The organism is Comamonas sp. Tr-654, assembly GCF_011752915.1.
Classification (GTDB): Bacteria; Pseudomonadota; Gammaproteobacteria; order Burkholderiales; family Burkholderiaceae_C; genus Comamonas.
In genome coordinates this window covers 732,598-790,268 of the sequence record NZ_VWWQ01000003.1, presented here as the reverse complement: position 1 = coordinate 790,268, position 57,671 = coordinate 732,598, and the positions used below count along the sequence as shown (strand labels likewise).

44 protein-coding genes and 1 riboswitch (2 of these 45 only partly in view) are annotated in these 57,671 nt (G+C 64.4%); of the genes, 34 read left to right on the top strand and 10 right to left on the bottom strand.

Going from position 1 to position 57,671, the window contains the following annotated elements:
- Positions 1-1,204: the 5' portion of a Na+/H+ antiporter gene (locus F3J24_RS13235; protein ID WP_167006888.1), read on the bottom strand. It extends 527 nt beyond the left edge of the window; 1,204 of the gene's 1,731 nt are visible here — the first part of the coding sequence; its start codon is at positions 1,202-1,204; its stop codon lies beyond the left edge, outside the window.
- Positions 1,205-1,427: 223 nt separating this feature from the next.
- Here F3J24_RS13235 and F3J24_RS13230 point away from each other — a divergent pair, with 223 nt between their 5' ends.
- The 10 genes from F3J24_RS13230 to F3J24_RS13185 all read left to right on the top strand — a co-directional run bounded on the left by F3J24_RS13230 (position 1,428) and on the right by F3J24_RS13185 (position 11,296).
- On the top strand, positions 1,428-3,035 hold the full coding sequence (locus tag F3J24_RS13230) for a carboxyl transferase domain-containing protein (protein ID WP_167006885.1): 1,608 nt from the start codon (positions 1,428-1,430) through the stop codon (positions 3,033-3,035).
- Positions 3,036-3,053: 18 nt separating this feature from the next.
- Positions 3,054-3,989, top strand: a complete 936-nt coding sequence (locus tag F3J24_RS13225; protein ID WP_167006883.1) for a S9 family peptidase — start codon at positions 3,054-3,056, stop codon at positions 3,987-3,989.
- Positions 3,986-4,768 carry an enoyl-CoA hydratase/isomerase family protein gene (locus tag F3J24_RS13220; protein ID WP_003059063.1) on the top strand — a complete coding sequence of 261 codons (783 nt, stop codon included), beginning with the start codon at positions 3,986-3,988 and terminating at the stop codon, positions 4,766-4,768. Before F3J24_RS13225 ends, F3J24_RS13220 begins: the two co-directional genes overlap by 4 nt.
- A 60-nt stretch (positions 4,769-4,828) precedes the next feature.
- The gene (locus tag F3J24_RS13215) at positions 4,829-5,581 is read left to right on the top strand and encodes a DUF4126 domain-containing protein (protein ID WP_167006880.1); all 753 of its coding nucleotides are present in this window, start codon (positions 4,829-4,831) and stop codon (positions 5,579-5,581) included.
- Between the two features lie 58 nt (positions 5,582-5,639).
- Entirely contained in the window at positions 5,640-7,676 is a 2,037-nt protein-coding gene (locus F3J24_RS13210) for an acetyl/propionyl/methylcrotonyl-CoA carboxylase subunit alpha (protein WP_167006877.1), read from the top strand.
- Positions 7,677-7,854: 178 nt separating this feature from the next.
- Entirely contained in the window at positions 7,855-8,778 is a 924-nt protein-coding gene (locus F3J24_RS13205) for a glyoxylate/hydroxypyruvate reductase A (protein ID WP_167006873.1), read from the top strand.
- 16 nt (positions 8,779-8,794) lie between these two features.
- Positions 8,795-9,703: a hydroxymethylglutaryl-CoA lyase gene (locus F3J24_RS13200; protein WP_167006871.1), complete on the top strand. Its 909-nt coding sequence runs from the start codon at positions 8,795-8,797 to the stop codon at positions 9,701-9,703.
- 159 nt (positions 9,704-9,862) lie between these two features.
- Complete coding sequence (locus F3J24_RS13195; RefSeq protein WP_167006869.1) at positions 9,863-10,360, top strand: YbaK/EbsC family protein; 498 nt, start codon at positions 9,863-9,865, stop codon at positions 10,358-10,360.
- The gene (locus tag F3J24_RS13190) at positions 10,357-10,638 is read left to right on the top strand and encodes a DUF1289 domain-containing protein (RefSeq protein ID WP_167006867.1); all 282 of its coding nucleotides are present in this window, start codon (positions 10,357-10,359) and stop codon (positions 10,636-10,638) included. Before F3J24_RS13195 ends, F3J24_RS13190 begins: the two co-directional genes overlap by 4 nt.
- Positions 10,639-10,660: 22 nt before the next feature.
- Positions 10,661-11,296: a 2-hydroxychromene-2-carboxylate isomerase gene (locus F3J24_RS13185; protein WP_167006864.1), complete on the top strand. Its 636-nt coding sequence runs from the start codon at positions 10,661-10,663 to the stop codon at positions 11,294-11,296.
- Positions 11,297-11,341: 45 nt separating this feature from the next.
- Here the strand turns inward: F3J24_RS13185 and F3J24_RS13180 are convergent, their stop codons facing one another.
- The gene (locus F3J24_RS13180; protein WP_167006861.1) at positions 11,342-12,463 is read right to left on the bottom strand and encodes an NADH:flavin oxidoreductase/NADH oxidase; all 1,122 of its coding nucleotides are present in this window, start codon (positions 12,461-12,463) and stop codon (positions 11,342-11,344) included.
- Between the two features lie 356 nt (positions 12,464-12,819).
- Between F3J24_RS13180 and F3J24_RS13175 the strand changes: the two genes are divergently transcribed.
- A complete protein-coding gene (locus tag F3J24_RS13175; protein ID WP_167006858.1) occupies positions 12,820-13,740 on the top strand; it encodes a LysR family transcriptional regulator in 921 nt (306 codons plus the stop codon).
- Positions 13,741-13,832: 92 nt separating this feature from the next.
- Here F3J24_RS13175 and F3J24_RS13170 read toward each other — a convergent pair whose 3' ends face one another.
- Complete coding sequence (locus F3J24_RS13170; protein ID WP_167006855.1) at positions 13,833-15,566, bottom strand: cation acetate symporter; 1,734 nt, start codon at positions 15,564-15,566, stop codon at positions 13,833-13,835.
- Positions 15,563-15,871 (bottom strand): DUF485 domain-containing protein, encoded by a 309-nt coding sequence (locus tag F3J24_RS13165; RefSeq protein WP_003061686.1) that lies wholly within the window; start codon positions 15,869-15,871, stop codon positions 15,563-15,565. The genes F3J24_RS13170 and F3J24_RS13165 overlap by 4 nt, the downstream gene beginning before the upstream one ends.
- Before the next feature lie 295 nt (positions 15,872-16,166).
- Here F3J24_RS13165 and F3J24_RS13160 point away from each other — a divergent pair, with 295 nt between their 5' ends.
- The 5 genes from F3J24_RS13160 (at position 16,167) to F3J24_RS13140 (ending at position 25,904) form a co-directional block, all read left to right on the top strand.
- Entirely contained in the window at positions 16,167-17,849 is a 1,683-nt protein-coding gene (locus F3J24_RS13160) for an MFS transporter (protein WP_167006853.1), read from the top strand.
- A 259-nt stretch (positions 17,850-18,108) separates the two neighbouring features.
- Entirely contained in the window at positions 18,109-19,122 is a 1,014-nt protein-coding gene (locus tag F3J24_RS13155) for a porin (protein ID WP_167006850.1), read from the top strand.
- 223 nt (positions 19,123-19,345) lie between these two features.
- Positions 19,346-19,483: a hypothetical protein gene (locus F3J24_RS13150; RefSeq protein WP_167006847.1), complete on the top strand. Its 138-nt coding sequence runs from the start codon at positions 19,346-19,348 to the stop codon at positions 19,481-19,483.
- 137 nt (positions 19,484-19,620) lie between these two features.
- Positions 19,621-25,560: an excinuclease ABC subunit UvrA gene (gene uvrA, locus F3J24_RS13145; protein WP_167006844.1), complete on the top strand. Its 5,940-nt coding sequence runs from the start codon at positions 19,621-19,623 to the stop codon at positions 25,558-25,560.
- Positions 25,561-25,568: 8 nt separating this feature from the next.
- Positions 25,569-25,904 (top strand): hypothetical protein, encoded by a 336-nt coding sequence (locus tag F3J24_RS13140; protein WP_167006841.1) that lies wholly within the window; start codon positions 25,569-25,571, stop codon positions 25,902-25,904.
- A 45-nt stretch (positions 25,905-25,949) separates the two neighbouring features.
- On the opposite strand, the gene F3J24_RS13135 is transcribed toward F3J24_RS13140, so the two are convergent.
- Positions 25,950-26,879: a LysR substrate-binding domain-containing protein gene (locus tag F3J24_RS13135; protein WP_167006839.1), complete on the bottom strand. Its 930-nt coding sequence runs from the start codon at positions 26,877-26,879 to the stop codon at positions 25,950-25,952.
- A gap of 87 nt (positions 26,880-26,966) precedes the next feature.
- Between F3J24_RS13135 and F3J24_RS13130 the strand changes: the two genes are divergently transcribed.
- The 6 genes from F3J24_RS13130 (at position 26,967) to F3J24_RS13105 (ending at position 36,114) form a co-directional block, all read left to right on the top strand.
- The gene (locus tag F3J24_RS13130; RefSeq protein WP_167006836.1) at positions 26,967-27,974 is read left to right on the top strand and encodes a hydroxyacid dehydrogenase; all 1,008 of its coding nucleotides are present in this window, start codon (positions 26,967-26,969) and stop codon (positions 27,972-27,974) included.
- Entirely contained in the window at positions 27,971-28,666 is a 696-nt protein-coding gene (locus F3J24_RS13125; RefSeq protein ID WP_167006833.1) for an RraA family protein, read from the top strand. Before F3J24_RS13130 ends, F3J24_RS13125 begins: the two co-directional genes overlap by 4 nt.
- A gap of 28 nt (positions 28,667-28,694) precedes the next feature.
- Positions 28,695-29,675, top strand: coding sequence for a tripartite tricarboxylate transporter substrate binding protein (locus F3J24_RS13120; protein WP_167006830.1), 981 nt, complete (start codon positions 28,695-28,697; stop codon positions 29,673-29,675).
- A 147-nt stretch (positions 29,676-29,822) separates the two neighbouring features.
- Positions 29,823-31,061 (top strand): alpha-hydroxy acid oxidase, encoded by a 1,239-nt coding sequence (locus tag F3J24_RS13115; RefSeq protein WP_167006827.1) that lies wholly within the window; start codon positions 29,823-29,825, stop codon positions 31,059-31,061.
- 335 nt (positions 31,062-31,396) lie between these two features.
- On the top strand, positions 31,397-35,503 hold the full coding sequence (locus F3J24_RS13110) for a Pls/PosA family non-ribosomal peptide synthetase (protein WP_167006824.1): 4,107 nt from the start codon (positions 31,397-31,399) through the stop codon (positions 35,501-35,503).
- Positions 35,503-36,114 carry a 4'-phosphopantetheinyl transferase superfamily protein gene (locus F3J24_RS13105; RefSeq protein WP_167006821.1) on the top strand — a complete coding sequence of 204 codons (612 nt, stop codon included), beginning with the start codon at positions 35,503-35,505 and terminating at the stop codon, positions 36,112-36,114. The genes F3J24_RS13110 and F3J24_RS13105 overlap by 1 nt, the downstream gene beginning before the upstream one ends.
- Positions 36,115-36,188: 74 nt before the next feature.
- Here the strand turns inward: F3J24_RS13105 and F3J24_RS13100 are convergent, their stop codons facing one another.
- From F3J24_RS13100 to F3J24_RS13080, 5 genes are all read right to left on the bottom strand, one after another.
- Positions 36,189-37,475: a TRAP transporter large permease gene (locus F3J24_RS13100; protein WP_167006818.1), complete on the bottom strand. Its 1,287-nt coding sequence runs from the start codon at positions 37,473-37,475 to the stop codon at positions 36,189-36,191.
- Between the two features lie 298 nt (positions 37,476-37,773).
- Positions 37,774-38,289: a TRAP transporter small permease gene (locus F3J24_RS13095; protein ID WP_167006815.1), complete on the bottom strand. Its 516-nt coding sequence runs from the start codon at positions 38,287-38,289 to the stop codon at positions 37,774-37,776.
- Positions 38,290-38,489: 200 nt separating this feature from the next.
- A complete protein-coding gene (locus F3J24_RS13090; RefSeq protein ID WP_003059037.1) occupies positions 38,490-39,476 on the bottom strand; it encodes a TRAP transporter substrate-binding protein in 987 nt (328 codons plus the stop codon).
- 251 nt (positions 39,477-39,727) lie between these two features.
- Positions 39,728-40,528, bottom strand: a complete 801-nt coding sequence (locus tag F3J24_RS13085) for an HAD-IIB family hydrolase (RefSeq protein WP_167006812.1) — start codon at positions 40,526-40,528, stop codon at positions 39,728-39,730.
- A 148-nt stretch (positions 40,529-40,676) separates the two neighbouring features.
- Positions 40,677-42,305 carry a peptide chain release factor 3 gene (locus F3J24_RS13080; protein WP_167006809.1) on the bottom strand — a complete coding sequence of 543 codons (1,629 nt, stop codon included), beginning with the start codon at positions 42,303-42,305 and terminating at the stop codon, positions 40,677-40,679.
- Between the two features lie 265 nt (positions 42,306-42,570).
- Here F3J24_RS13080 and F3J24_RS13075 point away from each other — a divergent pair, with 265 nt between their 5' ends.
- From F3J24_RS13075 to F3J24_RS13020, 12 genes are all read left to right on the top strand, one after another.
- On the top strand, positions 42,571-43,845 hold the full coding sequence (locus F3J24_RS13075; RefSeq protein ID WP_167006806.1) for an MFS transporter: 1,275 nt from the start codon (positions 42,571-42,573) through the stop codon (positions 43,843-43,845).
- Positions 43,846-43,953: 108 nt separating this feature from the next.
- Entirely contained in the window at positions 43,954-44,049 is a 96-nt protein-coding gene (kdpF, locus tag F3J24_RS13070) for a K(+)-transporting ATPase subunit F (protein WP_003059029.1), read from the top strand.
- A 115-nt stretch (positions 44,050-44,164) separates the two neighbouring features.
- Positions 44,165-45,871, top strand: coding sequence for a potassium-transporting ATPase subunit KdpA (kdpA, locus tag F3J24_RS13065; RefSeq protein WP_167006803.1), 1,707 nt, complete (start codon positions 44,165-44,167; stop codon positions 45,869-45,871).
- Between the two features lie 64 nt (positions 45,872-45,935).
- The gene (kdpC, locus tag F3J24_RS13060; RefSeq protein ID WP_167006800.1) at positions 45,936-46,649 is read left to right on the top strand and encodes a K(+)-transporting ATPase subunit C; all 714 of its coding nucleotides are present in this window, start codon (positions 45,936-45,938) and stop codon (positions 46,647-46,649) included.
- 3 nt (positions 46,650-46,652) lie between these two features.
- On the top strand, positions 46,653-48,743 hold the full coding sequence (gene kdpB / locus F3J24_RS13055; RefSeq protein WP_167006797.1) for a potassium-transporting ATPase subunit KdpB: 2,091 nt from the start codon (positions 46,653-46,655) through the stop codon (positions 48,741-48,743).
- Between the two features lie 85 nt (positions 48,744-48,828).
- Complete coding sequence (locus F3J24_RS13050) at positions 48,829-49,668, top strand: TorF family putative porin (RefSeq protein WP_167006794.1); 840 nt, start codon at positions 48,829-48,831, stop codon at positions 49,666-49,668.
- Between the two features lie 29 nt (positions 49,669-49,697).
- On the top strand, positions 49,698-52,391 hold the full coding sequence (locus F3J24_RS13045) for a sensor histidine kinase KdpD (protein WP_167006791.1): 2,694 nt from the start codon (positions 49,698-49,700) through the stop codon (positions 52,389-52,391).
- Positions 52,392-52,426: 35 nt separating this feature from the next.
- Complete coding sequence (locus F3J24_RS13040) at positions 52,427-53,134, top strand: response regulator (RefSeq protein WP_167006787.1); 708 nt, start codon at positions 52,427-52,429, stop codon at positions 53,132-53,134.
- 18 nt (positions 53,135-53,152) lie between these two features.
- Positions 53,153-53,249, top strand: a riboswitch (S-adenosyl-L-homocysteine riboswitch).
- A gap of 75 nt (positions 53,250-53,324) precedes the next feature.
- On the top strand, positions 53,325-54,755 hold the full coding sequence (gene ahcY, locus F3J24_RS13035; RefSeq protein ID WP_167006784.1) for an adenosylhomocysteinase: 1,431 nt from the start codon (positions 53,325-53,327) through the stop codon (positions 54,753-54,755).
- A gap of 289 nt (positions 54,756-55,044) precedes the next feature.
- On the top strand, positions 55,045-56,241 hold the full coding sequence (locus F3J24_RS13030; RefSeq protein ID WP_167006781.1) for a TlyA family RNA methyltransferase: 1,197 nt from the start codon (positions 55,045-55,047) through the stop codon (positions 56,239-56,241).
- Between the two features lie 117 nt (positions 56,242-56,358).
- Entirely contained in the window at positions 56,359-57,186 is an 828-nt protein-coding gene (metF, locus tag F3J24_RS13025; protein ID WP_167006778.1) for a methylenetetrahydrofolate reductase [NAD(P)H], read from the top strand.
- A 73-nt stretch (positions 57,187-57,259) separates the two neighbouring features.
- Positions 57,260-57,671: the 5' portion of a septal ring lytic transglycosylase RlpA family protein gene (locus tag F3J24_RS13020; protein WP_370527730.1), read on the top strand. It continues 332 nt past the right edge of the window; only the first 412 of its 744 coding nucleotides appear in the window; the start codon lies at positions 57,260-57,262; its stop codon lies beyond the right edge, outside the window.

Genomic DNA, 57,671 nt, shown 5'->3' with positions numbered 1-57,671 from the left:
ACAGAATCGTGCCGGTGGCAAGAAAGACCAGCATGTCGCGGCCCGGAAAGGGCTGGCCGTTGTTCAGCAGCATGGGCACGGACAGCGCACCGGCCAGCGTGACCGCACCGCGAATGCCGGCCAGCGTGGTGGCCAGATTCAGCAGCTTGGAAGGGCGCTCGGTCATCTTTCCCTGACGGTGGGCGCGCAGCAGCGAGCCATGCACGCCCAGCACCAGCCAGATCCAGCGCATCAGCAGCAGCGCAAACGAAATCGCAGCCACGTAGCCGACCAGAATCCACCAGTCATGGCCGGCCTGATGCAGCGGCACGCCGATGATGGATGGCAGCTGCAGGCCCAGCAGCAGGAAGATGGCGCCGTTGAAGGCGGCTTCCACCATGCTCCAGGTGCCTTCGGTCTGCAGGCGTTCGCTGATGTAGCTGCTGCGCTCCAGGTCGGCGAAATTGGTGGCGATGCCGGCGGCAACGGCCGCCAGAATGCCGGAGACACCGATCTTCTCGCCCACGATATAGGCGGCAAAAGGCAGCAGCACCAGCAGCAACACCATCTGCGTGGCGGCTACGTCACCCAGGCGGCGTGTGATGGTGCCGCGCGCATGGCTGAAGCCCCAGCCTATCAGCGCACCCACACCCAGGCCGCCGACGGCCATCCAGGTGAATTCCTTGGCGACTTCGCCCCAGGAGAACATGCCGGTCAGCGTGGCTGCAATCGCAAATTTCAGCGCCACCAGGCCCGATGCGTCGTTGAGCAGCGACTCGCCCTCCAGCACATGCATGGTTTTCTCGGGCATGCCCAGATTGCGCGTGATGGCCGAAACGGCCACGGCATCGGTGGGCGAGATCACGGCGGCCAGGGCAAAGGCCACGGTCAGCGGAATCTCGGGAATCATCCAGTGGATGAGATAGCCCAGTCCCAGCACGGTGAACAGCACCAGGCCCAGGGCCAGCAGCAGGATCGGCTTGGCCAGTGCAAAGAATTCACGCTTGGGAATGCGCCAGCCGTCGGCGAACAGCAGCGGCGGAATGAAGAGCAACAGGAACAGCTCGGGGTCGAACGCGATGTGCAGACCGGCTTGCGGCCAGGCAATCAGCGCACCCAGCGCGATCTGAATCAGAGGCAGGGGAATGGCCCGGATATAGCGGGCCACAATGCCTGTCAGCGCTCCCAGCAGCAAGACAAGCAGAACAGTTTCAACAGCGTGCATGAGGCATTTTCTTCAACTGCAGTGGCAGCGCTGTGTCCGAGCAAGAAAAAAACCAAGTTCTCACATCAGTTATCAAGCGGCAAAGTACGAGCCGCAACCCTTGAAACAGGCGTGCGCCAAGCACGGGACGGCCGGCAAGGGCCGCCCCGCAGCGAGGCCGTTGTCCCCCTGAGGGGGAAGCGGCGCAGCCGCTCAGGGGCAATCATTTTTTAAGAGGCAAGCGATGAGCATTCTGTGCACACAACTGAATCCGCGTTCGGCAGATTTCCTGGCCAACGCCGCAGCCATGCAGGCGCTGGTCAATGAGCTGCATGCACGCTGCGATCAGAACGCGCTGGGCGGCAATGAGGCGGCACGCGCCAAGCATGTGGCGCGCGGCAAGCTGCTGCCGCGCGAGCGCGTGCAGCGGCTGCTGGACCCCGGCACCCCATTCCTGGAGCTGTCGCCGCTGGCCGCGCTCAACATGTACAACAACGATGCACCGGGCGCCGGCGTGATTGTCGGCGTGGGTCGTGTCAGCGGCGTGGATTGCATGATCGTCTGCAACGACGCCACCGTGAAGGGCGGAACCTACTACCCGATGACGGTGAAAAAGCATCTGCGCGCGCAGGAAGTGGCCGCACAGAACCGTCTGCCCTGCATCTATCTGGTCGACTCGGGCGGTGCCAACCTGCCCAATCAGGACGAGGTCTTCCCCGATCGCGAGCATTTCGGCCGCATCTTCTACAACCAGGCCAATATGAGCGCCCAGGGCATCGCCCAGATCGCCGTGGTCATGGGTTCGTGCACGGCAGGCGGCGCCTATGTGCCGGCCATGAGTGACGAGTCCATCATCGTCAAGAACCAGGGCACCATCTTTCTGGGCGGCCCTCCCCTGGTCAAGGCCGCCACCGGCGAGGTGGTCAGTGCCGAGGACCTGGGCGGCGGCGATGTGCACACGCGTCTGTCGGGCGTGGCCGATCATCTGGCCGAGAACGATCTGCATGCGTTGGCGCTGGCTCGCCAGGCGGTGGCAAACCTGAACAAGGACAAGCCCGGGTCCCAGGCCGATCATGCGCCTGCCGCGCCCCTCTTCGAGAGCGAAGAGCTGTATGGCGTGATTCCCGTCGATACGCGCAAGCCCTTCGATGTGCGCGAGATCATTGCCCGCATCGTGGATGGCAGCCAGTTCGACGAGTTCAAGGCCCGCTTCGGCAACACCCTGGTCTGCGGCTTCGCGCGCATCGAGGGCATGCAGGTCGGCATCATCGCCAACAACGGCATCCTGTTTTCCGAGTCGGCCGTCAAGGGCGCACACTTCATTGAGCTGTGCTGCCAGCGCAAGGTGCCGCTGGTGTTCCTGCAGAACATCACGGGCTTTATGGTGGGCCGCAAATACGAAAACGAAGGCATTGCCCGTCACGGCGCCAAGCTGGTCACGGCCGTGGCCACGGCGGCGGTGCCCAAGTTCACCATCATCATCGGCGGCAGCTTTGGCGCGGGCAACTACGGCATGTGCGGCCGCGCCTATTCGCCCCGCTTCCTCTGGATGTGGCCCAACGCGCGCATCAGCGTCATGGGCGGCGAGCAGGCGGCCAGCGTGCTGGCCACTGTCAAGCGTGACGGTATCGAAGCCAAGGGAGCCAGCTGGAGTGCGGAAGAGGAGGAGCGCTTCAAGGCACCCATCCGCCAGCAGTACGAAGACCAGGGTCACCCCTTCTACGCGACGGCACGCCTCTGGGACGACGGCGTCATCGATCCCGCCGACACGCGCCGCGTGCTGGCCCTGGGTCTGGCGGCGTCACGCAATGCGCCGATTGAGGACACCCGCTTTGGTGTCTTCCGCATGTAAGCACACGGAGGCCCGAACATGATGCGCTGCACTGTTACCTCCCTGATGCAAGCTCTGCTGTGCGCAGCGCTGGCATGGCCCATGGTGGAGCAGGCCCGGGCCGAGGTGCAGCAGTCCGATGCACGCATTCCGGTCTGGGTGCCGGAGGCCGGCGGCACGCCCGCGCGCACTGCCGAGCTTGCAGGCCATGTCTATCGTCCCCGGGGTCTCGGCCCCTGGGGGCTGATCGTGCTCAGCCACGGAACGCCCAGCGGCAAGGAGGCGCGCGAAGCCATGACCGATCGCTACGGTCCGCAGGCGCGTGCTCTGGCCGAGCTGGGCTATGTGGTGGTGACGGGGTTGCGCCGCGGCTATGGCGCATCGGACGGTCCTCTGGCCGACCGCTACGGCAGCTGCGAAGACCCCGACTATGGCCATGCAGCCCAGGAGGCCGCGCGCGATGTGGCTGCCATCATGGCTTACGGGCAGAAGCTGCCCTATGTCGAAAGCACGCATGTGGTGCTGCTGGGCAAGTCTGCCGGCGGCTTTGCCTCGCTGGCGCTGGCGGCCCAGCAACCCGCAGGTCTGCGCGGCGTCATCAATTTTGCTGGTGGCCGCGGTTCGCAGCAGCAGATGCGTGAGAAGACGTCGGTCTGTGGCGAGGCCCAACTGCTCAAGACCGTGGCCGGCTTTGCCGCCACCAGCCAGGTGCCCCAGCTGTGGATCTATGCCGAGAACGACAGCTACTTCCGGCCGCCGCTGGTGCGCCAGATGGCGCAAAGCTATCTGGCGGCAGGCCGTAAGCTGACTCTGGTGTTCGTGCCGCCAAGCGGCGCGGAAGGACACCAGTTTTTTGACCGGGCTGCCAATATCGGGCAATGGCTGCCGCAGGTCCGTGAATTCCTGATGCAGCAGCTACCGGGTACGGCGGCTGCGCAGCTGCAAAACCCTCAATCACTGGGAGACAAGCCATGACCGCTTTGACTTTGACCGTGGACGGCGGCATCGCCCGCGTTACGCTGGCTCAGCCCGCCATTCGCAATGCCTTCAGCGATGCGGCGATTGCCGAGATCACCGCCGCCTTTCTCCAGGTCGGCGAGCGTGCCGATGTGCGCGCCGTGGTGCTGGCCGCCGAAGGACCCGCATTCTGCGCTGGCGCGGACCTGAATTGGATGCGCCGCATGGCCGATTACTCGCGCGACGAAAACCGCGTCGATGCGGGTCTGCTGGCCGAGATGCTGCGCGTCATCTATGAATGCCCCAAGCCGACGATTGCGCGTGTGCAGGGCGATGTCTATGCGGGCGGCATGGGCCTGGTGGCCTGCTGCGATATGGCGGTGGCGGCCGACACGGCAGGCTTCTGCCTCAGCGAGGTCAAGATCGGCCTGATTCCCGCCACCATCAGCCCCTATGTGATCCGCGCCATGGGTGCCAGGGCCGCGCACCGCTACTTTCTCACGGGCGAGCGCTTTTCGGCGCAAGAGGCGCATCGCATCGGCTATGTGCACGAGGTGGTCGATGCCGACGGGCTGGATGCCGTGGTCGACGGCTGGCTCAAGCATTTGCTGAGTGCCGGCCCCGCAGCGGTGCGGGCCTGCAAGCGCCTGGTGCTGGACATGGCCGAGCGCGAGATCAGCGAGCAGCTGATTGCGGCGACCGTGGAGTCGATTGCCACCATCCGCGCCAGCAGCGAAGGCAAGGAAGGCGTGCAGGCCTTTCTCAACAAGCGCAAACCCAACTGGCTGCCCGGATGAGATGACAGACCTGGCGGCCGGGGCGCTTCAGCCTGCGGGCTCGCATAGGAAATGAACACCATGGATATCTGGCAAACCATCATCGACTGGCTGCACCGCACCGGCCTGCATGTCGACCCCGATACGGCCAGGGCCGTGGGCGATGCCGCGAGCCAGGTGGGTGATGTGGCCGCCAGGGCCGGGCAGGCCGTGGGACAGATGGACATGGCGTCCATGCTGGCGCTGGCGGCAGCCCTGGGCTGGGCCAGCGGTTTTCGCCTCTATGCCGTGGTGTTCGCCGTGGGCCTGCTGGGTGCCAGCGGTCTGATGCCTCTGCCTGGTGGTCTGCATGTGCTGCAGCACCCGATGGTTCTGCTCATCAGCGGCGGCCTGCTGTTCGTGGAGTTCTTTGCCGACAAGATTCCCGTAGTGGATTCGGTCTGGGACCTGTTCCAGAGCGTGTTGCGCATTCCGGCCGGTGCGGCGCTGGCGGCCTCGGTCTTCGGCGCCGACAACACCACCATGGCCATGGCCGCCGCACTGATGGGCGGCACGCTGGCCGCGACCAGCCAGGCAGCCAAGACCACCACGCGTGCCCTGATCAATACCTCGCCCGAACCGTTCTCCAACGTGGGAGCCAGTCTGGCTGAAGACACGGTGTCGCTGGGCGCCATCTGGCTGGCGCTGACCAATCCGCTGGTGTTTGCCGCCGTGCTGCTGGTCGTGGTGATTGCGATGTGGCTGGTGATCTGGGCGCTTTGGCGCTTTCTCAAGGCGATTTTTCGACGCCTGCGCGGCAGTGACGATGCGCAGGAACCATTGCAAACAACATAGCTGCTTGCGATTGATGGATAAGCGCTGAGCGGTGATTTGACCGATAAACGGAGACGATATGTTCAAGAAAATTCTGATTGCCAATCGCGGTGAGATCGCCTGCCGTGTGGCCGCGACCGCCCGCCGCATGGGTGTGAAGACCGTGGCCGTGTACTCGGATGCCGATGCCCGGGCCAAGCATGTGGCGGCCTGCGACGAGGCCGTGCACATCGGCGGCAGCGCGCCCAAGGACAGCTATCTGCGCTGGGAACGCATTCTGGAGGCCGCCAAGGCCACGGGTGCCGAAGCCATCCACCCCGGCTATGGCTTTCTCTCCGAGAACGAGGACTTTGCCAATGCCTGCGCGGCGGCCGGCCTCGTCTTCATCGGCCCGCCTGCCAGCGCGATTCGCGCCATGGGCCTCAAGGCCGAGTCCAAGCAGCTGATGGAAAAGGCCGGCGTGCCGCTGGTGCCCGGCTACCACGGCGCAGGCCAGGACCCTGCCATGCTGCACAAGGAGGCTGATCGCATCGGCTATCCGGTGCTCATCAAGGCCAGCGCGGGCGGCGGCGGCAAGGGCATGCGTCTGGTGGAAAAGAGCGAGGACTTTGCGGCCTCGCTGGAGTCCTGCAAGCGCGAGGCCATCAACAGCTTCGGCAACGATGCCGTGCTGATCGAGAAGTACGTGCTGCGCCCGCGCCATATCGAGATTCAGGTGTTTGGCGACACACAGGGCCATTGCGTCTATCTGTTCGAGCGCGACTGCTCGGTGCAGCGCCGCCACCAGAAGGTACTGGAGGAGGCGCCGGCGCCCGGCATGACTGCCGCGCTGCGCCAGAAGATGGGCGAGGCTGCCGTGGCCGCCGCCAAGGCCGTGAACTATGTGGGCGCGGGCACGGTGGAGTTCATCGTCGAGCAGCCCGGCGGCTACGACCAGCCCGAAGCCATGAAGTTCTACTTCATGGAAATGAACACCCGGCTGCAGGTGGAGCACCCCGTGACCGAAGCCATTACCGGCGAGGATCTGGTGCGGTGGCAGCTGCTGGTGGCTTCGGGGCAGCCTTTGCCCAAGGCGCAGTCGGAACTCCGTATCCAGGGCCATGCCATCGAGGCACGCATCTGCGCCGAAAACCCCGAGAACAACTTCCTGCCCGCCACCGGCCATCTGGCCGTCTATCGCAAGCCCGCGTGCAGCAGCTTCGAGATCAGCGATGTGCGCGTGGACGACGGCGTGCGCGAGGGCGATGCGATCAGCCCCTTCTACGACTCCATGATCGCCAAACTCATCGTCCATGGCGAGGACCGTGCCCAGGCGCTGGCGCGTCTGGACGCGGCGCTGGCCCAGACCCACATCGTGGGCCTGACGACCAATGTGCAGTTTCTGCGCCAGGTGGTGAAGAGCCAGGCTTTCTCCAATGCCTTGCTCGATACCGCGCTGATCGAGCGCGAGCGCGAGGCCTTGTTCGGCAAGGATTTCGTGGGCCGCGACCTGGCCGTCGCCGCTGCCATGGCCTGGCAGCTGCAGGGCGAGCAGGCCGCGCAGGGCGCCGACCCCTTCAGCCGCCGCGACGGCTGGCGCATGTCGGGCCGCTATGTGCGTGCGTTCGGCTTTGCCTACCGCGGCGAGGACTTCACGGCCGGCCTGGCCTACGGCCGCGGCACGCAGGCGGCGCAGACCTATCAAGTCGGCATTGGCGAGGGCGAAGGCCGCAGCGATGTCACGCTGCAGTGGCGCGCACTGGTCGACGGGCGGCTGGAGCTGGGTCTGGATGGCAAGCGCACGGTGGTCGTGGTCCATGCCCAGGGCGACCAGCTGTCCATCTTCACCGAGGCGGGCAGCACCCAGATCACCGTGGTCGATCAACTGGCCCACGCCGGCGATACCGGCCATGAAGGTGGCCGCCTGACGGCGCCCATGCCCGGCAAGGTGGTGTCCTTCACCGTCAAGGCCGGCGACAAGGTCAGCAAGGGCCAGCCGCTGGCGGTGATGGAGGCCATGAAGATGGAGCACACGATTGCTGCCCCCGGCGATGGCGTGGTGCTGGAGCTGCTGTATGTGCCCGGCGACCAGGTCAGCGAAGGCGCCGAGCTGCTGCGCATCGAGGTGGCCGCCTGATCCGCCTAGGGTTGAACTGTTTAACAAAAAGAGCGGCTTGCGCTGGACGATCCATGAATTCAGTCACTTTCAATGATGAAATCAAGACAGGTGCAGCGCAAGAAGCATCTTTTTTGATAGCGGTCCATTTGCCATCTGCGTCTGCAGCAGGCATGGCAAAGCGTTAGGCTTGGCATCCATGAAAGTCTTATTTTGCTGTGACGATACGCGGCCGGAACCCTGGCTCAAAGGTTTGCACGACGCGTTGCCAGACGCGGAGATTGCCATCTGGGAGCCGGGTGCACCCCAGGCCGACTATGCACTGGTCTGGGCACCGCCCCAGCAGTTCCTCGACGAGCAGGCGGTCGGCCTGAAGGCCATGTTCAACATCGGCGCGGGCGTGGATGCCTTGCTGCCGCTGCGCATTCCCGCCGCGCTGCCTGTCTACCGTCTCGAAGATGCGGGCATGGCCGTGCAGATGGCCGAGTATGTGGCCCAGGCCGTGATCCGCTTCTTCCGCGGCCTCGATCAGTACGAGTCCGATATGGCGCAAGGCCTGTGGCAGCACCAGCGCAACCCCAGGCGGGTGGACTATCCCGTGGGCGTGATGGGCCTGGGCAAGATGGGCGAGCGCGTGGCCAGGGCGCTGACGGTGTTCGATTTCAAGGTCAATGGCTGGAGCCGCTCGCCGCGCGAGCTGCAGGGCGTCGAATGCTTCAGCGGCATGGACAGCCTGGACCGCTTTCTTTCCGAGACGCGCATTCTGGTCAATCTGCTGCCCCTGCACGACGAAACCCGCGACATCATCAACGCCCGCACGCTGGCGCTGCTGCAGCCCGGCGCCTATGTGATCAATGTGGGGCGCGGCGGCCATGTGGTCGATGCCGACCTGATTGCGCAGATCGAGTCCGGTCATGTCAGCGGCGCCATGCTGGATGTGTTCCGCGAGGAACCGCTGCCCGAGAATCACCCGTTCTGGAAGCAGTCCGGAATCATCCTCACCCCCCATACCTCGGCCCGCACGCTGGCGGCGGACAGCATTGCCCAGATCGTGGGCAAGGTCGCCGCCATGAGCCGGGGCGAGCCCGTCACAGGTCGCGTCGACCTTGGCAAGGGCTATTGATACCAAGGAGACAAGAATGAAGTACCCCGCACGCGTCAAGATCATCGATGTGGGTCCGCGCGACGGCCTGCAAAACGAAAAGCAGCCTGTGCCTGCTGCCGTCAAGATCGAACTGGTGCAGCGCCTGCAGGACGCAGGCCTCAAGGAGATCGAGGTCACCAGCTATGTGTCGCCCAAATGGGTACCGCAGATGGCGGACAACGCCGAAGTCATGGCTGGCATAGTGCGCAGAGCGGGGGTACTGTATTCGGTGCTCACGCCGAATCTCAAGGGCTTCGAAGCCGCGCTGGCCGGCAAGCCCGACGAGATCGTGGTGTTCGGTGCGGCCAGCGAGGCCTTCAGCCAGCGCAATATCAACTGCTCGATTGCCGAGAGCATCGAGCGCTTTGCGCCCGTGGTGCAGGCGGCGCTTGAGGCCGGCATTGCCGTGCGCGGCGCCATGAGCTGCACCGTGGGCTGCCCCTACGAGGGCGAGATCGCGCCCGAGAAGGTGGGCTACCTGGCCGGGCTGATGAAGAACATCGGCGTGCAGCGCGTGGATGTGGCAGACACCATAGGCGTGGGCACGCCCGTCAAGGTGCAGAAGGCGCTGGAGGCCACGCTGGCGCACTTCGATATCGACCAGGTGTCCGGCCATTTCCACGATACCTACGGTCAGGCGCTGAGCAACACGCTGGCGGCGCTGGACCTGGGGATCTGGAACTTCCAGTCCTCGGTTGCTGGCCTTGGCGGCTGTCCCTATGCCAAGGGTGCCACGGGCAATGTGGCCACCGAAGACGTGGTCTATCTGCTGCAGGGTATGGGCATAGAGACCGGCATCGACCTCGACAAGCTGATCGATGCGGGCCAGTTCATCAGCGAGCATCTGGGTCGCCCCACGCAGTCGCGCGTGGCCAAGGCCTTGCTGACCAAGCGCGCGGGCTGAGGCGGTAACGGCTGGGTCTGCTGCGCGGTGGTCAGTCCGGAAAAAAGGCTTTGTGAGCGCTGATGGCCCAACTCGGGCTTAAGCTGGCACAGTTGCTGCATTGAGGTACCACGCCATGGCGTGACTCTTCAACGCCGTCTTTATTCAGGAAAACCAAACATGTGTGGGTCAGAACTTCATGCGCTGCCGGAAGGCGTGCAGCGCGTCAGCCGCTTTTTGCAGGATGCCGGTCATCCGCATGCGCCGCAAATGCTGGACGGTGCGGCACGTACCGCACAAGAGGCGGCAGACCAGCTCAGCATTCTGGTCGGGCAGGTGGCCAAGAGCATCATCTTCAAGCGCAGGAGCGATGGCGCGGCCGTGCTGGTCGTGACTTCGGGCGACAAGCGTGTCGATGAAAAGAAGGTGACGCAGCTGGTGGGCAAGGTCGGCCGCGCCGACGCGGACTTCGTCAAGTCCAGCACCGGCTTCTCGATCGGTGGCGTCAGCCCCGTGGCGCATGTAACCAAGGTGGTGACCTTGATGGATGCCGAGTTGCAGCGCTTCGAGACCGTATGGGCCGCGGCAGGCCATCCGCACGGCGTGTTTCCCGCATCGCCCGCGCAGCTGCAGGCGCTGACTGCAGCCCCCTGGTCGGACGTGGTGGAGCAGGCATGAGTACGGAACTTCTTCAGGAACAGCAGGCTCAGCAGCTGGCGCAACTGGCCGCCAAGGCCGAGGTGGCCCTGGTCTGGGCCGAGGCCGACCAGCCCGTGGCTTCGCCCTGCATCAACGTCTGCCGCATGACGCCAGACCGCAGCCATTGCCAGGGCTGCTTCAGAACCATTGACGAGATTCGCGCCTGGTCCAAGGGCGATGCCGAGCTGCGCCTGGAGATCTGGTGCCGGCTGCTGCAGCGCGCCGGCCTCGAGGACCCGCGCCAGGCCGAGATCTGAGCACCCTTAGAGGAGAGCCGACATGAAGCACATCACCTGTTACCTGGACTTTGTGTCGCCTTATGCGTGGCTGGCGCTGGAGCAGATGCCCAAGGCGCTGCAAGGGCTCAGCTATCACGTGGACTATCGCCCGGTGCTGCTGGGCGCCTTGCTGCAAGGCAATGCCAACCCCGGCCCGGCCGGCATTCCGGCCAAGAGACTGTGGACTTACAGGCACGTGACTTGGCTTGGTCAGGCGCTGGGCGTGGAGTTGCAGATGCCGGCACGGCATCCGTTCAAGCCGCTGCCGCTGCTGCGGCTGGCGCTGGCCCATGGGCGCGACGGCAGCATCAACCGCTTTGTGGCGCAGGCCGTGATGCAGCATGTCTGGCAGGGCGGCCATGGGGCCAATGATGCGCAGCGCCTGCAGGAGCTGCGCGCGCAGCTGAAGGAGCAGCTGCGCCAGGAAGAGGACAGTGCCGAGGTCAAGCAATGGCTGCGCGGCAATACCGAACAGGCGCAGCAGGCCGGCGTGTTCGGCGTGCCGGCCTGGGTGGTGGACGGCCATGTCTTCTGGGGACTCGATGCCTTGCCCATGCTGCGCAGCTATCTGGAGGGCAATGCCTGGTTCGATGCGCAGTGGCAGGTGGCGGCCCGGGTGGAGTCTGGCCTGGGCTGAAGCCCGATTCAGGCCTGCGGCGCTGCAGGCCTGTCGTGCACTCTCTTACTGCGCAGCGGCCTGCTTGGCGGCACCGCGATAGCGCTCCAGCCAGTGGGCATAGGGCGCAGGCAGGGTCCAGTCGGGGCGATCCACGCCCAGGCTTTGCGCCAGCTGATAGGCGTAGTGCGGGTTGGCCAGATGGGCGCGGCCGATCATGACCAGATCGACCTGGCGCTCGGCCACGATGCGTTCGGCAATCTTCGGATCATCCATGCCCCAGCTCGATGCCACGGGCAGGCCGGCACTGCGGCTCACGCGCTGGGCAATCGGCGCCAGGAAGGCCGGCGTGCCCCAGGGTATCTTCACGTCAGGAATCACGAAGTTGACGCTGACATTGAGCAGGTCCAGGCCGCGCTCGCGCATCTGACGGGTGACGGCGATGGATTCTTCCAGGGTTTCTTCATCGCGGCCGTCGTACTCGATGACGCCGAAACGCGCCGTCAGCGGCAGATGCTCGGGCCAGACCTCGCGCACCTTGGCCACGGTCTCCAGCAGAAAGCGGGCGCGGTTGCTGAAGCTGCCGCCATAGGCATCGTCGCGCTGGTTGCTGTGGGGCGAGAAAAAGCTCTGCGCCAGATAGCCGTGGGCAAAGTGCAGCTCCAGCCATTCGAAGCCGGCCGCAAGCGCGCGACGGGCTGCCGCGACAAAGTCGGCCTGCACGCGGGCGATGTCCTCCAGCGTCATGGCGCGGGGAACGCGCGGCAGACCGCCGCCAAAGGCGATGGCCGATGGTGCGATCGGCTGCCAGCCGCGGGCATCGCCTTCGGCAATATGGTCGTCGCCTTCCCAGGGATTGTTGGCGCTGGCCTTGCGTCCGGCATGGCCGATCTGGATACCTGGCACGGCGCCTGCGGCCTTGATGCCGGCGGCAATGCGCGACATGCCTTCGATCTGGGCGTCGTTCCACAGACCGGTGCAGTCGGGCGAGATGCGGCCTTCGGGCGACACGCCCGTGGCTTCGACGATCACCAGCCCCGCGCCGCCGCGCGCCATAGAGGCGTAGTGAACCTGATGCCAGTCATTGGTGAGGCCGTCCACGGCGCTGTACTGGCACATCGGCGGAATGGCGATGCGGTTGCGCAGGGTCAGGCTTTTGAGAGTGAAAGGGGTAAAGAGTGCAGACATGCGAAGTAGCGGTGGTGCGAATGGAAGAAGTCGGCAGTCCTGCAGCAAAACAGGATGTCAAAGGTTTGATAGCGCCTTGCGCCTTTCATTGCTTGTTTTCAGAATAAAAAGTCATCTGAAATTCAATGAATGAAGGCGCTGACTGCTATTAAAAAATCAAGGACAGCGAGGCTCGGAAAGCGGCGGATACAGGCCCGGGGCAATGAGCTCGCTGATGAGGAAGTTTTCGGTGGTGCTAGGCATCTAGTCGGCGGGCCAGTGAATGCTTTGCATGCAGGGCTTCTGTCGAAGGGAATGGGGAAATGATGGGGTCTGTGTTGAAATAAATCCAATCGATATTTCTGATTTGTGAAATCATGCCGACTGATATCAAGAGCCTGGACCTGAATCTGCTCAAGGCCCTGGATGCGCTGCTGGACGAGCGCAGCGTGACGCGCGCTGCCGAGCGTCTGGCGCTGACCCAGCCCGCGGTCAGCGGCATGCTGACGCGGCTGCGCGAGAGCTTCGACGATCCCTTGTTCGTGCGCACGCAGCGCGGCATCGCCCCAACGCTGCGTGCGCTGGCCCTGGCCGGGCCGCTCAAGGAGCTGCTGTGCAATGCCGAGGCGCTGCTGCGCCCCCAGGCCTTTGATCCGGCCACGGCGCATATGACGCTGCGCATTGCCGCCACGGACTACGCGCTGCAGGCGGTGGTGCTGCCGTTTCTGGCCGTGTTGCGCCAGCGCGCGCCCGGTCTGTGTGTGGCCGTGGTGCCGGCCCAGCATCTGCCGCTGCACGAGCGGCTGGAGCGCGGCGACATCGACCTGGCGCTGGTCACGCCGGAGCGCACGGCTCCCGATCTGCATGCGCGCCGGCTGTTCGACGAACGCTATGTCTGCGTGATGCGCAGCGACCATCCCGATGCGCGTCGGCGCGGCCTGTCACTGGAGCGCTTCTGCGCCCTGGACCATGCGCTGGTGTCCTATGACGGAGGCGGTTTTCATGGTGTGACGGACGAGGCGCTGGAGCGTCTGGGCTGCAAGCGGCGCGTGGCGCTGTCCGTGACCAGCTTTCTGGTGCTGCCAGAAATCCTGCGCAGCTGCGATCTGATAGCCGTCGTGCCCAGGCGGCTGGTCAAGCCCGACTCGGGACTGGTGGTGCTGGAGCCGCCGCTGGAGATTCAGGGCTTCACCAAGACGGCCGCCTGGCATGCGCGGACCCATCGCTCTCCCGGACACCAGTGGGCACGCGAGCTGCTGTTCGAACTGGCGCAGTCCGGCGGGCTGGACGTGGAATGAGCAAGGCCCGCAGAAACCGTGGTGGTCTCTGCGGGCCGAGGTGAGGGCGGTTTGCCACCGCGACCCGGCAGGGCGCCGGGCCATTCACATCATCAGTGGCCGGATGCGCCTGCGGCACCCAGACCGGTTTCCGAGCGCACTTGCTGCGCGGGGAACACGGCGCGCTCCTTGGCGGCCTGCGCGCTCTTGTCGAGCACGGAGAACAGCCACACGCCGAAGAAGCCGATGGCCATGGAGAACAGCGCAGGCGAGGCATAAGGGAACCAGGCCGAGCCGGCGGGATGGCCCAGAGTCGCTTCCCACACCGAGGGCGAGACAATGGTCAGACCCACGGAGGAGACCAGGCCCATGAAGCCGCCGATCACGGCGCCCTTGGTGGTGCAGTTCTTCCACAGCACCGACAGCAGCAGCGGCGGGAAGTTGGCGGAAGCCGCCACTGCAAAGGCCAGCGAGACCATGAAGGCGATGTTCTGCTTCTCGAACACAATGCCCAGCAGCACGGCCACAAAGCCCAGGCACAGCGTGGTGATGCGCGAGACCTTGAGTTCGGAGGCGCTGTCGGCCTTGCCCTTCTTGATGACGGTGGCGTAGAGGTCGTGCGAGACCGCCGAGGCGCCGGACAGGGTCAGGCCCGCGACCACGGCGAGAATCGTGGCAAAGGCCACGGCCGAGATGAAGCCGTAGAACACGTCGCCGCCCACGGTCTTGGCCACCAGCACGGCCGCCATATTGGCCGTGCCCGCGCCGCCGTGGATCACGCCCTTGGCCGTGTCCGCCATTTCGGGGTTGGTGAGCACCAGGGTGATGGCGCCGAAGCCGATGATGAAGATCAGCACATAGAAGTAGCCGATCCAGGTCGTGGCCCAGAACACGCTCTTGCGCGCTTCCTTGGCGTCAGGCACGGTGAAGAAGCGCATCAGGATGTGGGGCAGACCCAGCGTGCCGAACATCAGCGCCATGCCGAAGCTGATGGCGGAGATAGGGTCCTTGATGAAGCCGCCCGGGCCCATGATGGCCAGGCCGAGCTTTTCCGCCGCGGAGGGCTCTGCGCCGCCGTTTGTGGCGATCTGGGTGCGCACCTTCACGCCTTCGGCAAACAGTGCTTCGGGGCTGAAGCCGTACTTGGCCAGCACCATGAAGCCCATGAAGGTCACGCCGGCTAGCAGCAGGCAGGCCTTGATGATCTGCACCCAGGTGGTGGCCGTCATGCCGCCGAACAGCACGTAGATCATCATCAGCGCGCCCACCAGCACCACGGCGATCCAGTAGTCCAGGCCGAACAGCAGCTTGATGAGCTGACCGGCGCCGACCATCTGGGCAATCAGATAGAAGGCCACCACGACCAGCGTGCCGCAGGAGGCAAAGATGCGGAACGGCGTCTGCGCAAAGCGGTAGCCGGCCACGTCGGCGAAGGTGAAGCGTCCCAGGTTGCGCAGGCGCTCTGCCAGCAGGAAGGTGAGCAGAGGCCAGCCGACCAGAAAGCCGATGGAGTAGATCAGGCCGTCATAGCCGCTGGCCATGACGGAGGCAGAGATGCCGAGGAAGGAGGCGGCGGACATATAGTCGCCCGCAATCGCCAGACCGTTCTGAAAGCCGGTGATGCCGCCGCCTGCGGTGTAGAAGTCGGAGGCCGACTTGGTACGGCCCGCCGCCCATTTGGTGATCCACAGGGTGGCCAGCACAAAGGCGGTGAACATGATGATGGCCGTCCAGTTGGTGGCCTGCTTGGCGGCGTTGCCGACGTCACCGCCGGCGGCCAGCACGGGCGCCGTCGCGGCCAGCGCCGCAGCGCCCACTAGCCATTGGGAAGAGATGCGCTGCTTCATTGCTTGATGCCTTTGAGAATGTCGCGGGTGAGCTGATCAAACTCGTTGTTGGCGCGGCGCACATAGAGGCCGGTAATGATCACGGAAAAAATGATGACGCCCATACCGATGGGAATGCCCAGGGTGGTCACTCCGGCGCCGATGGGGCGGGCCAGGAACTCCTTGTCGAACGCGATCAGCGCGACATAGCCGTAGTACACGATCAGCATCAGAACGGTCAGCGCCAGGCCCAGTCGATTGCGCTTGCGGCGCAGTTGCTGGTAGGCGGGGTTGCTTTGGATTGTCTCTATCACCGGGTCTCGCACAGCGTTGTCTCCTTTGAAGTTTTCCAGCCTGCCATCAGGTGCTCGGTGGCTTGCTTGCGATGCATTCTGAGAAGCCCGTCTGACCGCCTCCTTACTTACGTTATCGGTGTTTGCCCCCGGTTTTTCACATCGGAAAAAAACAGATCCGGGTAAGTGCGGAGAGGGTCGGGTAATGCCCAGTCTTGAATTTTTGAGAAGCGAAAATTTTGTAAGTTAGCGGTCAGTTGTCGCTTTGATATTGAGCAAACAGGTGAGTTGGCAGCGCCTGACATCCCAAAAAACCTAGGAGACAAACATGGCCATCAATGCGACAGCAAACATGGGAGGTAAATCGGCCCCACGGCCGATGAGCCCGGAAGAGCGCAAAGTCATCTTTGCGTCTTCACTCGGAACCGTTTTCGAGTGGTACGACTTCTATCTATACGGATCTCTGGCAGCCATCATCGCTAAGCAGTTCTTCAGCGGCCTGGATGCGGGATCGGCCTTCATCTTCGCCTTGCTGGCCTTTGCGGCAGGCTTCATCGTGCGCCCCTTCGGTGCGCTGGTGTTCGGCCGTCTGGGCGACATGATCGGGCGCAAGTACACCTTCCTGGTGACGATCCTGATCATGGGTCTGTCCACCTTTATCGTGGGGATCTTGCCCAACTACGCCAGCATCGGCGTGGCCGCTCCCGTGATCCTGATCGCGCTGCGCATGCTGCAAGGCCTGGCGTTGGGCGGCGAGTACGGCGGTGCTGCCACCTATGTGGCCGAGCATGCACCGCACGGCAAGCGCGGTGCCTACACCTCGTGGATCCAGACCACTGCAACGCTGGGCCTGTTCCTGTCGCTGCTGGTGATCCTGGGCGTGCGCACGATGCTGGGCGAAGAAGCGTTTGCCGACTGGGGCTGGCGCATTCCCTTCCTGGTGTCCATCCTGCTGCTGGCCATCTCAGTCTGGATTCGCATGACGCTGTCCGAGTCTCCTGCCTTCCAGAAGATGAAGGCCGAAGGCAAGGTCTCCAAGGCTCCGCTGAAGGAGTCTTTCGGCCAGTGGAAGAACCTGAAGATCGTGATCCTGGCCCTGGTTGGTCTGACCGCCGGTCAGGCCGTGGTGTGGTACACCGGCCAGTTCTATGCATTGTTCTTCCTGACCCAGCAGCTCAAGGTCGATGCCGTCACGGCCAACCTGATGATTGCGGCTGCCCTGCTGATCGGCACGCCTTTCTTCGTGATCTTCGGTACGCTGTCCGACAAGATCGGACGCAAGCCCATCATCATGCTGGGCTGCATTCTGGCCGTATTGACCTACTTCCCCGCCTTCAAGGCGCTGACCGAAGCAGCCAACCCCGATCTTGCCGCCGCACAGGCCAAGAACAAGGTGGTCATCGTGGCCGATCCTGCGGAGTGCTCCTTCCAGTTCAACCCCACAGGTACCACCAAGTTCACCAGCTCCTGCGACGTGGCCAAGCAGGTGCTGGCAGCCGGTTCCGTGAGCTATGAAACCGAGGACGCTCCTGCCGGTACGCAGGCCATGATCCGTATCGGCGCGACCGAGATTCCTTCGTTCTCGCTCAAGGGCCTGCCCGCTGACGAGGCCAAGGCCAAGGATGGCGCCTTCAAGAAGACCGTGGCTGCTGAACTTGCCAAGGACGGCTATCCCACCAAGGCCGACCCTGCCAAGATGAACAAGGTCATGATGGTCGTGATCCTGACCTATCTGGTGCTGCTGGTGACCATGGTCTACGGCCCGATTGCGGCCATGCTGGTGGAGCTGTTCCCGACCCGCATCCGCTACACCTCGATGAGCTTGCCCTACCACATCGGCAACGGCTGGTTCGGCGGTCTGCTGCCCACCATGTCCTTCGCCATCGTGGCGCAGACCGGCAATATGTACAACGGTCTCTGGTACCCCATCATCATCGCTGGTGTGACGGCCGTGATCGGTACGCTGTTCGTGCCCGAAACCAAGGATCGCGACATCTACGCCGAAGACTGATGTGAAGTGACGGTGCTGCAATTTATGCAGCATCACATCGAAGACCTGCAAGGCTCGGGCTTTGCAGGTCTTTTGCGTATGACTGCAGCACTAATGGGTTACAGCAGTGTGGCAACAAAGCATCATTGCGTTACTTTTTTGCGATGCAAATCATGCTTTTGAGAGGGGCCCACCTAGAATCACACCTAGCCGCGAGAGGGCCAACAACCTACAAGCCAATGCGGTGCAAAAACACTATCCCAGGATATAGGAGCATTGAATGACCAAGATGACTCGCATCGCTCTGGCCGCACTGGCTGTGATGGGCGCGACCACTGCAATGGCACAGAGCAGCGTGACGCTGTACGGCCGTATCAACACCACCGTCGAGCGTCAGAAGTCCGGTGATCAGTCCGTGTCCGGCCTGTACAACAATGCCTCGCGCTGGGGCATTCGCGGTACCGAAGATCTGGGCGGCGGCCTGAAGGCTGGCTTCGCGCTGGAATCCGGCTTCAACTCCGACACTGGCACCGGTTCCGCCTGGACCCATCCCACGACCGGCATGTCCTTTGCCCGTCAGAGCGAAGTGAACCTGTCGGGTGGCTTCGGCATGATCCGTCTGGGCAACTTCGTGCCCGAGTCCTACTATGCAACCGCTGACTACATCAGCATGCACAACCACGACACCGGTTCTTCTTCCGATGCGCTGTACTACGATCCCGTCTGGTTCGGCGGTCTGAGCACCAAGAACAAGGTCGGCTACCGCACCCCCAGCATGGGCGGTCTGACGGTCGATGCCTCCGTGTCGCTGCACGAGAAGGATCCTACGGTCGGTCCTCGCAAGAACGGCTATGACCTGGCCGCCAACTACGCCACCGGTCCTCTGCACCTGGGCGCTGGCTTCAGCAAGGTGGGCGACAACTGGCAAGCTGCTCTGCGCGGCCTGTACACCTTCGGTCAAGTGACCCTGGGTGCCTACTACCAGCGCAACAAGGACGACAACCAGATCACCGGCACCGGCGCCGGCTCGCGCAACAACTTCCGTCTGTCGGCCATGTACACCATGGGTGCTTCGGAATTCCATGCCAACGTGGGTCACGCCAACAAGTGGAGCCACATCGCCGACTCCGCAGCCACTCAGTGGACTCTGGGCTACAACTACAACCTGAGCAAGCGCACCAAGGTCTATGGCTACTACACCAAGGTGAACAACAGCAAGGGTGCGAACTATGTGACCGGTGCTGCCGGCGCGGACTTCAGCTCCTTCGCTCTGGGCGTGCGTCACAACTTCTAATTTGTGCACCGCGCAAGCGGTGTCTCCAGCAACTGCAGCTGATAATGCAGACCATTACTCCAAGTTCATACCCCATGTCGCGAGGCATGGGGTTTTTTCTTATGCGCAGCCCGACCTGTAGTAAGCCACGTGCAAACTCGATGGGGCTCAATGGTCGTGCTGACCGGAGCGGCGCAAGCCGCCGCTTTGGCTGCCTCTGTTCATAACGACTCTGGAGACTGATATGTGGAAGCTGGCGATTGGTTTTGTGGTGTTTGCCGCAGCGGCGCTGTTTGTCATCATGAAGGCGGGTGACAAGGTGGATATGAGCGGCGAGAAACATGGTGCGGACGCAATCCATGCACCGGCGGAGTCCAAATGAAGACTGCCGCACCCGCGCAAAGCCCCGCAAGCCGGGGCTTTTTTTCGGCTGCTGCAAAACCTTAATGCACATGTGCAGCCAAGGTTCTTGCCAGGACTGCCTAGAATGTTTGGCCTCCATTGAAAAGACCGCAGAACATGACGCAGGGCCTGATCCGTATCCGTGGTGCTCGCCAGCACAATCTTCGCAATCTGGACATCGATATCCGTACCGGTGAGCTGACCGTGGTCACCGGTCCCAGCGGCTCGGGCAAGTCCAGTCTGGTGTTCGACACCTTGTACGCCGAAGGTCAGCGTCGCTATGTAGAGACCTTCTCCGCCTATGCGCGGCAGTTCCTCGATCGCATGGACAAGCCGGCCGTGGACAAGGTCGAGGGTGTACCGCCCGCGATTGCCATCGACCAGACCAACCCGGTGCGCAACTCGCGCTCCACCGTGGGCACGATGACGGAGATCAACGATCACCTCAAGCTGCTGTTTGCGCGCGCGGCCCAGCTGTTTGACAGCAGGACGTCGCTGCCGGTGCGCCATGACACTGCGGACAGCATCTATGCCGAACTGGCCCAGCGCTGCGAGGCGGCGGGCGATCCGCGCATTGCCATCACCTTCCCGGTGGAGCTGCCGGCCAATACCTCGGCCGAAGAGGTGGAGCAATGGCTGTCTGCCAGCGGCTTCACCAAGGTGCAGGCCGAGCGCGAAGTGGAACGCGCTCATGCGGCCAGTGACGAGGCCGCCAAGGGCAAGAAAAAAGCCAAGCCAGCCCCCGAGAAGATCAAGGTGCTGGATGTGATTGCCGACCGCTTTCGCCTCGGCAAGGCCGAGCGCTCCCGCGCCATGGAGGCGATCGAGGTGGGCCTCAAGCGCGGCAGCGGCAGGCTCACGGTGTATGTGCTGCCCGAGAGCGCTGCAGAGGCGGCCGAGCCCGAGCTGTGGAAGTTCTCGCTGGGTCTGCATTGCCCTGAAAGCAATCTGACCTATCAGGAACCGATTCCCTCGTTGTTTTCGTTCAACTCCGCGGTGGGTGCCTGCGATGCCTGCCGTGGTTTCGGGCGGGTTATCGGGGTCGACTGGGGTCTGGTGATCCCGAACGAAAAACTTACCTTGCGCACCGGTGTCATCAAGCCGATCCAGACGCCGGCCTGGAAGGAGATTCAGGACGACCTGATGCGCCACTCCGAGGCCGAAGGCATTCCGCGCGATACGGCCTGGTCCAAGCTGACACAGGCGCAGAAGGACTGGGTGATCGAGGGCTCGCCCAACTGGAACGGCAAGTGGAGCCAGACCTGGTATGGCATTCGCCGCTTCTTCGAGTATCTCGAAAGTAAGGCCTACAAGATGCATATCCGGGTGCTGCTGTCCAAGTACCGCAGCTATACCGAATGCCCGAGCTGCGGCGGTGCCCGCCTCAAGACCGAAAGCCTGCTCTGGCGCATCGGCAGCAAGCAGGCTGCCGATGCCGTGCTGCCGCTCGGCGACGAGAGCGGCAGATACCAGCGCTTCATGCCTCAGGCAGTGGGCTGGAGCCGTGAGCAGCTGGAAAGCTTGCCTGGCCTGTGTCTGCATGATCTGATGCGTCTGCCGATCACGCGCCTGCGCGAGTTCTTTGCACAACTGGTGCCCAGCGAGGCAGCTGACAGGAACGATGGCGAAACCCAGGCCTTGAAGATGCTGCACGCCGAAGTCATGACGCGGCTGCAGTATCTGTGCGATGTGGGCATAGGCTATCTCACGCTGGACCGCCAGAGCCGCACACTGAGCGGTGGCGAGGTGCAGCGCATCAACCTCACCACCGCTCTAGGCACTTCGCTGGTCAATACCTTGTTCGTGCTCGACGAGCCATCGATAGGTCTGCACCCGCGCGATATGGAACGCATCACCGAGGCCATGCAGCGCCTGCGCGATGCGGGCAATACGCTGGTTGTGGTGGAGCATGACCCGGCCGTGATGTTTGCCGCCGACCGCATGATCGACATGGGCCCTGGCCCAGGTGCGCGCGGCGGCCAGATCGTGTTCGACGGCACACCCGAGGATTTGCGCCAGGCCGATACCCTGACCGGCGCCTACTTGGGCGGCCGCAAGCAGGTGGGTTTCGGCCTCAAGCGCATGGTGACCGAGAGCACGCCGCGCCTGATTCTCGAAGGCGCGCGCGAACACAATCTGCGCGACATCAGCGTGGACTTTCCGCTGCAGCGTCTGGTCACCATCACCGGTGTTTCGGGTTCGGGCAAATCCACGCTGATCCAGGATGTGCTGGTGCCAGCGCTGATGCGTCACTTCGGCAAGCCCACCGATGCGGCGGGCGCGTTCGAGCGCCTGCTGGGCGCGGACCATCTGGCCGATGTGATGTTTGTGGACCAGTCGCCGATCGGCAAGACGGCGCGCTCCAACCCGGTCAGCTATGTGGGTGCCTGGGATGCGATCCGCGAGCTGTTCGCCGTGGCACCGCTGTCGCGCCAGCGCGGCTACACCGCTGCCAAGTTCAGCTTCAACAGCGGCGACGGCCGCTGCCCGACCTGCGGCGGCTCGGGCTTCGAGCATGTGGAGATGCAGTTCCTCTCGGACGTCTATCTGCGCTGCCCGGACTGCAACGGCACGCGTTATCGCCCCGAGATTCTGGAAGTGAAAATCGAGCGCAACGGCCAGCCGCTGAATGTGGCCGATGTGCTGGAACTCACGGTGGCCGAAGCCGCGCTGTTGTTTGCGCAGGACCGCGACGTGATCCGCGCGCTGCAGTCCATCGTCGATGTGGGCCTGGAATACGTGAAGCTCGGCCAGCCGGTGCCCACGCTGTCGGGCGGCGAGGCACAGCGCCTCAAGCTCGCAGGCTTTCTGGCCGAGGCGGCCAAGGCGCAGTCCAAATCCAAGCAGTCGCTGGCCAAGAAAGGTACGCTGTTCCTGTTCGACGAGCCCACGACCGGCCTGCATTTCGAAGACATCGCCAAGCTCATGCGCGCATTGCGCAAGCTGCTGGAAGCGGGCCACTCGTTGATCGTCATCGAGCACAACCTGGACGTGATTCGCGCCAGCGACTGGCTGATCGATCTGGGCCCCGAAGGCGGTGACGGCGGCGGTCTGATCGTCGCCGAGGGCACGCCCGAGGAGGTGCGCCATGTGAAGGAATCGCACACGGCCCAGGCCCTGCGCGAATACGATCTGGCCATGGGCGTGGGCGGCGAGGCGGTGCGCGAAGTCGCTCCCATGCTCTACAAGCCCCAACGCAAGGCACAGGCCGAAAAGGCACCGCAGGCCAAGAACGCGATCGAGATCGTCAATGCCAAGGAGCACAACCTCAAGTCCCTGAGCGTGGATGTGCCGCGCGGCAAGTTCAATGTGGTGACCGGGGTGTCGGGTTCGGGCAAGTCCACGCTGGCTTTCGACATCCTGTTCAACGAAGGCCAGCGCCGCTATCTCGAATCGCTCAATGCCTACGCGCGTTCTATCGTGCAGCCAGCGGGCCGTCCCGAGGTCGATGCGGTCTATGGCATACCGCCCACGGTGGCCATCGAGCAGCGCCTGTCGCGCGGTGGTCGCAAGTCCACGGTGGGCACGACCACCGAGGTCTGGCACTTTCTGCGCCTGCTCTATGTGAAGCTGGGCGTGCAGCACTGCATCCACGATGATGCCATCGTGCAGCCGCAGACCGAGGAAAGCATTGCCGCGCAGCTGATGACGAATTTCCGCGGCCGGACCATAGGCCTGCTGAGTCCGCTGGTCGTCAACCGCAAGGGCGTCTATACCGAGCTGGCCGACTGGGCCAGACCCAAGGGCTATACGCATCTGCGCGTTGACGGCGAGTTTCTGCCGACCACGGGCTTTCCGCGCATAGACCGCTTCAAGGAACACACCATCGAGCTTCCCGTGGCCAGCGTGACGGTGACTGCGGCCAACGAGAAGGAGTTGCGCGGCCATCTGCGCCAGGCGCTGGAAATCGGCAAGGGCGTGCTGCATGTGCTGTCCGGCATCGAGAACCTGGCCGACGCCATGCAGGGCGGCCGGAGCACGGCCGGCATCGGCGCGCTGCAGGTGTTCTCCACCCAGCGCGCCTGCCCGATCTGCGCCACCAGCTATGCCGAACTGGACCCGCGTCTGTTCTCCTACAACAGCAAGCATGGCTGGTGCCCCGATTGTGTGGGCACGGGCGTGAAGCTGACCAAGGACCAGCGCAAGGTCTATGACGACACCTTGCTGGCCGACGACAACCGCGGCCGGGAGGTGAAGTTCGAGGGCCAGGAAGTGGAAGACCTGGCCGAGGTGGAATGCCCCAAATGCCACGGCACACGTCTGAACCCCGTGGCGCGAGCCGTGAAGTTTCACGACGAGGCGATCACCGATATCGCCCAGCTGTCGGTCAGCGATGTGCGCCAATGGATACAGAGTCTGGAGCTTACGGGCCGCGAAGCCGATATTGCGCGCGATCTGATTCCCGAGATTCAGAGCCGTCTCGAATTCCTTGAAGAAGTCGGTCTCAACTATTTGACGCTGGACCGCGGCGCCCCCACCCTGAGCGGGGGCGAGGCCCAGCGCATCCGTCTGGCTGCGCAGCTGGGCAGCAATCTGCAAGGTGTCTGCTATGTGCTGGATGAGCCCACCATCGGCCTGCATGCGCGCGACAACCAGATTCTGCTCAATGCCTTGCACAAGCTCGGCGACAAGGGCAACACGCTGGTGGTGGTGGAGCACGACGAAGACACGATTCGTCGCGCCGATCACGTGATCGATATCGGCCCCAGCGCCGGCATTCGCGGCGGCCGTCTGGTGGCAGAGGGCACGGTTGCCGACATCATGGCGGCTAAGGACTCTGTCACCGGGCGCTATCTGCTGCACGCCATGCGCCACCCTTTCAAGCCACGTCTGTGGGTGGGAGAGGGCGAGCCTCCGGTACAGCCGGCTGCTATCAATGCAGAAGCTTCTGACGCTGGCGATATGGAGGTTTCAGACAAGAAACCATCCAAAGCCAAGAAAAAGAAAGCGGTAGCTGCTACTGAAAATGTGGTGCAGCAAGACAGCGATGCATTGCACTGGCTGACGGTGCTGGGCGCGAATCTGCACAATCTGCAGAATGTGGATGCGCGCGTTCCGCTCAAGCGCCTGGTGGCCGTGACCGGAGTTTCCGGCTCGGGCAAGTCCACGCTGGCGCGCGATGTGCTGCTGAGCAATGTGGCGGCCTGGGTGCAGCAGCGCTCGACCAAGGCCGGCCGCGATGCCATGGATGCCGGCAAGTCGCCGGCGCTCGTGGGCTGCAAGGGGCTCAAGGGCTTCGAGACCATCGATCGCGTGCTCGAAGTCGACCAGACTCCGATCGGCAAGACGCCGCGCTCCTGCCCGGCGACCTATATCGGCTTCTGGGACACGATTCGCAAGCTGTTCGCCGAGACTCTGGAGGCCAAGGCCCGCGGCTATGCGGCGGGCCGCTTCTCCTTCAACACCGGCGAAGGCCGTTGCCCGGCCTGTGAGGGCCAGGGCGTGCGCACCATCGAGATGAGCTTTCTGCCCGATGTGAAAGTGCCTTGCGAAGTCTGCCACGGCGCACGCTTCAACCCCGAGACGCTGGCCGTGACCTGGCGCGGAAAGAGCATTGGCGATGTGCTGCAGATGGAGGTCGACGAGGCCGTGGAGTTCTTCGCCTCCATGCCCTCGATTGCCCATCCGCTGCAGCTGCTGAAAGACGTGGGTCTGGGCTATCTCACCCTGGGCCAGCCATCGCCCACGCTGTCGGGTGGCGAGGCCCAGCGCATCAAGCTGGTGACTGAGCTGACCAAGGTGCGCGACGATATCGGCCGCCGCGGACAGAAGGCTCCGCATACGCTGTATGTGCTGGACGAGCCCACCGTGGGCCTGCACATGGCCGATGTGGACAAGCTCATTCATGTGCTGCACCGCCTTGTCGACGGCGGCCACAGCGTGGTGGTCATCGAGCATGACCTTGACGTGATTGCCGAGGCGGACTGGATCATCGACCTGGGCCCCGAAGGCGGCAAGGACGGCGGGCGCATCGTGGCCTCGGGGACTCCCGAGGATCTGGTCGGCATCGGCACCCACACCGGCAAGGCGCTGGCACCGGTGCTGGCGCGTACCTGAACTTTCACATGGCCCGTGAGCAAGTGGTGTTCTGGCAGGCGCAGGCGCCTGCCAAGCCGGCCTTCGGCGCGCCCTGCAACGGCTGCGGCCTGTGCTGTCTGGCAGAGCCTTGCCCCATGGGCATGTTGATCTCGCGCCGGCGCAAAGGGACTTGCGCGGCGCTACGCTGGGACGACGCGGCGCTGCAGTACCGTTGCGGCGTGCTGCAGGATGCGGGTCGGGTGGCATCCGATGCCCCGGCCTGGCGCCGCGGGCTGGGCCGGCTCAGGCTGGCCCTGGCCAGACGCTGGATTGCGGCGGGGGCGGGCTGCGACGCCCATCTGCGGGCCGAGCCTGCGGAGTGATGCGGCCCGGCATGTTCTCCCGAAGCTGGGCGGTTTCAGCCATGCTCACATATCGTTAAAGGACGTCTCGTCGCTGCCGAACAGCATGGGTCCGTCGTCGCGCAGCAGCTTGAGAATCTGCTGGGCAGCGGGCGACAGGTAGCCGTCCCTGCGGCAGGTCACGCCCAGGTGACGGCGCAGCGTGGTGGCGGCAAGGCGCACCTCCTTGAGCGTGCGGCTGCGCTCCAGCCGCAGTGTGTGGCGCGAGACGAAAGTCAGCAGATCCGTCTTCGCCACCATGCGCGGCAACAGCGGAATGGAGCCTGCCTCGACCTGGACCGTGGGCGGCGACATGCCGCGCGACGTGAAAGCCTGATCCAGCCACTGACGACTGGGAATGTTGGCGTTGGGCAGGGCCCAGGAGTGCTGCAGCAGCGCGGCCGGCGTGATGCGGGATTTTTCGAAGATGGGATGCGTGCGGCTGGCGGCCACCACGACCACATCCTCGACGATGGGGTAGGAGACCAGTTCCGCATCGCCTTCGGCCGTCAGACCGATCAGCAGGTCGAGCTGGCCTTCGCGCAGGCGGTCGCGCAGCTCCCAGCTCGGGCCGATCACGATGCTGATGGTGATCTTGCGCCCGCCGGCAAGTGCTTTGCTGCACAGCTCGGGCAGCAGGTGGTCGGCGGCAACCGGGCCGCTGCCTATGCGCACATGGCCCGAAATCCCCTCGTTGAAATCGCGTACCTCGCGCAGCGCCTCTTGGCTGGCGTTGCGCAGCATGCGTGCGCGGGCCAGCAGCACCTGCCCTGCGGGCGTGAGCTGTATGCCGCGTCCGGCGCGCTCGAACAATGCCCCGCCCACTGCCTGTTCCAGCCGCTGCATGCATTTGGTCAGCGCCGGCTGGGTGCGGCCCAGCTGTTCGGCTGCCCGTCCAAGGTGGCCCAGCTCGGCCACGATCTCGAAGAAGCGCAGATCGCGCAGATGCAGATCCATCGATGAATAAAAGTGATGATTGAATGAATATTATCGAATAGACGGAATGATTGATGCTGACAAGAATCCGGGCTCATCGGAGTCCTTATGTCAACACAAGCCTTTACCGTTTTCGTCACCGCTCCCAAGCTGGCTTCCAGCGGGTCGGATCTTCTTGCCAGGGCCGGTGCGCGGGTGATCTATCTGACGCCCGGCGATGATGCCGGGGCGGTGGAGCGCATCATGGTCACCGAGCCCGTCGATGCCGTGATCTCGCGCACCCTGGAGCTCTCGGCACGCGCCATCGCCTCGTGCCCCACGCTCAAGGTCATCTCCAAGCATGGCGTGGGTGTGAGCAATATCGATGTGGCCGCAGCCGGCGCGCGCGGTATTCCTGTCTATGTAACGCCCGGGGCGAACGCGCAGTCCGTGGCGGAGATGACCCTGGGCCTGCTGTTTGCTGCGGCCCGCCGCATTGCCTGGATGGATGCGGAATTGCGCGGCGGCCGCTGGTCGCGCGCCCAGGACGGCATCGAGCTGTCCGGCAAGACGCTGGGCCTGGTCGGCTTCGGCCAGGTCGGCCAGCGTGTGGCCCAGGTTTGCCAGGCCCTGGGCATGCAGGTGGCCGCCTTCGATCCGGCGCTGCAGTCCAGCCCCGTGGCGGGTGTGAAGCTGCTGGCTTCGCTGGATGAGTTGCTGCCGCTGGCCGATGTGCTCAGTCTGCATGTACCGCTCAACCGACACACCCGCGGCATGTTGGGCGCGGCGCAGTTGGCCCGCCTGCCGCAGGGCGCCATCCTGATCAATACCGCACGCGGCGAAGTGGTGGACGAACCCGCACTCGTCGAGGCCCTGCGCAGCGGCCTTCTGCATGCGGCCGGTCTGGACACCATGGCCGTGGAGCCCCTGCCCGCGGACTCCGCGCTGGCGGCCCTGCCGAACGTGGTTCTGACGCCGCATGTGGGTGGTTCCACGCCTGCTGCGCTGGCCGCCATGGCAGCCGGTGCGGCCGCGAATGTGCTGGGCTGGCTGCAAGGCCGGCCCGTGGCCGCCAGCCGTTGCGTGAACCCCGAGGTCCTTGAATCCCATTCCTCTTTTTCCGGAGAACCTGCATGAGCAATAGTGCAAAACAGTGGCCCGCGGGCTATCGCATCAACCCACGTGTATCGGGCCCCGAGGCCCAGGTCGTCGAGGCATTCAAGTCCATTCCCGTGGCGGCCATCGGTGACTCCATGAGCCGCAATGTCGGCACCCTGGGGCTGCGCCAATACCACGCCAGGCTCGATGCCGTGCTCTGCGGGCCGGCCGTCACCGTGCGTGTGCGCCCCGGCGACAACCTCATGATTCACAAGGCGCTGATGATGGTGCAGCCCGGCGATGTGCTGGTCATCGATGGCGGGGGCGATGTCTCCCAGGCCCTGGTCGGTGGGCTGATGCGCACCACCTGCGTGGCACGCAAGCTCGCCGGGCTGGTGATCGACGGTGCCATCCGCGACCTCTGCGAATGGGCCGAGGAAGGCATGCCGATCTTCGCGCGCGGTCACACCCATAGAGGCCCCAGCAAGGACGGCCCGGGCGAGATCAATGTGCCGGTTTCCTGCGCCGGGATGGCGGTGCTGCCCGGTGACCTGATCGTGGGCGATGCCGATGGCGTGATTGCCGTGCCTGCGGCGGATGCGGTCGAGATTCTGCAGCGCAGCCGGGCGCATCTGGTCAAGGAGGCCTCCATCCGCGAAAGCAATCGCGAGGGCACTGCCGACCCCGAGCGCTTCGATGCGGTGCTGCGCGCCAAGGGCCTGCCGGTCTGAGGCGGGACATTCTTTCAGGAGACAAGACATGCATAAAAGAATATTTCTGACGGCGGCTGCCATGGCCGCACTAACCATGGGTGTGCAGGGCATGGCCAGCGCGGCGGGCGAATGGCCTCAGCGCCCGGTGCGCATGGTGGTGCCCTTCCCGCCGGGCGGCGGCACCGACGCCACTTCGCGACTGGTGGCGGACAAGCTCAATCTGGGCATGGGCTGGACGGTGGTGGTGGACAACAAGCCGGGCGCGGGCGGCAACATCGGCCTCGATGCCGTGGCCAAGGCGGTGCCTGACGGCTACACCATAGGCATGGGCCAGGCTGCGAATCTGGCGATCAATCCCAGCCTGTATGCCAAGATGCCCTTTGATCCGCTCAAGGACTTCACGCCCATTGTCAGCGTGGCCCTACAGCCCGTGGTGCTGACGGTGCGTGCCGACTCACCGTTCAAGAATTTGGGCGACTTCGTCAAGGCGGCGAAGGCCAAGCCGGGTGCCTACGGCATTGCCCAGGCAGGCAATGGCACCGTTGGGCATCTGGCCGGCGAGATGCTGGCGCGTCGTGCAGGCATCGAGATCCTGCAGGTGCCATACAAGGGCGCCAACCCAGCGATGACGGATCTGCTGGGCGGCCAGGTGGCGCTGTACTTCGGCAACACCGTCTCCGTGATGCCGCAGCTGAGCTCGGGCAAGGTCCGCGCCCTGGCCGTGACGTCCGCGCAGCGTGTGTCGTCGCTGCCCGATGTGCCCACGGTGGCCGAGCAGGGCTATGCCGACTTCGAGGCTTCGACCTGGCTGGGCCTGGTGGGCCCGGCGAACATGCCGCCCGATGTGGTCAGGCGCATCGGCGATGCCACCATGAAGCTGCTGGCCACCAAGGAGGTGCAGGACAAACTGGCCCAGGAGGGCAGCATGCCGACGCCGGCCAGCGCAGAGAAGTTCGGCGCCTGGATCAAGAGCGAGCATGCCAAGTGGGGCAAGCTGATCCGCGAAGCCCAGATCAAGCTCAATTGAGTGCCTCGTGCCGGGGCGGGTCAGCAACCGCACCGGCGCCGCATTTCATGTGCTCTGAATGGCGTCTCAAGAGCAGCTTTTCAATTGCAGAAAGCGCGCTTGAGGCGATTTCTTGAAGCCAGTGCCAACGTTTCAGCGCCCACTTCCATGCAAGCCCGATTCGATATCGAGAAATTCAATGCACCTGCATCGTCTGCACCGTCCCGCGCGGATACGCAGCCGGGCACGCCTCGCAGACTGCGCGGCATTCTGTCGCTCGATGATTTCGAGACAGCGGCGCGCAGGCATCTGCCGGCGCCCATCTTTGCCTATGTGAGCGGCGGCTGCGAGACCGACAAGTCCCTGCGCGGCAACCGCGAGATCTTCGACAGCTATCGCTGGATGAGCAGCGTGCTGACCGATACCTCAGGGCGTACGCTGGCAACGACGCTGATGGGGCAGACCTACGCGGCACCGTTCGGCATCGCGCCCATGGGCATCAGCGCGCTGTCCGCATACCGGGGCGATCTGATCCAGACGCGGGCCGCTGCACAGGCCCGTATCCCGGCCATACTCAGTGGCACTTCGCTGATCGCGATGGAAGAGGTGGCCAAGGCCAACCCCGAGGCCTGGTTTCAGGCCTATGTGCCCGGAGAGAAGGAGCGCATTCTCAGGCTGCTGGATCGCGTCGAGGCCGCAGGCTTCAAGACTCTGGTGGTGACGGTCGACACGCCGGTCTCGGGCAACCGTGAGAACAATATTCGCGCGGGTTTCTCGACGCCGCTGCGGCCCAGCTTGCGTCTGGCCTGGGACGGCATCACCCATCCGCGCTGGCTGCTGGGCACGGCCCTGCGCACCCTGGTTTGTCATGGCATGCCGCATTTCGAGAATTCGCAGGCCACGCGCGGCGCGCCCATTCTCTCCTCCAGCGTTACGCGCGACTTTGGCGCACGCGACCACCTGAGCTGGGACCATCTGGCACTGATCCGCCAGCGCTGGCAAGGCAATCTGGTCGTCAAAGGCATTCTGCGGCCCCGGGACGCGCTGTTCGCGCGCGATGCAGGGGCGGACGGCATCATTCTGTCCAACCATGGCGGCAGGCAGCTCGACGGCTCGATATCGCCCATGCAGACGCTGCCAGAAGTGGTTGATGCGCTGGGGACCGAATATGCGGTCATGATCGATAGCGGCTTTCGCCGGGGCAACGATGTGCTGCTGGCACTGGCACTGGGAGCCAAGTTCGTCTTTGTGGGCCGGCCTTTCAATTACGCCGGGGCCGTGGCGGGGGAGGCGGGAATCCTGCACGCGGCAGGCATTCTGGCCTCCGAGATCCGGCGCAATATGGCCTTGATCGGTGTGCAGAGCCCGCACGGCATGCGGCGCGAGCACTTGCACCGCCGCAACTGATCCCGCAGGGGAAGGCCACGAATTGCTTGCTGCAAGCATGTGTACATGCGGCGGTCCGGTGGCTGGTGCTGGCACAAAGTGCAGCAGGCCCCGCACGATGAAGCGTACGCCCAGGAGCAGCTGCACCTTGACGCGAGGTTGCCTGCTTCAGCAGTCGAAGGTCTGGCAGGTCCGCCGCCGTGACTGGTCTCCATGAATGCAAATATGTGCAACGCCGGGAGCAGGAAGCCGGCTGTGTAACACTGAAAACGAGCGCTTGGCCCAATAATGGCGGACAGAAAAGAGCGGTACCACCAGGTTCGGATGCATGGTTGCTCCGGGTAAGCCGCTGATCTATGTCTGACACTGTTGTTTTACGTGGGCCCGAGCGGCCAGACCTGCTGCGCCACGAGGTGCTGGCCGATATCTTTGAAGCGACTGCCGCAGCCCACCCCGAACAGATCGCGCTGATCGAGGGGCAGGGCGAGATGCTGCGTCAGCGCAGCTATGCGGAACTGGACGCCGATGCCAGCCGCGCCGCGCACCGGCTGATCGAGGCCGGCATCCGCCCCGGCGACATGGTGGGTCTGTGGCTGCCGCGCGGCATCGAGCTGCTGACGTTGCAGCTGGCGATCGCCAAGACCGGCGCGGCCTGGCTGCCCTTCGATGCCGAAACGCCCACTGAACGCATCGCCACCTGCCTCGACGATGCGAATGCCAAGGCGCTATTGATAGCGCAGCGGCAGACGCATCTGGTGAAAGCCCAGGCAGGTATTGCAGCGCAGGTCTTCAGCGACACCGCACTGCTGGCGCCGCTGCCGACGGGTACGGCGCTGCGCCAGCGCGATGGCGCGCAGCCCGAGCACCCGGCCTATGTGATCTATACCAGCGGCTCCACGGGCAAGCCCAAGGGTATTGCCATCACCCAGGGCAGCATCTGCCACTTTCTGCGCAGCGAGAATGCGCGGCTTGGCGTGCACCGGGGCGACAAGGTCTACCAGGGCTTCTCGGTGGCCTTCGACATGTCGTTCGAGGAGATCTGGATCAGCTACCTCGTGGGTGCGACGCTGTGGCTGGCACCCAGAGAGATCGCCGGTGACCCGGAGGCCTTGCCGCGCGCGCTGGTGGAGCAGCAGGTGACGGTGCTGCATGCCGTGCCTACGCTGCTGGCGCTGTTCGCACAGGATGTGCCCAATCTGCGCATCATCAACCTTGGCGGCGAGATGTGCCCCGAATCGCTGGTGGCACGCTGGGCCAACCGGGAGGACGGTGGCCGCCGGCAGATGTTCAACACCTACGGCCCCACCGAGGCCACGGTGTCGGCCAGCCTGGCCGAGCTCAAGGCCGGCGAACCCGTGACCATAGGCACGCCGCTGCCCAATTACGGCCTGGTGGTGGTGCAGGTGATAGAGGCCGACAGCTTTGCGGTCGGCACCGCGCCCGCTCTGGTGGGCTTGCCGCAGGGCGAGGTCGGCGAGCTGTGCATTACCGGCCCCGGCGTGGCGGCTGGCTATCTGGGTCGCCCCGAGCTGACGGCCGAGAAATTCCTCGCCAATCCCTGGGCTCAGGGTCCGCACGATACGCGGCTGTACCGCACAGGGGATCTGGCGCGTATCGACGAGCATGGCCAGATCCACTGCCTGGGCCGGGCCGACGACCAGGTCAAGATCCGCGGTTTTCGCGTGGAACTCGGCGAGATCGAGGCCGTGCTGGCCCAGCAGCCGGGCGTGGGTACCACGGCGGTGCTGCTGCGTCAGGACGAGGGCATGGACCAGTTGGTCGCCTTCTACGTGCCCACTGAGATCGCCGCACCGCCCGCGCATTCCGCGCTGCGTGCCAGCTTGGCCGAGCGCCTGCCGCCCTATATGGTGCCCGCGCGCTTCGAGGCGCTGGCCGAGATGCCGCGCCTGACATCGGGCAAGATAGACCGCAAGGCACTCAAGGTTCGGCAGCTGTCCTCCGCGATGGATGCCTCCGGCTCCGACCTGCCTGAAACTCCGGCCGAGGAAGTGCTGTTCGCGGCCCTGGCCCAGCTTTTCCCGGGGCAGTCCATACGCCGCGGGCTGGATTTCTTCAGCGACCTGGGCGGGCATTCCCTGTTCGCGGCGCGGCTGACCTCGCTGCTGCGCGCCGATGCGCGCTTGGCCCGCGCCACGGTGAGCACCATCTACCAGCAGCGCCACATAGGCCTGATCGCCGATGCGCTGCAGGCCGACATGCTGGCCGACGATGAGGCGGCAGCCGGCGTTGCGCCGCGGCCGTTCCGCATCCATTCCGCATGGAGGCGCTGGCGCTGCGGCGTGGCCCAGGCAGTGGCGATTCCGCTGCTGGTGCTGATCAAGATGGCTCAGTGGCTGGCGCCGTTCTTCACCTATCACTTCTTCACCGGCGACGAGAACGACTCGGTCTGGTTTGCCGTGGCCATGTCGGTGCTGGCTTTCGCGATCGCCACCCTGGCCGAATTCGCGATCGCCTGGGCCGGCAAATGGCTGGTCGCCGGGCGCCTAAAGCCCGGACGCTACCCGCTGTGGGGATGGACCTACTTCCGCTGGTGGCTTGCCGACCGGCTGGTGGAGGCAGTGCCCATCGCGATGATCACCGGTTCCTCGCTGCACCCGCTGTGGCTGCGTGCACTGGGCGCGAAAGTGGGCCGTGAGACCAATCTCGGCTCGATGACGGTGCGTGTGCCCGACCTGCTGGTCATCGGCGACGGCGTCAGTGTGGGCAATGCCGTGAGCCTGGAGAACGCGCGCGTCGAGGGCGGTGAACTGGTGCTCGGCCGTATCGCCGTCGGCAACGAGGTCTGCATAGGCTCATATGTGGTCGTGGAAGGCAATACCTGCCTCGAAGACTGGGCCCACCTCGAGGGGCAGTCGGCGCTGGCCGACGGCATGGTCCAGCCCGCGCGCAGCATCTGGGCCGGCTCGCCGGCGCGGGCCATGGGCGAGTTCGACCCTGCCAGCCTGCCGCCGCGCCAGACTGCCGGGCGGCTGCGGCAGGCCCTGGAGATGCTGGTCTTCCTGGCGGGGGGGCTGCTGGTGGCCATGTTGTTCTTCATGCCGGTGTTCCCGACCTTCATGCTGATCGACGTGCTCGACGTCGAGGCGATCTCGGTGCGGCCGTTGCTAGAGCAGGGCGTGGTCGATGCGGGAGGAGCCTTCATGCTGCGCCTTCTCAAGTTCTTCGTGCTGGCGCTGCCATCCAGCCTGGTGCTGGTGGCCTGCACGGTGCTGGCTGCGGCGCTGGTGCGCTATCTGTTCCTGCCGCGTACGCGGGCCGGCACCTGGTCGGTGCACAGCGGGCGTTACCTGGGCAAATGGCTGGTCAACCAGATCCAGGAGGCGAGCCTGTCCACGCTGCACGGCATCTACGCCACGGTCTACTCCTCCACCTGGTACCGGCTGCTGGGCGCCAAGGTCGGCAAGCAGACCGAGCTGTCCACGGCACTGGGCGTGGTGCCCGATATGTTGACGCTGGGTGACGAATGCTTTGTGGCCGATGCAGTGATGCTGGGCGATGAGCTCATCGATGGCGGCTGGATGACGGTCAAGCCCACGGTGGTGTCGCGCCGCAGTTTCATCGGCAATGGCGCCTATGTGCCCGATGGCTCGACCATTCCCGAGAATGTGCTCATAGGCGTGATGACGGCCGTGCCACGCAATGCGGACATGCAAAGTGGCGACACCTGGCTGGGGGCACCCGCGATCAATTTGCCGGCGCGCGAGGTCGCGCAGGGCCATCCCGAGCATCTGACGTTTGCGCCTTCTGCGTGGCGGCGTGTCGCGCGCGGCTTGGTGGAGGCTGTTCGCATTGCCGTTCCACATGCGCTGGTGATTGCCGTCGGCTATGCCATTGTGCTGGATGCGATGCCTCTGGCTTCTGAAGAGCGCTGGGGGGCCGTGGTGCTGGACCTGGCCATTTCGGGGGTGGTCTTCGGCATCGTGGCGTTCTTTCTGGTGGCGCTGTTCAAATGGCTGGCGATCAGGCGCTACGGCAAGACGGCCGTGCCCATGTGGACACCTTTTGTCTGGCTCTCCGAGGCTGCGACCAATATGTACGAGGGCATGGCCGTGCCCAACTTCCTGCGTTACCTGCGTGGCACGCCCTGGTTGCCACTGGCCATGAACCTGATGGGCTGCAAGATTGCGGCCAGCGTCTATCTGGACACCACCGACATCACCGAGCATGACTGCGTGACCATCGGCGCTCACAGCGAGCTCAACGCGCTGTGCTGTCCGCAGACTCATCTGTTCGAGGACCGGGTGATGAAGATAGACCATGTGTCCATAGGCAGCCGTGTGACCATGGGCGCGCGCTGCACTGTGCTCTACAGTGCCAGCGTTGGCGACGATGTACAGCTCGGGCCGCTGACCCTGGTGATGAAGGGCGAGACCCTGCCTGCGCGTACGCGCTGGGAGGGTGCCCCGGCCGCACCGGCCCGGCGCCGCACCGGGGCGGCCTGATGCAGATCCGGCCCTGCCTCTTTGCCGGCGAGCGGCGAGCCGGTGCGCCGCAGCTGCGGCTGGTACAGGGTCTGGATGCCACCGACCGTGACAGGGCGCGCGGCCAGGTTCGGGCGGCGCTGCGTACCTGTCTGGCACCGGAGCTAGGCTGTACCGAGGCCGAGCTGGAGGTCAGCAATCTGCGCAACCAGGCACCGCAGCTGTTGCTGCGCGGCAAGCCGCTTGCGGCGCCGCACTGTTCCATCAGCCATGCGCCGGGACTGGCACTGCTGGCCTGGCATGACCGGGCTGCGGTAGGTGTGGATATCCAGGCCGTGGACGCGACCGCGCCGCGCCGCGAGCTGGAGGATGTAGCGCGCCTGTTTCTGAGGCCGGAAACCGCTCGGAAGCTTTTGGATATTGCGCCGGATACTCTATTTTTTGAAGCGTTTGCGAGCGCCTGGACGCAGCACGAAGCCAGACTTAAATGCGCTGGCCTGGGTCTGGCTGAATGGAGCGGCTCGCTGCAGGCGAGGCTGACGGGCATGAACTGTGCAGCGCTGGAGCCCGCAGCTGGCTATGCGGGCGCCGTGGCCTGGTATGGCACTGCCGGCAGCGGCGGCGTGCGCTGAACAGGCCCTACATCAGGATTCGATCGCCAAGAAAAAAGGCTGCCGGAGGCAGCCTTGGCGGATGAGCGCAGTGCTTACTGGAAGCCCAGCGTATGCGGCAGCCAGGTGGACAGTGCCGGGATGAAGGTCAGCAGGCACAGCACGACGAAGTGGGCCAGCAGGAACAGCGGCATCTCGCGCGTCAGATCGGTGATGGACACGCGCGTGGACACGGCGGTCACGAACAGCAGGCCGCCGACCGGCGGCGTGATCATGCCCAGCGTGAGGTTGACGATCACCACCATGGCGAAGTGCGTAGGGTCGATGCCCAGGCTGAAGGCGATGGGCGCGAGAATGGGCACCAGAATCATCACGCCGGGCAGCGGCTCCATGAAGATGCCGAAGACCAGCAGCAGAATGTTCACGGCAATCAGGAACATCACGGGCGAGAGTTCCCAGCTCACGATCAGCTCAGACAGATACTGCGGAATGCCTTCCACCGTGAGCACCCAGGCAAATGCTGCCGAGGTCGCCATCACCAACAGCACCGAGGCCGTGAGCATGGCCGAGCGCGCCAGGATGCCGGGCAGGGCCGACCACTTGAGCGTGCGGTAAACCCATTTGCCGCAGACCAGGGCATAGAACACGGCCACGACGGACGCTTCCGTGGGCGTGAAGATGCCGAAGCGGATGCCGACCACGATGAGCACGATGAGCATCAGCGCGGGGATGGCCTTAAAGCTGGTGCTCCACATCTCGCGTGCCGATGGGCGTGGCTCGGTGCTGCGGTAGTTGCGCTTCTTGCAGACCCACCAGTTGACGGCCGCCATGGCCAGCGCGATCAGAATGCCGGGAATGAAGCCAGCCATGAACAGGCCGCCCACGGACACATTCTCATCCTGCAGCGCATAGATGATCATGCTCACCGATGGCGGAATGATGGGGCCGACGATGGCAGTGCTGGCCGTCAGCGCGGCTGCATAGGGGCGGCTGTAACCGGCCTTGTCCATCATCTTGACCATCATGGAGCCGGGGCCGGCTGCATCGGCCAGGGCCGAGCCCGAGATGCCTGAGAACATGGTCAGCGACAGCACATTGGCATAGCCCAGGCCGCCGCGCAGATGGCCGACGAACTGGGCGGCAAAGCGCAGCAGCACGGCCGTGAGCGCACCGCCCGACATCAGCTCCGCGGCCAGGATGAAGAAGGGCACGGCCATCAGCGGAAAGCTGTCGATGCCCGTGAACATTTCCTTGAAGACGATCAGCTGTGGATAACGTCCACCGACAAAGACTGCAAGGGCTGCCGAGATGGCCAGCGCAAACGCCACCGGAAAGCCCAGCGTGAGCAGGACGATGATGGCAACAAATAAAGTGATACCCATGATGTTTCAATCGATCAGTGATTCGTGGCGCAGCGCATGAAACAGGCGCGCCCCAAGTGAGATACACCGAGGAAGGGCCTATGCCGGCCGCGCCGCCCCGCACCGAGGTGTCGTTCCCCTCCCGCGAAGCAAGAGAGGGGGGAAGGCGCGCAGCGACTCAGATTCGTGGCGCAATGCATAAAGCTGGCCTGACCCAGGCCAGGGACAGCGAGCAAGGGCCTATGCCGGCCGCGCCGCCCCACAGCTAGGCTGTCGTCCCCCTTCCAGGGGGAAGGCGCGCAGCGACTCAGGGGGTGTTTCATATAGACGCTGCGGCATCCGCATCCATTTCATCGGACTCGGCGAAGCTGCCTGCGGTGATGTAGCCGCGTGCGATGAACAGCAGATGGATCAGCATCAGCACAAAGCCCACAGGCATGGCGCCGTAGATATAGGAGATCGGGATGTCCGTGGCCGCCGTGGTCTGAAAGCGTGTGGCGTACACATACTGCGACGAGGTCACGGTCATCACGACAAAGAAGATCGCCAGGATCAGCACGACAAAGCCGCGCATGGCCTGTGCCTTGCGGGTGCTCACGCTGCGGTGCAGATTGTCGATGGCCACATGGCCGCCAAAGCGCAGCACCAGGCCGGAGCCCAGGAAAGTGACCCAGATCATCATGTGGCGGGCCACTTCCTCGGCCCAGACGATGGAGTCGCCCGTGGTGTAGCGCAGCACCACATTGGCAAAGACGATGCAGGCCATGGCCAGCAGCAGCAAGATCAGCAGCCAGCGATTGCCGGCCACGAGAATGCGTTCGATACGATCAAGCATAGGAGTGGGGGTGAGCAGAGGCAGCGGCGAAACCTGCCGCAAGAGCCGGCTGCGTCACGGAGTTGAAGGCTGCGTCATCATCGGCGGGAATTGGCGCAAGTCCATTCGTGCTGACCGCAGCCGGGCAAGGACCTGCCTTGCCCAGGAGTGAGAAAAATGCATGGACTGCCTCCGCGAAGGCAGGCCCATGGTGCCGGTGCTTACTTGACGGCGGTGATGGAGTCCAGCGTCTTCTGGCCGAACTTCTTGGCGTATTCCTTGTACGCGGGCTCCAGCGCGGTGCGGAAGGCGGCCTGATCGACCTTCTCCACGACCTTCATGCCGTTGGCCTTGGCTTCTTCAACGCCCTTCTTCTCCACGTTGTCCACAAAGGCGCGTGAGGCCAGCGCACCCTTCTTGGCGGCTTCGGTGAAGGCGGTCTTCTGGGCAGCGTTCAGCGATCCCCAGAACGAGGGCGACACGATCAAGGCCATGGGGGCGTAGACGTGGGAGGTCAGGGTCAGGTGCTTTTGCACTTGCCACAGCTTGGCGGACACCAGCACGGAGATAGGGTTCTCCTGGCCGTCGATCGTGCCTTGCTGCAGCGCACCGATGACTTCGGGCCAGGACATGGGAGTGGGCGAGGCACCCAGGGTGCGGAAGGCCGTGATGTGCACGGGGTTCTCTGTCACGCGGATCTTCAGGCCCTTGAGGTCAGCCACACCATTGACGGCATGCTTGTTGTTGCTCAGATGGCGAAAGCCCTGCTCGCCCCAGGCCAGCGCGATCAGGCCGCGCTTCTGGAACTTGGCCAGCAGGTCCTGACCGAAGGCACCGTCCATCACGGCACGTGCGTGCTGGGTGTCGCGGAACAGGAAGGGGATGTCCACCACGCCCACATCGGGCACGAAGTTGCTCAGGGCGCCGGTGGAGACGATGGCGGCTTCCACGGTGCCCAGCTGCAGGCCTTCGATCAGCTCGCGCTCGCCACCCAGGGCGGAGGCGGGGAACTGCTTGAACTTGTAGGCACCGTTGGTACCTTTTTCCACACCTTCGGCCCAGGCGTTGGCGGCAGCGCCATAGTGGGAGTTGACGGCCAGCGCATAGCCGATCTTGACTTCCTTGCCCTGGGCAAATGCAGTGCCTGCGGTCAGGGCGGCTGTTGCTGCCACGGCCGTGGCGACGAAGGTGCGGCGAATCATGCGCATGGTGTTGGTCTCTCAGAAATGTTTTGAAATGAATCAAAAATTGTAGTGAGTGCCAACCGTGGGTTTTTACGCATCCGGGGGTCGTCTTATACGGGTGGATGCATCGTGTTTGGCGATGGATGGACGTCAAAAAAGGCCTCTGTGCCGGCAAGCACAGAGGCGTTTGAAAATGAGAGCTGCTTGCGCTTGTTTTCAAACGATTTCAGATTGTTTTGATATTGAAATCGTTAATCAAGGAGCGGTTGCGGCTACTATTTTTGCTGAGCCAGCAGCTGATCGGCAAGCTGCACAAAGCCGTCGCCGCGCTCGGCCGTGGTCACATAGCGCGGCAGATGTCTGAGCTGGGGCACGAAGCGTGCGATATTGGCCACGCCCACGCTGTGGGGCATGTGCTCGAACATCTGCTGGTCGTTGGTCGAGTCGCCGATATACACCCAGCGCGACAGCGTGGCGTCCAGATCGATGTCGAACAGCTCGCGTGTGATCCAGCGCGCACCTTCAAGCTTGTTGTGCTCACCGAACCAGCCGTTGATGTGGATGGAACTGACGGTGGCATTCATGCCGGCCGCCTTCATGATGGCCACGCATTCATCGATCTGTGCCTGGGACATGTTCGTGAATTCGCTGTGGTCCACGGCGATATCGCATTCACGGCCGGCCGAATCGGTGGCGCGGCTGGCGCCGGGCACGGTTGCCTCGATCTGCTCAAGCACTTGCTGCATCTTGGCAAAGTTGCGGGCGCGCTCGTCGGCAGATTGCTGGTAGAGCTTGTCCAGGCCGCCCTGGGCATTGCGGCGCAGGGCCACGGCACCGTTCTCGGCCACGATGGCGTCCACGGGCCAGGCCGATGCAAACGGCACGCTCCAACCCACGGGACGGCCGGTGATGGGCACCACTTTCAGACCCGCATCCTTGAGGCGCGCAATGGCGGCCACCACATGCTCGGGCACCACGCCGTCGGTGGTCAGCGTGTCGTCGATATCGGTCAGCACGCCCAGCAGCTTGGCAGGTGTCTGCAGCTCAGACAAAGGACGCAGAAATTCTTGGCTCACAGAAAACTCTCTCGATGTTGATCCTCGCCTGAAGCTAGAGCGGTCCAACTCAGAGACATCGAGCAAGAGCCGCCTCGCAGCGAGGATGTCGTCCCCCTCCGGCGAAGCCAGAGAGGGGGAAGGCGTGAAGCGCCTCAGGGGGGGAGGCTCAGTTCGCTGAGCCTAGTGCCAGGCCCGCATGCTCGCGCAGCGGGTGGAAATGGATCTTGGGGAAACGCTCCTGGGCCAGGCGCACGTCATAGGGGCTGGTGCACAGATAGGCCAGGGTGTCGGCCGCATCATGCGCCAGACGCATGGGGTAGGCGTTCTCGAACTCGCGCAGCTCGGCGGGCGAGTCGGCCGTGATCCAGCGCGCCCCGGTGTACTGGCAGCCTTCCAGGCGGACGTCGCAGTCGTACTCTGTCTTCAGGCGGTGCTGCACCACTTCGAACTGCAGCTGACCCACGGCGCCCAGCAGCATGTTGCCGCCGACATCGGGCTTGAAGACCTGAATCGCGCCTTCCTCGCCCAGCTGCATCAGGCCCTGCTGCAGCTGCTTGGTACGCAGCGGGTTCTTGAGCACCACGGTCATGAACATTTCGGGTGCGAAGAAGGGCAGGCCGGTGAACTGCAGATTGGGGCCGTCGGTGATGGAGTCGCCCAACTGTACGCCGCCGTGAATCGTGAAGCCGATGATGTCGCCCGCATAGGCTTCGTCGACGGCCTCACGGCGCTGCGACATGAAGGTCACCACGGACGTGGGACGCAGCTCCTTGCCGGTGCGCTGCACCTTCATCTTCATGCCAGGGGTGTACTTGCCGGACGCCACGCGCACGAACGCAATGCGGTCGCGGTGGTTGCTGTCCATATTGGCCTGCACCTTGAACACCACGCCTGCGAAGGTCTTGTCTTCGGGGTTGATGGTGACTTCTTCGCGCTGGCGGTTCACTTCGGTGAAGGCAACGCGCGGGCCGGGCGGGGGCGACATGTCGACCACGGCGTCCAGCACTTCCATCACACCGAAGTTGTTCACACCGGAGCCGAAGAACACGGGGGTCAGCTTGCCTGCCAGGAAGGCATCATGGTCCCATTCGGCCGAGGCGCCAACGGCCAGTTCCATGGATTCCAGGGCATCGTCGAAAGCCTTGCCAAAGCGCGCGCGCAGCTTGTCGCCTTCGCTCAGCGGAATGACTTCAAAGTCCTTGGGGCCGCGGTCGCTGCCGGGCGTGAACACCGTCATGCTCTGCGTGCGCAGATTGATGATGCCGCCGAAGCTCTTGCCCTGACCCACGGGCCAGGTGATGGGGCAGCAGGGCATGCCCAGTTCGCGCTCGACTTCGTCCATGATGTCCAGCGGGTCGCGCACTTCCCGGTCGAACTTGTTGACGAAGGAGATGATGGGCGTGTTGCGCTGGCGGCAGACCTCGATCAGGCGGCGGGTCTGCGATTCCACGCCGTTGGCCGCGTCGATCACCATCAGCGCCGAGTCCACGGCCGTCAGCACGCGGTAGGTGTCTTCGGAGAAGTCCTTGTGGCCGGGAGTGTCGAGCAGGTTGATCACATGGTCGCGGTAGCTCATCTGCATCACCGACGAGGCCACCGAGATGCCGCGCTGCTTTTCGATTTCCATCCAGTCGGAGGTGGCGTGGCGCGAAGCCTTGCGGCCCTTGACGGCGCCGGCAATCTGGATCGCGCCCGAGAACAGCAGCAGCTTTTCGGTCAGCGTGGTCTTACCCGCGTCCGGGTGGGAGATGATGGCGAACGTACGACGGCGCCGGGTTTCTGGGGCGTATGACACAGTATTGAGAGCTGTAAATACAGCCGGAGAACGCCGGCTGTGACAACAAAAGGTGCAGCAGTCCGTTTGCCGCACCAGGCCCGCACCCATGCAGGGCAGACCTGTGAATAAGTCTTGAGGGCGCTTATTTTAACGGCAGGGCCAATTCTTGGAGCTGCTGCGGAAATGCGGGCCGGGCGACGTCATTGGCTAAGGCTTGCAGCTGTGGCTGTCGGCAGATGCGCAGCACAATAGGGACTTTGTTTCCGGTCCTCATTTTTCCCTCATGAACAGCGCCCCGCAGGATGTGAATACCTCCTTATCCATCCAGTCTCCTGCCACTGCTGCTCCGGTATGGATCAAGCGCGGCACGCCCGAGTACTGGCGGGTCAGCGTGGCGCTGTTCCTGGCGGGGTTTGCCACCTTCTCCCTGCTGTACTGCGTGCAGCCGCTGCTACCGGAGCTGGTCCACAGCTTTGCCGTCAGTCCGGCCCAGAGCGCGCTGGCGCTGTCGGTCTCCACGGCCTGCCTGGCCGGATCCATCGTGCTGGCGGGGGCCTTGTCCGAGGGGCTGGGGCGGCGCAAGCTGATGTTCATCTCCATGGCCCTGGCGGCGCTGTGCAATCTGCTGGCTTCATTCATGCCTCAATGGCATGCGCTGCTGGCCGCGCGCGCGCTGGAAGGCTTGTTGCTGGGCGGCGTGCCCGCCGTGGCCATGGCCTATCTGTCCGAAGAGATCGATCCGCCCGGCCTGGGCTTTGCCATGGGCCTGTATGTGGGCGGCACGGCTTTGGGGGGCATGCTGGGCCGGGTCGGCATGAGCGCCATGACCGAGTTCTGGGGCTGGCGCCACGCCATGGCGGTGCTTTCGGTGCTCGATCTGCTGGCCGCCCTGGGTTTTGTCTGGTTGCTGCCCCATTCGCGCAACTTCATCAAGAAGACCGGGCTGGGCGCCAGATACCACCTGCAGGCCTGGGGCCGGCATCTGCGCCACCCGGGCCTGCCGCTGCTGTTCCTGATCGCCTTCGGCCTGATGGGCGTGTTTGTCAGCATCTACAACTATGCCGGCTTTCTGCTCAGCGCATCGCCCTATGGTCTGAGCCAGTTGCAGATCAGCCATATCTTCTACGCCTATCTGCTGGGCACAGCCGCGTCGCCGATTGCGGGGGGGCTGGCCGACAGGCTGGGTCGCGGGCCGGTGCTGGTCGCGGGCACTTTGCTGATGGCCTTGGGCGTGGTTCTGACCCTGCTGCAGCCGCTGGCCGCCATCGTGACCGGCATGGTCCTGCTGACGGCCGGCTTCTTTGTCGCGCATTCAGTGGCCAGCGGCTGGGTGGGACGGCTGGCCACGCAGTCCAAAGGTCATGCATCGTCGCTATACCTCTGGGGCTACTACATGGGCTCCAGCGTGCTGGGGGCCGGTGCGGGCTGGTTCTGGTCACGCTGGGGCTGGACGGGCGTGGGCTCCGTGGCCCTGGCCGTGCTGGCGCTGGTCATCATGCTGGCCCTGCGCGTGCAGTGGCTGGCCAAGGTCGCAGCCGCGAACCGGGCCGCTTCTTGATGCCGTCTTGATATCGGCAAGCCCAATCTCTACCCGCTCTTGACGGGCGAATTTCTACAGTTCCTCCATCGCAATCAAGCCGCGTGAACGGCTTGCGGGAGGAATGAAATGAGCATCACCTGGATCGAAGCCCTGGCCGCCCTGACGGCGCTGGGGCTGTTTGCCTATTTGGGCTATGCGCTGCTGCGCCCCGAGAAGTTCTGAAGGGGCTGCCATGCAAGTGCTGCAAGACCTGATTTTTGTGAGTCTGACCGTGGTCTGCTTTGTCGGACTGCTGGGCTTTGTGCGCGCCCTGGCGCGTATCTGAAGGGGGTGGATCATGTGGCTACCCTGGATGGAATTCGCGGCCGTGCTGACGGCGGCGACCTTGCTGACGATTCCCATGGGCCAATGGCTGGCGCGCTGCTTTACCAGCGAGCACCATGGCTGGCTGGAGCGCCTGAGCTACCGTGCCATGGGCGTGAACCCGCAGGAGCGAATGGGCTGGCAGCGCTATGGCGCGGCCCTGGTGCTGAGCAATGCGCTGATGATGCTGCTGGGCTACGGCCTGCTGCGCCTGCAGGGCGCCCTGCCGCTGAATCCGCTGGAGATTGCGGCGCAGGCGCCCGACTTGGCCTTCAACACCGCCGCCTCCTTCATCACCAACACCAACTGGCAGGCCTACTCGGGTGAGAACAGCCTGAGCAATGCAACGCAGATGGTGGTCATCACCTTTCTGATGTTTGCCGGAGCCACCACGGGTGTTGCTGCCGGAGCCGGCTTTGTGCGCGGACTGGCGCGATCCAGCAGCAAGGATGTCGGCAACTTCTGGGTGGACTTCGTGCGGGTGTTCTGGCGCGTGCTGCTGCCGCTGTCCTTCATCATGGCCCTGGTCTATGTCTGGCAGGGCATTCCGCAGACCCTGCATGCCGAAGCCGTGGCGACGACGCTCGAAGGAGGCCGTCAGCAGCTGCTGATGGGGCCGGTGGCCAGCCTGGAAAGCATCAAGCATCTGGGTACCAACGGCGGCGGATTCTTTGCCATGAATGCGGCCCATCCATTCGAGAATCCGACGCCGCTGACCAATCTGCTTCACATCCTCTCGATGCTGCTGATTCCTGCGGGCATGACCTACGCCTTTGGCTCCATGCTGCTGCGTCGCAAGCAGGGCTGGGTGCTGTTTGCAGCCTGCATGGTGATGTTCGTCGGCTTTCTGAGCCTGGTGTTCGTGGCCGAGCAGAACGGCAGCCAGCTGCTGGCGCGCGCCGGAGCCGATCAGCAGTACAGCCTGACCCAGAGCGGCGGCAATATGGAAGGCAAGGAGCTGCGCTTCGGCATTGCCGATACGGCCTTGTTCGTGGCCACCACCACGGCAGCCACCACGGGTTCGGTCAATGCCATGCATGATTCGCTGACCCCGCTGGGCGGCATCACGCCGCTGGCGCAGATGATGCTCAACTGCGTCTTTGGCGGCGACGGCGTGGGGCTGATCAATCTGATCCAGTACGCCATCCTCACGGTGTTTCTGGCCGGCATGATGATAGGCCGCACGCCCGAGTTCCTGGGCAAGAAGATCGAGGTGCGCGAGATCAAGCTGGTCATGCTCGCAGTGCTGGTGCCGCCGGCCTGCATCCTGGGATTCACGGCCCTGGCCGTGCTCTGGCCCGATGCCGCCGCCAGTCTCAGCAACCGCGGCCCGCATGGCTTCTCGGAGATCCTCTACGCCTATGCCTCGGCCACGGCCAACAACGGATCGGCCTTTGCCGGCCTGAACGCCAACACCCCGTTCTTCAACACCACCACCGGCATGGCCATGCTGGCGGGGCGCTTTCTGACGCTGCTGCCCATGCTGGCCGTGGCCGGCAGCCTGGCGGCCAAGGCCACCGTGCCCGCAGGGCCGGGAACCTTCCCCACGGCCACACCGCTGTTCATGGGGCTGCTGGTGTTCGTGGTGCTGGTGGTGGGCGGTCTCACCTTCCTGCCGGCACTGGCCCTGGGTCCTGTGATCGAGCAGCTGCAAATGCTGGTGGGTCAGCTCTACGCCTGACGCCTTCTTCCAAGTGATGCCAATGGTCTGCAGTCTTTGTGAGGCTGCAGACCGGGGAGCAAACATGAAAACATCGACTCAAACTCTTTGCACCTCGGTGCAGCCCGGCCATGCAACAACGCAGCCCGAGGCGCAAGCCGCTTCCTGGCCCCGGCTGCTGGGCGCCAGCGTGCGTGCCGCCTTGCTGGTGATGGTGGTCTCGGGCATTGCCTATCCCCTGCTGACCACGGGCGTGGCACAGGCGCTGTTTCCCCATGCGGCCAATGGCAGCCTGATCGAACGCGAGGGCCGGATCGTGGGCTCGGCCCTGATCGGCCAGCAGTTCGCCGGGCCACAGTACTTCCACGGCCGCCCCAGCGCCACCATGGCGCCGGACCCGAACCAGGAGGGGGTAAGCCTTGCCGCTCCCTACAACGCAGGGCTTTCCGGTGCCAGCAACCAGGGGGCAACGCACAAGGACTTGTCCGAAGCCGTGGCGCAGCGTGCCGCACAGTACCGCTCCGATAACGGTCTGGCCGCAGATCTGGCGGTGCCGGTGGATGCGGTCACTGCGTCGGCATCTGGCCTGGACCCGCATATTTCGCTGGCCAATGCGCTGCTGCAACTGCCGCGTGTGGCGAAGGCGCGAGGGCTCTCGCCAGACCAGGTGCAGTCATTGCTGGCGCAGAAAACAGAGCAGCGCACGCTGGGCCTGCTGGGAGAGCCGCGCGTGAACGTGCTGCAGCTCAATCTGGCGCTGGATGCCTTGCAGCCCGCCAACAGCGCCGCGAAGGAGTAAGCCATGAGCGCAAGAAAAATGACGGCAGGCCGCAGCCTGCTTGACGCCGCGTTGGTGAAGTCGGCGCTCTGGGATGCGCTGCGCAAGCTCTCGCCACGCACGCAGTGGGCCAACCCGGTGATGTTTGTGGTGTATCTGGGGGCAATCCTGAGCAGCCTCTTGTGGTGGCAGAGCCTGATGGAGCCTGGCAGCGAGAACAGCGGCTTTGTGCTGGCGATTGCGCTGTGGCTGTGGTTCACCGTGCTGTTTGCCAACTTTGCCGAGGCCCTGGCCGAGGGCCGCAGCCGCGCTCAGGCCGCCAGCCTGCGCGGCATGAAGCGCGATACCGTGGCCAAGCTGCTGCAGCAGCCGCATTTCGGCAGCTCCTGGATTCCCATGCGCGCCAGCGAGCTGCGCAAGGGCGTGGTCATCTTCGTCGAGGCCGGTGACACGATTGCACTCGACGGCACGGTGATCGAGGGCGTGGCGTCGGTCGACGAAAGCGCGATCACCGGCGAATCCGCTCCCGTGATCCGCGAGGCCGGAGGCGACTTCTCGTCGGTGACCGGCGGCACGCGCGTGCTGTCGGACTGGCTGGTGGTGGAGGTCACGGTCAACCCCGGCGAGTCGTTTCTGGATCGCATGATCTCCATGGTCGAGTCGGCCAAGCGCCAGAAGACCCCGAACGAGATGGCGTTGACGATCTTGCTCGTGGGTCTGACGCTGGTCTTTCTGATGGTCATCGTCACGCTGTGGCCGTTCTCGGTTTTTGCGGTGACGCAGGCCGGCACCGGCTCGGTAGTCGGCATCGCCGTGCTGATTGCGCTGCTGGTCTGCCTGATTCCGACCACCATCGGCGGCCTGCTGTCGGCCATCGGCGTGGCCGGCATGAGCCGCATGATGCAGGCCAATGTCATCGCCACCTCGGGGCGGGCAGTGGAGGCTGCCGGCGATGTGGACGTGCTGCTGCTGGACAAGACCGGCACCATCACCCTGGGCAACCGCCAGGCCTGCGACTTCCTGCCGGCGCCGGGAACGAGCGCCGCGCAGCTGGCCGAAGCGGCCCAGCTGTCATCGCTGGCCGATGAAACCCCCGAAGGCCGCAGCGTGGTGGCGCTGGCCAGGGAGCGCCATGGCCTGCCCGAGCGCAGCAGCGCCGATTTCCCGGGCGAGTTCGTGCCCTTTACCGCACAGACGCGCATGAGCGGGGTGGATCTGCAGGGCGCTCAAGGCCTGCGCAGCTTGCGCAAGGGCGCTGCCGATGCCGTGCGCCGGCATGTCGAGGCGCTGGGCGGCAGCTTCCCGGCTCAGGTGCAACTGTCCGTGGATAACGTCTCGCGCAAGGGCAGCACGCCCCTGGTGGTGGCCGACGGCGCCAAGGTGCTGGGCGTGATCGAACTCAAGGACATCGTCAAGCCCGGCATGCGCGAGCGCTTTGCCGAGCTGCGCCGCATGGGCATACAGACGGTGATGGTGACGGGCGACAACCCGCTGACGGCGGCCGCCATTGCCGCCGAGGCCGGCGTGGACGATTACCTGGCCGAAGCCAGGCCCGAGGACAAGCTGCAGCTGATCCGCTCGCACCAGGCAGCTGGCCGTCTGGTGGCCATGACGGGGGACGGCACCAACGATGCGCCGGCCCTGGCCCAGGCCGATGTGGCCGTGGCCATGAACAGCGGCACCCAGGCCGCCAAGGAAGCCGGCAACATGGTCGATCTCGACTCCAACCCCACCAAGCTGATCGAGGTGGTGGAAACCGGCAAGCAGATGCTGATGACGCGCGGGGCCTTGACCACCTTCAGCATTGCCAACGATGTGGCCAAGTATTTCGCCATCATTCCGGCCGCTTTTGTGGGCACCTATCCGCAGCTGGCTTCGCTCAACGTGATGCAGCTGCACAGCGCGGATTCCGCCATCCTGAGCGCCGTGATCTTCAACGCGCTGATCATCATCGCCCTGGTGCCGCTGGCCTTGCGCGGCGTGCAGTACCGCGCCGTGGGTGCTGCCATATTGCTGCGCCGCAACCTGCTGATCTACGGCCTGGGCGGTCTGATCGTGCCGTTTGTGGGCATCAAGCTCATCGACCTGCTGTTGACCGCGCTCCATCTGGTCTGAGTCGTTTGCCTTTTGGGGCTCGTCCGGGCTCCCAGGCTGCCGAGAAACGTGCAGCCGGGGACGCCCTGTCTCTCTCGCATTTCCTATGTCTCAATCTTCCGTGAAGAAATTTCTGGCCGTGGCAAGCGCCTTGCTGCTGATGGCCGTTTCCGGCGCCAACTCCGCCCAGGCCCAAGCATCGGCCAATGAGGCCGCAGACAAGCCGCCTGTCACCGGCTCGCTCAGCCTGCTCAGCGACTATCGCTTTCGCGGCATTTCGCAAACCTGGCAGGGGGCGGCCGTGCAGGGCGGTGTGGAGCTGGCCCTGCCGCGCGGCTGGTATCTGGGCACTTCGCTGTCCAATGTCTCGACCCACAGCTACGGCCGAGGCCAGGGGCTGGAGCACGATATCTACGGCGGCTGGCGCGGCGATGTGGCGCCTGGCTGGCAGCTCGATGCCGGGCTGCTGCACTACCGCTACCCTGGCGCGAGGCTGATGGCCGATGACGGCACTGCCAGGCGCTTTGACACCACCGAGCTCTACCTGGGCGCAGCGCATGGCGGTTTCAGCGCCAAGTGGTCTGTGGCGCTGACGCCTTATTTCGGCCTGACAGAGAGCACGGCGGCTTCGGCCTTCGCGTCTGCGTTGCGCCCCTCGGGCAGTAGCCGAGGCAGCCAGTATCTGGATCTGAACTATCAGCATCCGCTGGCCGATATCGCCACCCTGGGTCTGCATGGCGGCTATACCTGGGTGCGCAATTACGGCGATGTTTCCTATGCCGACTGGCGGCTCTCGCTGTCCAGGAGCTGGGGCGAGTGGACGGCTTCAGTGGCCTATGCCGGCACTTCGGCCGATGTCCGCTTCTACAGTGCTGCCAACGGCCTGGGCCAGTGGCGGGATCTGGGCCGCAGCGGCTGGTTGCTCGGACTGAGCGCCGGGTTCTGAGCGGGCTTGAGTGATACGCTGATCGTCCGATGCCTTCATCCACCACATCCTCCGCCGCGTCGCGCCCCGATCCCGACGCGCTGCTCGCCCAGTTGCAGGCCGACAGCCAGCGCGCCCATCGCGGCAAGCTGCGTATCTACTTCGGCTCCAACGCCGGGGTGGGCAAGACCTATGCCATGCTGGCAGCCGCGCAGCGCGAGCGCCAGGCCGGGCGCGGCGTACTGGTGGGGTTGGTGGAAACCCATGGCCGTGCCGAGACCGAGCAGCAGCTGCATGACCTGGAGCTGCTGCCGCGGCGTCAACTGGTCTACCAGGGCCGCCAACTCGACGAGTTCGATCTGGATGCCGCACTGGCGCGCCGCCCGGAAGTGCTGCTGCTCGACGAGCTGGCGCACAGCAATGTGAACGGCTCGCGCCATCCCAAGCGCTGGCAGGATGTGCAGGAGCTGCTGGAAGCGGGGATTGAGGTGTGGACCACGCTCAACGTCCAGCATCTGGAGAGCCTCAACGATGTGGTGGGCGGTATCGTGGGCATACAGGTCCACGAGACCGTGCCCGACCATCTGTTTGACGATGCCGACGAGGTCATCGTGGTCGACATTCCGCCCGAGGAGCTACTCAAGCGCCTGAAGGCAGGCAAGGTCTATCCGCTGGAGCAGGCCGAGCGGGCCTCGCGCAATTTCTTCCGCCAGGGCAATTTGCTGGCCCTGCGCGAGCTGGCCTTGCGCCGCACGGCAGACCGGGTCGACGAGGACATGCGCGACTATCGCCGCGAGCGTGCCATCGGCGATGTCTGGCCGACGCGCGAGCGCCTGCTGGTGGGCGTGGGCGGGCGCGCCGGCGACGATGCCCTGGTGCGCCAGGTGGCACGTCTGGCGAGAAGGCTGGAGGCCGACTGGGTGGTGGTCTATGTCGATGCGCCCGAGCGCCAGCACCGTCCCCGCGCGGCGCAGGAGGCCGTGCTCAGGACACTGGCGCTGGCCGCACGCCTGGGGGCGGAAACGGCCACCATTCCAGGCGCCCATGTGGCCCAGGCCCTGGTGGACTTTGCGCGTGAGCGCAATGCCAGCCATCTGGTGCTGGCGCGCGCGCAGCAGGCTCTGGGCCGCTGGCTGCGCTGGCGGGCCCCCAGCCTGTCCGAGCAGATTGCCGCACTCGATCCCGGGCTTGACGTGCTGCTGCTGTCCGTCAAGCAAAGCAAGCATGAGAGCCGCATGCGCTTGCCGCCAGAGCGCGAGCAGTCCGTTCCCTGGAAGGGCTATGCGGGCGTGACGCTGGCCTGCCTGGCGGCCACGGCGGTGGCGGAACTGCTGCTGCAGGTGTTTGATCCGGCCAATGTGGTCATGCTGTTCCTGCTGGTGGTGGTGCTGTCCGCCGTGCGCTGGGGACGGGGGCCCGGCGCATGGGCGGCCCTGCTGTCGGTGCTGCTGTTCGACTTCTACTTTGTGCCGCCGCGCAACTCCTTCAGCGTCAACGATACCCAGTATCTGTTCACCTTCAGCCTGATGCTGGGCGTGGCCCTGGTCTGTGGCCAGCTCACGGCGCGGCTGCGCCATGAGGCGCGCGTGGCCGCAGAGCGCGAGAGGCGGGCCGGCGCGCTGGCCCGACTGGCGCGCGATCTGTCGGGCGCGTTGACGCAGGAGCAGGTCACGCGCATTGCGCTGACCACCATGTCAGGCGTCTTCGACGCCCAGACCGGGCTACTGGTGCCCGATGCCGATGAGCAACTGCAGCTGGCCCAGGGCAGCGAGGGCACTATCGACACCAGCGTGGGGCGCTGGAGCATGGAGCATGGCCAGATGGCCGGCCACGGCACCGATACCCTGGCAGCCGCGCCAGCGCTGTATGTGCCGCTGATGGCGCCCGTGCGCTCGCGCGGCGTGCTGGTGCTGCAGCTGCGTGCGCCGCAGAAACTGCGGGTGCCCGAGGAGCGCCGTCTGCTCGATGCCTGTGCCAGCCAGATCGCACTGGCGCTGGAGCGCGTGCATTTTGTGGAAGTAGCGCAGCAGACCCAGATCGCCATGGAGGGCGAGCGCATGCGCAACACCTTGCTCTCGGCTGTCTCGCACGATCTGCGCACGCCGCTGACGGGCATTCTGGGTGCCGCCCAGGCGGCCTTGCCGCATGCCCCCCAGGGACCCGCGCATCACATGCTGCTGCAGATCCGCAACCAGGCCCAGGCGCTGCAGCAGCTAGTGGACAACCTGCTGGCCATGGCGCGACTGCAGCAGGGCGGCGTGCAGCTCAAGCGGGAATGGCTGCCGGTGGACGAGCTGGTCGGCAGCGCGCTGGCGCAGATGCGCGAGCGACTGGCAGCTCATGTGTTGCAGACCTCGATGCCGACCGGGCTGCCCTTGCTGCAGCTTGATGCCGTGCTCATGGAGCGGGTGCTGGTCAATCTGCTGGACAACGCCATCAAATACACGCCCGAGGGCACGACCATCACCGTGGCCGCGCGCGTGCAGGGCAGCGACTGCGTGCTGAGCGTGCAGGATGCGGGGCCGGGACTGCCAGTGCATCTGCCTGTCGAGCAGTTGTTCGAACCCTTTACCCGCGGGCAGGCGGAGAGCTCCGTGTTCGGCATGGGGCTCGGCCTCGCGCTGGCGCAGCGCATCGTGCAGGCCCATGGCGGACGCTTGCAGGTAACGGCGGCAGAGCCCGCCCCGGGCTCCGTCTTCAGCATCTCGCTGCCTGTGCCCGAGCAGCCGGCCATGGACGAATGAGCCGACAATCCCGTGCATCACATGCAAATCCGAACATGACAAGTGCCGCACCCCGCATCCTGCTGATTGAAGACGACGCCAGCATCCGCCGCTTTGTGCGCCTGGCACTGGAGGACGAAGGCTGGCAGGTGTTTGAGTCCGAAACCGCCAGGCGCGGCCTGATCGAGGCCGCCAGCCGCCAGCCCGACGCCGTGGTGCTGGATTTGGGTCTGCCCGATGCCGATGGCAAGAGCGTGATTGCCGAGCTGCGTGGCTGGAGCCAGCTGCCGATTCTGGTCCTGTCCGCGCGCGAGCGGGAGGAGGAGAAGGTGGCGGCCCTGGACGCCGGTGCCGATGACTACCTGACCAAGCCCTTTGGCGTACCTGAGCTGCTGGCCCGGCTGCGCGTGATGCTGCGCCGCCGCCAGCAGGCATCGGCGGCAGACAAGCCCGGCAACTGTGCGCGTTTCGGCACGGTGGTGGTGGATCTGGCGGCGCACGATGTCAGGCGCGATGGAGTGGCCGTGCACCTGACGCCCATAGAGTTCCGTCTGCTGGCGACCCTGATTGCCGGCCAAGGCAAGGTGCTGACGCACCGCCAGTTGCTGTTGCAGGTCTGGGGGGCGGAGTATCTGGATCGCCCTCACTATCTGCGCGTGCACATGGCCAATCTGCGCCAGAAGATAGAGAGCGATCCGGCCCAGCCCCGGCATCTGGTAACCGAGTTGCAAGTCGGTTATCGCTTGGTGGGCCTCGAAGGCTGATTCCTTTATAATCGCCGTCCATCCGAGGAGCGTTGCAGCGTTCCCCAGCCGGCCATGAGCTGGTCTGCGCGGGGCGTGAGGCTCGGATTTCATCCCGCAACGACGCTCGCCCACGCTTTCTGTGCGGTGAGCCGGTTCATTCCCCCTCTGCTGCAGAACGTGGTTTTTCATTCAAGATTTGGAGAAAACCATGAACGCTGCCGTGCGCTTCAACCCCGCTGATTCGGCCATTACCGATATTTCCCTGGCTGCCTGGGGCCGCAAGGAAATCAGGATCGCCGAAACCGAAATGCCCGGTCTGATGGCCGTGCGCGAGGAGTTCGCTGCTGCCCAGCCACTGAAGGGCGCGCGCATCACCGGCTCGCTGCACATGACCATCCAGACCGCCGTGCTGATCGAGACACTGACGGCTCTGGGCGCGCAAGTGCGCTGGGCCTCGTGCAACATCTTCTCGACCCAGGACCACGCTGCTGCCGCCATCGCCGAAACCGGCGTGCCTGTCTACGCCATCAAGGGCGAGTCGCTGGAAGACTACTGGAACTACACGCACAACATCTTTGAATTCGGCGCCAAGGGCACCGAAGGCGAAGGCCCCAACATGATCCTGGATGACGGCGGCGACGCCACCATGCTCATGCACCTGGGCAAGCGCGCCGAGCAGGATCTGTCCGTGCTGGCCAACCCCACTTCGGAAGAAGAGCGCATCGTCTTCGCAGCCATCAAGGCCAAGCTGGCCGTGGACTCCACCTGGTACAGCCGCAAGTCGGCCCAGATCATGGGCGTGACTGAAGAGACCACCACCGGTGTGCATCGCCTGAACGAAATGTCGGCCAAGGGCACGCTGCTGTTCCGCGCCATCAACGTCAACGACTCGGTGACCAAGTCCAAGTTCGACAACCTGTACGGCTGCCGCGAATCGCTGGTGGACGGCATCAAGCGCGCCACCGACGTGATGATCGCCGGCAAGGTGGCTTGCGTGGCCGGCTACGGCGACGTGGGCAAGGGCTCCGCCCAGGCGCTGCGCGCGCTGTCGGCCCAGGTCTGGGTGACCGAGATCGACCCCATCAACGCCCTGCAGGCCGCCATGGAAGGCTACAAGGTCGTGACCATGGAATACGCTGCCGACAAGGCCGATATCTTCGTGACCACCACCGGCAACAAGGACATCATCCGTCATGAGCACATGGTTGCCATGAAGGATCAGGCCATCGTCTGCAACATCGGTCACTTCGACAATGAAATCGATGTGGCTTCGATCGAGAAGTACAAGTGGGAAGAAGTGAAGCCCCAGGTGGACCAGATCGAGTTCCCCGACGGCAAGAAGATCACCCTGCTGGCCAAGGGCCGTCTGGTGAACCTGGGCTGCGCCACTGGCCACCCCAGCTTTGTGATGTCCAACTCCTTCGCCAACCAGACCCTGGCGCAGATCGAGCTGTTCACCCGCCCCGACGCCTACGAAGTGGGCAAGGTCTATGTGCTGCCCAAGATCCTGGACGAAAAGGTCGCCCGCCTGCACCTGAAGAAGGTCGGCGCCATGCTGACCGAACTGAGCGACGAGCAAGCTGCCTATATCGGCGTGAGCAAGCAAGGCCCTTACAAGCCTGAAACGTATCGCTATTAACTCCCCCTGAGGCGCTTTGCGCCTTCCCCCTCTCTGGCTTCGCCGGAGGGGGACGACAGCCTCGCTGCGAGGCGGCTCTTGCTCGCTGTCCCTTGTTTGGTGTGCGCCAGCAACGGGGTTGTGTTGATTTATTTGATAGCTGCTTGCGCTTGTTAGGTAATGATTTCAGATAGATATCTATCTGAATCTCAAGCAAGACGAACGCAAGCAGCTATCTAAAAAAGATTTCTTTTGCCCGTTGCACGCCGTGCAGCGCCTGGCACCGGTTTATTTCAAAGGAAGCGACGCTATGCGCGCAGATGTTTTTCTGGTTGAAGCAGGTCATGCTGCCACCCGTTCCCAGGCCCAGCGCCTGATCGCCTCGGGTGTGGAGTGGCGCCTGACGCCGCTGGCGCCTTGGAAGAAAGTGGCCAAAAACGGCGATGACATTCCTGCCGGTGCCGAGCTGCAGCTGCTGGACGCCGCCGAGGCCAAATACATCTCGCGCGGCGGGCTCAAGCTCGAGGGCGCGCTGGCCGCGACTGGCCTGAGCGTCAAGGGCTTGCGCTGTCTGGATGTGGGCCAGAGCACGGGCGGTTTCACCGATTGCCTGCTGCAGGCCGGTGCGACCCAGGTCATCGGCCTCGACGTGGGCCACGGCCAGCTGCACGAGCGCTTGAAGAATGACGAACGCGTGGTCTGCGTCGAGGGCTTCAACGCCCGCGCGCTGACGCCTGGGCTGCTGGAGAAGGCCTGCGACGAGGCACTGTGCGAAGTCATCGAGGAAGAAGAGGACAACGACACCCAGCCCGTAGCCCCCTATGCCTGGATGCGCAATGGCGGTCAGGTCGATGAGGACTATGACGACAGCGACGATGCCAAGGAGCAGGATGTCGAGAGCTTCAAGGCCGAGCGCGCCGCCAAGGCCAAGGCCCGGGCCGAAGGTCTGGCTCCGGTGGAACTGCGCCGCAAGCCCGGCACCGAGAATATCGACATCAGCCCGGCTTTCGATTTCGTGACCGGCGATCTGTCCTTTATCTCGCTGACCCTGGTGCTGCCTGCAGTGGTGCAGCTGCTCAAGCCCCATGGTCAGTTGCTGATGCTGGTCAAGCCCCAGTTCGAGCTGCAGCCCGGCCAGATTGGCAAGGGCGGCATCGTGCGCGACACGGCCTTGTACGCCGAGGTCGAAAAGCGCATTCGCGACTGCCTCGGCGATCTGGGGCTGAGCGTCAAGCAATGGCTGGACTCGCCCATAGAAGGCGGCGACGGCAATCACGAATTCTTCGTCTGGGCCCAGCAGGGCGCTGAAGTCAAGGCTCCGGCCCCCGTCGTTGTCGACGAAGAGGCTGCGGCCAGGCCGGCCGTCAAGGCGGCCGCCAAGCGCCCTTCGCGTGCCGACATCAAGGCCCAGCGCGCCAAGCAGGAGCTGTATGAAGACCCCGAGGTGGCCAGCTTCGGTCAGCCCGGCCCGGCCCGCAGCAAGCAGAAAAAGCGAAACGAGCGCTGAGCAAAAGGCGCCACTAGCGTTGAGTAGAAAGCGCAAGCCGCGCTGAGCACAAGAGCGTGGCGGGTGCCGAGCCTTCGGAGCCCGCCCATGACCCAGGATTCAGAGACATAGACCGCCATGAGCTTTCCCGTCAGCTTCGAGTTTTTCCCCACCAAGACGCCCGAAGGCGCTGCCAAGCATGTGGGCGTGCGCCAGGCCCTGTATGCGCGCAAGCCCGAGTTCTGCTCCGTGACCTATGGCGCGGGCGGCTCCACCCAGGCTGGCACCTTCACCATGGTGCGCGACATCCAGAGCGAGGGGGTGGGCGCGGCCTCGCACTTCTCCTGCATCGGCGCCACGCATGAAAAAGTGCGTGCCGAGCTGAACGAGCTCAAGGCCATGGGCGTCAAACGCATCGTCGCCTTGCGCGGCGACCTGCCCAGCGGCTACGGCCTGGGCGGCGAGTTCCAGCACGCCAGCGATCTGGTGGCTTTCGTGCGCCAGGAGTTCGGCGACTGGTTTCACATCGAAGTTGCCGCCTATCCCGAAACTCACCCTCAAGCAAAGTCCCCTCGCAGCGATCTGGACGCATTTGTTGCTAAAGTGCGCGCTGGTGCAGATTCCGCCATCACGCAATACTTCTACAATGCCGACGCATACATGCGCTTTGTCGATGAGGTGAGGGCTCTGGGGCTCGACGTGCCGGTCGTGCCAGGAATCATGCCGATTACCAGCTCTACACAGCTGATGCGCTTCTCGGATGCATGTGGTGCCGAGATTCCGCGCTGGATTCGTCTGCGTCTGCAGGCGTTCGGAGATGACACCGCTTCCATTCGTGCGTTCGGTCTGGATGTCGTGACTCATCTATGCGAGCAGTTGCGCAGCCAGGGTGCTCCCGGGCTGCACTTCTATACGATGAACCAGAGCGTCGCCACTCTGGAGATCTGCGACCGTCTGGGTCTGTAAGCCAAAAGCTTGCCGGCCGCGAGGCGGCCGGTCTTGGGCGGCTCTCACTTGAGCTTTCAAGGAGATTGCGCCCGTGCAACCGAAATTTTGGCGCTTGCGTTGTTGTCAGTGGATAGGTCTTGCCGTCGTTACCGCGACCATGGCCGGCTGTGCTCCACTGCCGGAAAAGCCCGAGGAACAGGCCCCCGTCGTTCAGAGCCAGCCCCGAAAAAAGGGCGTGCCGCCCACGGTTTCCACCCCCCTGCTGCCCGATGCGTATGCGCGCAGCAACTATCGCGACAAAGGTCTGGGCGTCAAGGCCAACAAGCCTGCGGATGCCGACAAGGCAGATCTGCCTGAAGACAGCAACAAGTACGAACTAAGCCCTCCACGTGAAAGCGACCAGGCGGGCCTGGCTTCCTGGTATGGCGAGCAGTTCCATGGCCGCAAGACGGCTAGCGGCGAGCGTTTTGACAGCATGGACTTGACGGCAGCGCACAAGACCC

Coding starts and splice junctions, on each gene's coding strand:
- F3J24_RS13100 (WP_167006818.1), bottom strand. CDS start 37,475: ATGGGTATCACTTTATTTGTTGCCATCATCGTCCTGCTCACGCTGGGC.
- F3J24_RS13205 (WP_167006873.1), top strand. CDS start 7,855: ATGAAAGTCTTATTTTGCTGTGACGATACGCGGCCGGAACCCTGGCTC.
- uvrA (WP_167006844.1), top strand. CDS start 19,621: ATGACGCAGGGCCTGATCCGTATCCGTGGTGCTCGCCAGCACAATCTT.
- F3J24_RS13110 (WP_167006824.1), top strand. CDS start 31,397: ATGTCTGACACTGTTGTTTTACGTGGGCCCGAGCGGCCAGACCTGCTG.
- metF (WP_167006778.1), top strand. CDS start 56,359: ATGAGCTTTCCCGTCAGCTTCGAGTTTTTCCCCACCAAGACGCCCGAA.
- F3J24_RS13195 (WP_167006869.1), top strand. CDS start 9,863: ATGTGTGGGTCAGAACTTCATGCGCTGCCGGAAGGCGTGCAGCGCGTC.
- F3J24_RS13040 (WP_167006787.1), top strand. CDS start 52,427: ATGACAAGTGCCGCACCCCGCATCCTGCTGATTGAAGACGACGCCAGC.
- F3J24_RS13170 (WP_167006855.1), bottom strand. CDS start 15,566: ATGAAGCAGCGCATCTCTTCCCAATGGCTAGTGGGCGCTGCGGCGCTG.
- F3J24_RS13200 (WP_167006871.1), top strand. CDS start 8,795: ATGAAGTACCCCGCACGCGTCAAGATCATCGATGTGGGTCCGCGCGAC.
- F3J24_RS13090 (WP_003059037.1), bottom strand. CDS start 39,476: ATGCGCATGATTCGCCGCACCTTCGTCGCCACGGCCGTGGCAGCAACA.
- F3J24_RS13075 (WP_167006806.1), top strand. CDS start 42,571: ATGAACAGCGCCCCGCAGGATGTGAATACCTCCTTATCCATCCAGTCT.
- F3J24_RS13030 (WP_167006781.1), top strand. CDS start 55,045: ATGCGCGCAGATGTTTTTCTGGTTGAAGCAGGTCATGCTGCCACCCGT.
- F3J24_RS13220 (WP_003059063.1), top strand. CDS start 3,986: ATGACCGCTTTGACTTTGACCGTGGACGGCGGCATCGCCCGCGTTACG.
- F3J24_RS13160 (WP_167006853.1), top strand. CDS start 16,167: ATGGCCATCAATGCGACAGCAAACATGGGAGGTAAATCGGCCCCACGG.
- F3J24_RS13125 (WP_167006833.1), top strand. CDS start 27,971: ATGAGCAATAGTGCAAAACAGTGGCCCGCGGGCTATCGCATCAACCCA.
- F3J24_RS13105 (WP_167006821.1), top strand. CDS start 35,503: ATGCAGATCCGGCCCTGCCTCTTTGCCGGCGAGCGGCGAGCCGGTGCG.
- F3J24_RS13130 (WP_167006836.1), top strand. CDS start 26,967: ATGTCAACACAAGCCTTTACCGTTTTCGTCACCGCTCCCAAGCTGGCT.
- kdpB (WP_167006797.1), top strand. CDS start 46,653: ATGAGCGCAAGAAAAATGACGGCAGGCCGCAGCCTGCTTGACGCCGCG.
- F3J24_RS13115 (WP_167006827.1), top strand. CDS start 29,823: ATGCAAGCCCGATTCGATATCGAGAAATTCAATGCACCTGCATCGTCT.
- F3J24_RS13225 (WP_167006883.1), top strand. CDS start 3,054: ATGATGCGCTGCACTGTTACCTCCCTGATGCAAGCTCTGCTGTGCGCA.
- F3J24_RS13150 (WP_167006847.1), top strand. CDS start 19,346: ATGTGGAAGCTGGCGATTGGTTTTGTGGTGTTTGCCGCAGCGGCGCTG.
- F3J24_RS13120 (WP_167006830.1), top strand. CDS start 28,695: ATGCATAAAAGAATATTTCTGACGGCGGCTGCCATGGCCGCACTAACC.
- F3J24_RS13190 (WP_167006867.1), top strand. CDS start 10,357: ATGAGTACGGAACTTCTTCAGGAACAGCAGGCTCAGCAGCTGGCGCAA.
- F3J24_RS13230 (WP_167006885.1), top strand. CDS start 1,428: ATGAGCATTCTGTGCACACAACTGAATCCGCGTTCGGCAGATTTCCTG.
- kdpF (WP_003059029.1), top strand. CDS start 43,954: ATGAGCATCACCTGGATCGAAGCCCTGGCCGCCCTGACGGCGCTGGGG.
- F3J24_RS13185 (WP_167006864.1), top strand. CDS start 10,661: ATGAAGCACATCACCTGTTACCTGGACTTTGTGTCGCCTTATGCGTGG.
- kdpC (WP_167006800.1), top strand. CDS start 45,936: ATGAAAACATCGACTCAAACTCTTTGCACCTCGGTGCAGCCCGGCCAT.
- F3J24_RS13210 (WP_167006877.1), top strand. CDS start 5,640: ATGTTCAAGAAAATTCTGATTGCCAATCGCGGTGAGATCGCCTGCCGT.
- F3J24_RS13155 (WP_167006850.1), top strand. CDS start 18,109: ATGACCAAGATGACTCGCATCGCTCTGGCCGCACTGGCTGTGATGGGC.
- kdpA (WP_167006803.1), top strand. CDS start 44,165: ATGTGGCTACCCTGGATGGAATTCGCGGCCGTGCTGACGGCGGCGACC.
- ahcY (WP_167006784.1), top strand. CDS start 53,325: ATGAACGCTGCCGTGCGCTTCAACCCCGCTGATTCGGCCATTACCGAT.
- F3J24_RS13135 (WP_167006839.1), bottom strand. CDS start 26,879: ATGGATCTGCATCTGCGCGATCTGCGCTTCTTCGAGATCGTGGCCGAG.
- F3J24_RS13180 (WP_167006861.1), bottom strand. CDS start 12,463: ATGTCTGCACTCTTTACCCCTTTCACTCTCAAAAGCCTGACCCTGCGC.
- F3J24_RS13045 (WP_167006791.1), top strand. CDS start 49,698: ATGCCTTCATCCACCACATCCTCCGCCGCGTCGCGCCCCGATCCCGAC.
- F3J24_RS13140 (WP_167006841.1), top strand. CDS start 25,569: ATGGCCCGTGAGCAAGTGGTGTTCTGGCAGGCGCAGGCGCCTGCCAAG.
- F3J24_RS13095 (WP_167006815.1), bottom strand. CDS start 38,289: ATGCTTGATCGTATCGAACGCATTCTCGTGGCCGGCAATCGCTGGCTG.
- F3J24_RS13175 (WP_167006858.1), top strand. CDS start 12,820: ATGCCGACTGATATCAAGAGCCTGGACCTGAATCTGCTCAAGGCCCTG.
- F3J24_RS13050 (WP_167006794.1), top strand. CDS start 48,829: ATGTCTCAATCTTCCGTGAAGAAATTTCTGGCCGTGGCAAGCGCCTTG.
- F3J24_RS13215 (WP_167006880.1), top strand. CDS start 4,829: ATGGATATCTGGCAAACCATCATCGACTGGCTGCACCGCACCGGCCTG.